Origin of the sequence: Brevundimonas subvibrioides ATCC 15264, assembly GCF_000144605.1 — a bacterium.
Taxonomy (GTDB): domain Bacteria; phylum Pseudomonadota; class Alphaproteobacteria; order Caulobacterales; family Caulobacteraceae; genus Brevundimonas; species Brevundimonas subvibrioides.
The window spans coordinates 3,150,887-3,208,557 of the sequence record NC_014375.1 but is presented as its reverse complement, the minus strand read 5'-3'; the positions used below and the strand labels follow the sequence as shown (position 1 = coordinate 3,208,557).

Annotated in this window: 42 protein-coding genes (2 of these 42 running past the window's edge); 20 read left to right on the top strand and 22 right to left on the bottom strand. The window is 68.2% G+C overall.

The features are described 5' to 3' along the window. The 4 genes from BRESU_RS15555 to map all read right to left on the bottom strand — a co-directional run. On the bottom strand, nucleotides 1-231 hold the 5' portion of the coding sequence (locus BRESU_RS15555) for a GNAT family N-acetyltransferase (protein WP_013270520.1). Its footprint begins 288 nt before the window's first position; the window shows 231 of its 519 coding nt (coding positions 1-231); it begins with the start codon at nucleotides 229-231; the stop codon falls past the left edge of the window. After that, a complete protein-coding gene (gene radC / locus BRESU_RS15550; RefSeq protein WP_013270519.1) occupies nucleotides 228-977 on the bottom strand; it encodes a RadC family protein in 750 nt (249 codons plus the stop codon). Before radC ends, BRESU_RS15555 begins: the two co-directional genes overlap by 4 nt. A gap of 107 nt (nucleotides 978-1,084) precedes the next feature. Then, complete coding sequence (locus BRESU_RS15545; protein WP_013270518.1) at nucleotides 1,085-1,336, bottom strand: hypothetical protein; 252 nt, start codon at nucleotides 1,334-1,336, stop codon at nucleotides 1,085-1,087. A gap of 81 nt (nucleotides 1,337-1,417) precedes the next feature. After that, nucleotides 1,418-2,233, bottom strand: coding sequence for a type I methionyl aminopeptidase (gene map, locus BRESU_RS15540; protein WP_013270517.1), 816 nt, complete (start codon nucleotides 2,231-2,233; stop codon nucleotides 1,418-1,420). A gap of 145 nt (nucleotides 2,234-2,378) precedes the next feature. On the opposite strand from map, the gene BRESU_RS15535 reads away from it, so the two are divergent. Both BRESU_RS15535 and BRESU_RS15530 read left to right on the top strand, forming a co-directional pair. Further along, the gene (locus tag BRESU_RS15535) at nucleotides 2,379-3,140 is read left to right on the top strand and encodes a competence/damage-inducible protein A (RefSeq protein ID WP_013270516.1); all 762 of its coding nucleotides are present in this window, start codon (nucleotides 2,379-2,381) and stop codon (nucleotides 3,138-3,140) included. A 184-nt stretch (nucleotides 3,141-3,324) separates the two neighbouring features. Then, nucleotides 3,325-4,638: an outer membrane protein transport protein gene (locus BRESU_RS15530; RefSeq protein WP_013270515.1), complete on the top strand. Its 1,314-nt coding sequence runs from the start codon at nucleotides 3,325-3,327 to the stop codon at nucleotides 4,636-4,638. A gap of 76 nt (nucleotides 4,639-4,714) precedes the next feature. Here BRESU_RS15530 and BRESU_RS15525 read toward each other — a convergent pair whose 3' ends face one another. The 3 genes from BRESU_RS15525 to BRESU_RS15515 all read right to left on the bottom strand — a co-directional run bounded on the left by BRESU_RS15525 (nucleotide 4,715) and on the right by BRESU_RS15515 (nucleotide 8,828). Next, a complete protein-coding gene (locus BRESU_RS15525) occupies nucleotides 4,715-6,265 on the bottom strand; it encodes a DEAD/DEAH box helicase (protein ID WP_041761708.1) in 1,551 nt (516 codons plus the stop codon). Nucleotides 6,266-6,558: 293 nt separating this feature from the next. Beyond that, entirely contained in the window at nucleotides 6,559-7,251 is a 693-nt protein-coding gene (locus BRESU_RS15520; RefSeq protein WP_013270513.1) for a DUF1345 domain-containing protein, read from the bottom strand. Continuing rightward, entirely contained in the window at nucleotides 7,251-8,828 is a 1,578-nt protein-coding gene (locus tag BRESU_RS15515; RefSeq protein ID WP_013270512.1) for a carboxylesterase/lipase family protein, read from the bottom strand. The genes BRESU_RS15520 and BRESU_RS15515 overlap by 1 nt, the downstream gene beginning before the upstream one ends. Before the next feature lie 159 nt (nucleotides 8,829-8,987). Here BRESU_RS15515 and BRESU_RS15510 point away from each other — a divergent pair, with 159 nt between their 5' ends. After that, nucleotides 8,988-11,120: a malate synthase G gene (locus BRESU_RS15510; protein WP_013270511.1), complete on the top strand. Its 2,133-nt coding sequence runs from the start codon at nucleotides 8,988-8,990 to the stop codon at nucleotides 11,118-11,120. A 7-nt stretch (nucleotides 11,121-11,127) separates the two neighbouring features. Here the strand turns inward: BRESU_RS15510 and BRESU_RS15505 are convergent, their stop codons facing one another. The 8 genes from BRESU_RS15505 to BRESU_RS15470 form a co-directional block, all read right to left on the bottom strand. After that, the gene (locus BRESU_RS15505; protein ID WP_013270510.1) at nucleotides 11,128-14,709 is read right to left on the bottom strand and encodes a M1 family aminopeptidase; all 3,582 of its coding nucleotides are present in this window, start codon (nucleotides 14,707-14,709) and stop codon (nucleotides 11,128-11,130) included. 4 nt (nucleotides 14,710-14,713) lie between these two features. Beyond that, entirely contained in the window at nucleotides 14,714-15,595 is an 882-nt protein-coding gene (locus BRESU_RS15500; protein ID WP_013270509.1) for an ABC transporter ATP-binding protein, read from the bottom strand. An 81-nt stretch (nucleotides 15,596-15,676) separates the two neighbouring features. Then, nucleotides 15,677-16,930, bottom strand: coding sequence for an ammonium transporter (locus BRESU_RS15495; RefSeq protein WP_013270508.1), 1,254 nt, complete (start codon nucleotides 16,928-16,930; stop codon nucleotides 15,677-15,679). A gap of 37 nt (nucleotides 16,931-16,967) precedes the next feature. Continuing rightward, on the bottom strand, nucleotides 16,968-21,485 hold the full coding sequence (gene gltB, locus BRESU_RS15490) for a glutamate synthase large subunit (protein ID WP_013270507.1): 4,518 nt from the start codon (nucleotides 21,483-21,485) through the stop codon (nucleotides 16,968-16,970). Next, the gene (locus tag BRESU_RS15485; RefSeq protein ID WP_013270506.1) at nucleotides 21,482-22,912 is read right to left on the bottom strand and encodes an NAD(P)-dependent oxidoreductase; all 1,431 of its coding nucleotides are present in this window, start codon (nucleotides 22,910-22,912) and stop codon (nucleotides 21,482-21,484) included. Before BRESU_RS15485 ends, gltB begins: the two co-directional genes overlap by 4 nt. Nucleotides 22,913-23,025: 113 nt before the next feature. Beyond that, complete coding sequence (locus BRESU_RS15480; protein ID WP_013270505.1) at nucleotides 23,026-24,474, bottom strand: efflux transporter outer membrane subunit; 1,449 nt, start codon at nucleotides 24,472-24,474, stop codon at nucleotides 23,026-23,028. After that, nucleotides 24,471-27,743 (bottom strand): efflux RND transporter permease subunit, encoded by a 3,273-nt coding sequence (locus BRESU_RS15475; protein ID WP_013270504.1) that lies wholly within the window; start codon nucleotides 27,741-27,743, stop codon nucleotides 24,471-24,473. Before BRESU_RS15475 ends, BRESU_RS15480 begins: the two co-directional genes overlap by 4 nt. Nucleotides 27,744-27,754: 11 nt before the next feature. Beyond that, on the bottom strand, nucleotides 27,755-28,969 hold the full coding sequence (locus BRESU_RS15470; RefSeq protein ID WP_013270503.1) for an efflux RND transporter periplasmic adaptor subunit: 1,215 nt from the start codon (nucleotides 28,967-28,969) through the stop codon (nucleotides 27,755-27,757). Nucleotides 28,970-29,130: 161 nt separating this feature from the next. On the opposite strand from BRESU_RS15470, the gene BRESU_RS15465 reads away from it, so the two are divergent. The 14 genes from BRESU_RS15465 (at nucleotide 29,131) to BRESU_RS15405 (ending at nucleotide 44,514) form a co-directional block, all read left to right on the top strand. Continuing rightward, complete coding sequence (locus BRESU_RS15465; RefSeq protein WP_245528573.1) at nucleotides 29,131-29,694, top strand: TetR/AcrR family transcriptional regulator; 564 nt, start codon at nucleotides 29,131-29,133, stop codon at nucleotides 29,692-29,694. Between the two features lie 103 nt (nucleotides 29,695-29,797). Further along, complete coding sequence (locus tag BRESU_RS15460; protein WP_013270501.1) at nucleotides 29,798-32,197, top strand: M1 family metallopeptidase; 2,400 nt, start codon at nucleotides 29,798-29,800, stop codon at nucleotides 32,195-32,197. Continuing rightward, complete coding sequence (locus tag BRESU_RS15455; protein ID WP_013270500.1) at nucleotides 32,194-32,697, top strand: DUF6702 family protein; 504 nt, start codon at nucleotides 32,194-32,196, stop codon at nucleotides 32,695-32,697. Before BRESU_RS15460 ends, BRESU_RS15455 begins: the two co-directional genes overlap by 4 nt. Nucleotides 32,698-32,823: 126 nt before the next feature. Further along, nucleotides 32,824-32,976 (top strand): hypothetical protein, encoded by a 153-nt coding sequence (locus BRESU_RS17475; protein WP_156796191.1) that lies wholly within the window; start codon nucleotides 32,824-32,826, stop codon nucleotides 32,974-32,976. A gap of 101 nt (nucleotides 32,977-33,077) precedes the next feature. Further along, nucleotides 33,078-34,829, top strand: coding sequence for a dihydroxy-acid dehydratase (ilvD, locus tag BRESU_RS15450; protein WP_050762522.1), 1,752 nt, complete (start codon nucleotides 33,078-33,080; stop codon nucleotides 34,827-34,829). A 3-nt stretch (nucleotides 34,830-34,832) separates the two neighbouring features. Then, entirely contained in the window at nucleotides 34,833-35,843 is a 1,011-nt protein-coding gene (gene ilvC / locus BRESU_RS15445; protein ID WP_013270498.1) for a ketol-acid reductoisomerase, read from the top strand. Between the two features lie 26 nt (nucleotides 35,844-35,869). Continuing rightward, on the top strand, nucleotides 35,870-37,594 hold the full coding sequence (gene ilvG / locus BRESU_RS15440; RefSeq protein ID WP_013270497.1) for an acetolactate synthase 2 catalytic subunit: 1,725 nt from the start codon (nucleotides 35,870-35,872) through the stop codon (nucleotides 37,592-37,594). Beyond that, nucleotides 37,594-37,860, top strand: a complete 267-nt coding sequence (locus BRESU_RS15435; RefSeq protein WP_013270496.1) for an ACT domain-containing protein — start codon at nucleotides 37,594-37,596, stop codon at nucleotides 37,858-37,860. Before ilvG ends, BRESU_RS15435 begins: the two co-directional genes overlap by 1 nt. Then, the gene (locus tag BRESU_RS15430; RefSeq protein WP_013270495.1) at nucleotides 37,857-39,074 is read left to right on the top strand and encodes a 2-isopropylmalate synthase; all 1,218 of its coding nucleotides are present in this window, start codon (nucleotides 37,857-37,859) and stop codon (nucleotides 39,072-39,074) included. Before BRESU_RS15435 ends, BRESU_RS15430 begins: the two co-directional genes overlap by 4 nt. Next, nucleotides 39,061-40,494 (top strand): 3-isopropylmalate dehydratase large subunit, encoded by a 1,434-nt coding sequence (gene leuC / locus BRESU_RS15425; protein WP_013270494.1) that lies wholly within the window; start codon nucleotides 39,061-39,063, stop codon nucleotides 40,492-40,494. The genes BRESU_RS15430 and leuC overlap by 14 nt, the downstream gene beginning before the upstream one ends. Then, the gene (gene leuD / locus BRESU_RS15420) at nucleotides 40,487-41,077 is read left to right on the top strand and encodes a 3-isopropylmalate dehydratase small subunit (RefSeq protein WP_013270493.1); all 591 of its coding nucleotides are present in this window, start codon (nucleotides 40,487-40,489) and stop codon (nucleotides 41,075-41,077) included. The genes leuC and leuD overlap by 8 nt, the downstream gene beginning before the upstream one ends. After that, nucleotides 41,077-42,177 carry a 3-isopropylmalate dehydrogenase gene (gene leuB, locus BRESU_RS15415; RefSeq protein ID WP_013270492.1) on the top strand — a complete coding sequence of 367 codons (1,101 nt, stop codon included), beginning with the start codon at nucleotides 41,077-41,079 and terminating at the stop codon, nucleotides 42,175-42,177. The genes leuD and leuB overlap by 1 nt, the downstream gene beginning before the upstream one ends. A gap of 192 nt (nucleotides 42,178-42,369) precedes the next feature. Continuing rightward, nucleotides 42,370-43,746 (top strand): ammonium transporter, encoded by a 1,377-nt coding sequence (locus tag BRESU_RS15410; RefSeq protein WP_013270491.1) that lies wholly within the window; start codon nucleotides 42,370-42,372, stop codon nucleotides 43,744-43,746. An 81-nt stretch (nucleotides 43,747-43,827) separates the two neighbouring features. Continuing rightward, entirely contained in the window at nucleotides 43,828-44,514 is a 687-nt protein-coding gene (locus tag BRESU_RS15405) for a TorF family putative porin (RefSeq protein ID WP_013270490.1), read from the top strand. A gap of 86 nt (nucleotides 44,515-44,600) precedes the next feature. Here the strand turns inward: BRESU_RS15405 and BRESU_RS15400 are convergent, their stop codons facing one another. Next, entirely contained in the window at nucleotides 44,601-46,220 is a 1,620-nt protein-coding gene (locus tag BRESU_RS15400; protein ID WP_013270489.1) for an alpha-amylase family glycosyl hydrolase, read from the bottom strand. 183 nt (nucleotides 46,221-46,403) lie between these two features. Between BRESU_RS15400 and BRESU_RS17585 the strand changes: the two genes are divergently transcribed. Together BRESU_RS17585 and BRESU_RS15390 are read left to right on the top strand one after the other, a co-directional pair. Then, nucleotides 46,404-47,969: an MFS transporter gene (locus BRESU_RS17585; protein WP_013270488.1), complete on the top strand. Its 1,566-nt coding sequence runs from the start codon at nucleotides 46,404-46,406 to the stop codon at nucleotides 47,967-47,969. Nucleotides 47,970-48,069: 100 nt separating this feature from the next. After that, complete coding sequence (locus BRESU_RS15390; RefSeq protein ID WP_013270487.1) at nucleotides 48,070-50,364, top strand: glycoside hydrolase family 3 N-terminal domain-containing protein; 2,295 nt, start codon at nucleotides 48,070-48,072, stop codon at nucleotides 50,362-50,364. On the opposite strand, the gene BRESU_RS15385 is transcribed toward BRESU_RS15390, so the two are convergent. Next, nucleotides 50,361-51,224, bottom strand: coding sequence for a WecB/TagA/CpsF family glycosyltransferase (locus BRESU_RS15385; protein WP_156796190.1), 864 nt, complete (start codon nucleotides 51,222-51,224; stop codon nucleotides 50,361-50,363). The genes BRESU_RS15390 and BRESU_RS15385 overlap by 4 nt on opposite strands. A 163-nt stretch (nucleotides 51,225-51,387) precedes the next feature. Between BRESU_RS15385 and BRESU_RS15380 the strand changes: the two genes are divergently transcribed. After that, nucleotides 51,388-52,572 (top strand): TMEM43 family protein, encoded by a 1,185-nt coding sequence (locus BRESU_RS15380; protein ID WP_013270485.1) that lies wholly within the window; start codon nucleotides 51,388-51,390, stop codon nucleotides 52,570-52,572. 4 nt (nucleotides 52,573-52,576) lie between these two features. Here the strand turns inward: BRESU_RS15380 and BRESU_RS15375 are convergent, their stop codons facing one another. The 5 genes from BRESU_RS15375 to acsF form a co-directional block, all read right to left on the bottom strand. Then, nucleotides 52,577-53,362, bottom strand: a complete 786-nt coding sequence (locus tag BRESU_RS15375) for a DUF2189 domain-containing protein (protein WP_013270484.1) — start codon at nucleotides 53,360-53,362, stop codon at nucleotides 52,577-52,579. A 124-nt stretch (nucleotides 53,363-53,486) separates the two neighbouring features. Further along, complete coding sequence (locus BRESU_RS15370) at nucleotides 53,487-54,446, bottom strand: alpha/beta fold hydrolase (protein ID WP_013270483.1); 960 nt, start codon at nucleotides 54,444-54,446, stop codon at nucleotides 53,487-53,489. 27 nt (nucleotides 54,447-54,473) lie between these two features. Continuing rightward, complete coding sequence (gene hemA / locus BRESU_RS15365) at nucleotides 54,474-55,703, bottom strand: 5-aminolevulinate synthase (RefSeq protein WP_013270482.1); 1,230 nt, start codon at nucleotides 55,701-55,703, stop codon at nucleotides 54,474-54,476. A 38-nt stretch (nucleotides 55,704-55,741) separates the two neighbouring features. Next, nucleotides 55,742-56,557, bottom strand: coding sequence for a putative photosynthetic complex assembly protein PuhE (puhE, locus tag BRESU_RS15360; RefSeq protein ID WP_013270481.1), 816 nt, complete (start codon nucleotides 56,555-56,557; stop codon nucleotides 55,742-55,744). 3 nt (nucleotides 56,558-56,560) lie between these two features. Next, on the bottom strand, nucleotides 56,561-57,671 hold the 3' portion of the coding sequence (gene acsF, locus BRESU_RS15355; RefSeq protein ID WP_013270480.1) for a magnesium-protoporphyrin IX monomethyl ester (oxidative) cyclase. It continues 11 nt past the right edge of the window; the window shows 1,111 of its 1,122 coding nt (coding positions 12-1,122); the start codon falls outside the window, past its right edge; it ends in the stop codon at nucleotides 56,561-56,563.

Sequence of the window (57,671 nt, the reverse complement as noted above, 5' to 3'; positions counted from 1 at the left end):
TACGTACGCCCCATCGCCCTTCAGCCGCAGGGACCAGTTGCCGCGTTCCAGCGCCGACCAGTGGCCGAGATCGCGCAGGAGGCGGAGCCAGACCTCTTCCTGCGACAGGGCACGGCCGGTGATTTCGCGGGTGAAGGCTTCGTCGTGCCAGATGAGGGCGAGGTCGTCGAAGTCGGAAAGCGCAACCGGCGTCAGGATCAGCCGGTCGGTCGTCAGGATCGGACCAGTCACATCAGGCCCAGTTGCTTGAAGCTGGTCACGCCCTCGCGGCCCACGATCAGATGGTCGTGGACCTCGACGTTCAGCGGCCGGGCGGCCCGGATGATCTGCTGGGTCATGTCGATGTCGGCGCGGCTGGGTGTGGGATCGCCCGACGGGTGATTGTGGACCAGGATCATCGCCTTGGCATTGACCTCCAGACCCCGGCGGACGACCTCGCGCGGATAGACCGGAGCGTGGTCGACGGTTCCCCGGTTCTGCACCTCGTCCAGGATCAGCTGGTTCCTGTTGTCCAGATACAGGACCCGGAACTGCTCGCGCGGCTCGTGCTGCAGGGCCAGGCGGATGTAGGCCAGAAGCGCCGTCCAGGACGAGATGACCGGGCGTCGGGTCGCAGGCTCCTTGGCGACGCGCTGGGCCACCTCGTGCAGGGCCGCGAGATCGAGCGCGGTTTCCATCCCCACCGCTTTCGTTCGCCCCTTCAGATCCTGGGTCCGGACAGTCATCATGTCCTCGACACTGGCGGCCAGGACGGCGGCGAGGGAGCCGAACCGGCTCAGCAAGGCCTTGGCGATGGGTTTGACGTCGCCCTGCGGCTGGCTGCGGAAAAGGAACAACTCCAGCAGCTCATAGTCGGGCAGGTGATTGAGGCCGGCGCTCCGTGCGCGGCAGCGCAGACGTTCGCGATGGCCCACGGTATGGGGAAGGGCCTTTGGCCCGGCCGGTACGGCCTGTTCGCCCTGATCAGTCACCCGCATCCCCACAATCCGAGGTTGGTTCAGGCTAGCGGGCGCGAGACTTTGTTCAAGGGGAAGAAACGCCGTGCTGCGGGCACCTAGGCGATGCCCCCAGCACGACGGGCAGTCTAGCGGCAGGCGTCTTCCATGCGTTCCCGCGCAGCGTTGAGACGACGGGCCTCCGCCTGCGGGGAATTGCAGACGATGCGGTTGCGCGTGCACGTCTGTGCGGCCTCATAGGCGGCGAGGGCGCGTCGGTAATCCTGCGTGGCGCGAACGCACGGATCGTAGACGGTGGCGGGGGCGGCGTTGACGACCGGGGCCGTCATCACGACAGGGATCGCCGTCATCGCGGCGGCCAAGGCAAGCACTCGGATCATTTCAAGCTCCTCGTTCAACCTGAAGTGTCAAACGATGCCGCCGCCGTCTTTGTTCCGACGCGCGACCGGAGCAGCCAGGCTCTAGGGCTGGAAGAGGCCGGCCGGGCTGGCGGTGAAGATCTCGACGCCGTCCTCTGTCACCCCGACCGTATGTTCGCACTGGGCCGAGAGGGACTTGTCGCGGGTCACGGCGGTCCAGCCGTCCGACAGCACCTTCACGTGCGGCTTGCCCAGGTTCACCATCGGCTCGACGGTGAAGAACATGCCGGGTTTCAGCACCGCGCCCTCGCCCTTGCGGCCATAGTGCAGGACGTTGGGGCTGTCGTGGAACAGTCGGCCGATGCCGTGGCCGCAGAAGTCGCGCACGACCGACATGCGGTTGGCCTCGACGTGGCGCTGGATCACGAATCCGATGTCGCCGAAGGTGTTGCCGGGTTTCACCTGCTCGAGGCCGAGCGCCAGGGACTCATAGGTGACGTCGATCAGCTTCTTCGTGCGGGCGTTGATGTTGCCGACTGCGTACATGCGGCTGGAATCGCCGTGCCAGCCGTCGACGATCACGGTGTGGTCGATGTTGACGATGTCGCCGTCCTTCAGCACCCGGTCACCGGGGATGCCGTGGCACACCACGTGATTGATCGAGGTGCAGACGGTCTTCATATAGCCCTTGTAGCCCAGACAGGCGGGCAGGCCGCCGCGGTCCAGGGTGTACTGGCGGATGCGGTCGTCGATCTCCTGGGTCGTGACGCCGGGCACGACATAGGGGGTGATCATGTCGAGCGCGTCGGCCACCAGCCGGCCGGCGATCCGCATGCCCTCGAAATCGTCGGGCTGGTACAGGCGGATGGCGCTGGTGCGGACCAGCGTGTCGGTATCCAGGTCGGGCGTCTCGTACATCGGCGGGGTCTCGGGCGCGCTGGGCCAGCGTTTCGGGGATGAGATGGCGAGCCTAGCACGGAATCTCAAGCCGGTTTAGGGCCGGGCGGGCCCATGGGGCGTCGTCGCCCCTTGCGGCGGAGCCGGGGCGGCGTAGGTGTGCGGCATGGAACACGCATCCCCGACCGCCGCCGTCCTGATCATCGGCGATGAAATCCTGTCCGGGCGGACGGCCGATACCAATCTCAACACGATCGCGCGGTTTCTAGGCGCGCTGGGCATCGACCTGATGGAGGCGCGGACGGTCGGCGACCGGCCCGAGCAGATCGTCGCGGCGCTGAACGCGCTGAGAGCCGGGCACGACTATGTCTTCACCACCGGCGGCATCGGGCCGACCCACGACGACATCACCGCCGACTGTGTAGCCGAGGCGTTCGGCGTCCCCATCGGCGAGCGGGCCGACGCCCTGGCGATCCTGCAGCGGCGCTACAGCCCCGACGATTTGAACGCGGCCCGGCGGCGCATGGCGCGGATCCCGGACGGCGGAGTGCTGATCGCCAATCCGGTAACCGACGCGCCGGGGTTCCAGATCGGCAATGTCTTCGTGATGGCCGGCGTGCCCAGGATCATGACGGCGATGCTGGAGGACGTGGCCCCCCGGCTGCGGACCGGCGCGGTCGTCCATGCGCGGACTCTCCGGGTCACGGGGGTGGGCGAGGGGGCGATCGCGGCCCCCCTGGCCGAGGCTGCCAGGACCAGCCGCGACCTGTCGTTCGGCAGCTACCCGTTCGGGGCGGGATCGGATGGGGAGGTGGGTACCAATCTGGTCGTGCGCGGTCGCGACGCCGCGCTTGTGGACGCCGCGATCGACGCCCTGGCGAGCCGGCTAGCCCAGGACGGTATTCTGACGGTCAAGATCGCCACTTAAGGACGGTTTCTTGCAAGGTTCGCCGAACATCGGGCGTCGGATCACAAGTTTGCAACATTGGCATCGGTTACATTGCAACAAATGACCAAGTCGCGCACTTGATGGTGACGAGGGCCTCCCCGCCCTTTCCTCCCCGATTGCCAGCGACGCTCCCCGGAACCGGGAGCGTCCGAAAGGATGCTCCATGCCCGTTTCCACGACCCCGGTCGGCGGTCTTCGCCTTGCCGTCTCCGTCGCCGCCCTGATGGCGGTGGCCACGCCGTCGCTGGCCGAGACCTTCTATCTGAAGGAACAGTCGGCGCGTGGCGCGGGCCGCGCCTATTCCGGCGAGACGGCGGACACCGGCGTGTCGTCGCTGTGGTGGAACCCGGCCTCGATCGCGCGCAGCGGACGCGAGGTCTATGTCGGCCTGCACGGCCTGCTGCTGGATTCCGGCGTCGACAATGCGGGCTCCACCCTCACCTATCCGGGCGGCGTGACCGTGCCGGTCACCGGGCCGCTGGGCACGGGTCACGAGGGCGATCCCATCGAGAGCGGCCTGGTCCCCAACTTCGCCTTCGCCATGCCGGTCGGCGACCGGTTCGCGGTCGGCATCAGCGTCGCGGCCCCCTACAACTTCACGACCAAGTACGAGCCTGGAGCGTTCACCCGCTATGACGCCCTGACCTCGGAACTGCGGTCGGGCAACGTCGGCCTGACGGCCGCCTATCAGGTCAACGACTGGCTGGACGTCGGCGCGGGCGTCGACATCCAGTATGTGGAGGCCTTCCTCAGCTCCAGCCTGCCCAACCTGTCGCCGCTGCTGGCCGATGGCCGCTCGACGCTGGAAGGCGACGGCGTGGACTACGGCTGGAACGTCGGGGCCCAGGTCCACAAGGGCGCGTGGGACTTCGGCCTGAGCTACCGGTCCGAGATCGAGCACGAGCTGGACGGGGACGTGAACATCTCGGGTCTGCTGGGCCCGATCGCGACCGGCAACGTCGCCAGCGAGGGCACGGCGAGCTTCACCACGCCTTGGTTCGCCTCGGCCTCGGTGCGCTATGCCGTCAACGACCGCCTGACCCTGAACGGTCAGGTCAACCGCGTCGGCTGGTCCAAGTTCGATGCCATCCGCGTACAGTATGCGACCGGCGGCGACACCATCGTCCAGGACTACGAGGACACGACCGGCGGCTCGGTCGGCTTCGACTACGTGGCCAACGACCGCGTCACCTTCCGGGGCGGCGTGGCCTATGACCCGACGCCGACGCAGGACGGCGAACGTACGGCCCGCATCCCCGACGGCGACCGCTTCCTGTACTCGGGCGGCATGTCGATCAAGGCGACCGACGCGATCACGGTCGATACAGCCCTGACCTATATCGCGCTGGACGACACGACGATCTCGAGCGACCGGACCTTCTATGCCGGCACGCCGGCCGCCACGACCAGCCGCCTGCGCGGTACGGCCGACGGTCAGGGCATCGCAGCCTCGGTCGGAGTGCGCTGGGCGTTCTGATCCCGCCTGCGACCGGCAAAGAAAAACGGCGGGTCCCTCGCGGGGCCCGCCGTTTTCATGTGCGCGTCAGGGCGGTTCAGCCCTTGGCGACGTAGCCCTTGCCGCCGTTGGACGGGCGACGGCCGCGGGGGCGACGACGGATCTCGCCCTCGGGCTTGGCTTCGCCGCCCTGATTGCTGGAGACTGGACGGTTGGCGTTGGCGGCCGAACGGGCGCGATCGGCCGCGAGCGGGTCGAACGGCACGACGTTGGTGATCGAACGGTCGCCGTTGTGGCCACGGTTCTGATCGCGTCCGCCGTCACGGGCGCCGTCCCGGTTCGGGGCACCCTTGCCGCGAACACGGTGCGGCTGGCCGCCGTGCTCCTTCTTCACGCCATCACGACGCGGGTTGCGGTTGCGACCCTCGCCCCGGGGACGCTCCTCGCGGTCGGGCATGGTGGCCTTGGTGCCGACACCGGCGGCCATGATCGACTGGTCGAGCAGGCCCAGCGACTTGTCGTTGCGGCGGTCGGTGGCCGGGATCTTCTGGCGCGTGACCTTCTCGATGTCCTTGAGCAGCTTCATCTCGTCGCCGGCGACGAAGCTGATGGCCGAACCGTCGGCACCCGCACGCGCCGTCCGGCCGATGCGGTGGACATAGGCTTCCGGCACGAAGGGCAGTTCGAAGTTCACGACGTGCGAGACGCCGTCCACGTCGATGCCGCGCGCGGCGATGTCGGTGGCGACCAGAACGCGCAGCTTGCCGGCCTTGAAGGCCGCCAGGGTGCGTTCACGCTGGGGCTGGGACTTGTTGCCGTGGATGGCTCCGGCCTGGACGCCGCCAGCTTCCAGATAGGCCGCGACCTTGTCGGCGCCGTGCTTGGTCTTGGTGAAGACCAGGCAGCGGGTGAAGTTGTCGTCGGCGAACATCTCGGTCAGCAGGGCGCGCTTCCTGCCCTGTTCGACGTGGATGACCGACTGGTTGATGCGCTCGACCGTGGTCGACTGCGGCGTGACCTGGACCTTGACGGGCTCCTTCAGGAGCTCGCCGGCCAGTTTCCCGATCTCGGTCGGCATGGTGGCCGAGAAGAACAGGTTCTGGCGCTTGGCCGGGATGCGGCTGACGATCTGGCGGATCGGCTTGACGAAGCCCAGGTCCAGCATCTGGTCGGCCTCGTCGAGGACGAAGATCTCGGTCGAGGACAGGTCGAGGGTCTTCTGCTGCATGTGGTCCAGCAGGCGGCCGGGGGTGGCGACCAGGACGTCGAGACCGGCCTGGATGGCGCGCTCCTGCGGACCGTATTTCACGCCGCCGAAGACGACGGCGACCTTGAAGCCGAGGTGACGGCCATAGGCCTTGAAGCTGTCGGCGATCTGGCTGGCCAGTTCGCGCGTCGGCGACAGGATCAGGCAGCGCGTGGTGCGGGGCAGGGGGGCGACGCGGTTTTCGGCCAGACGATGCAGGATCGGCAGGGCGAAGGCCGCGGTCTTGCCGGTGCCGGTCTGGGCGATGCCCAGCAGGTCCTTGCCGAGCATGACCGAGGGAATGGCCTGGGCCTGGATCGGGGTGGGGACGGTGTAGCCCTCGGTGGTGAGGGCCTGCAGCAGGGCCTTATTCAGGCCGAAGGATTCGAAGGTGGTGCTCATGGAGCGGGTGTCTTTCGCGTATGCGGCGACACGCATCGGCCGGGCATTGACGCCAAAGGACCGCGCGCCGCCAATCCCGACGGATCGCCTGAATGGCAATCGCGGGCTTGATCGGGCGCCGCCCCGCGTGTCCGGGCAGCGAATGAATCTTGAGGGCCGGCCGCTGCTACAGTCAGGTCTTCGCTTGGGAGCAAGACCCACACGCGCTGGAGCGCACCGGGGATCGCTAGAGTGCGACGTGGCGGCAGATGGGCCGTTGTTACGGCAAAGTCAAGGCGGCGTTACGCCGGTCGCTAGATCAGGTTGACCGCCAGGTTGACCGCGAGGGCCACCAGAACCGTGTTGAAGACGAAGGCGGTCACGCTGTGGACCGTGGCCAGACGGCGGATGCGTCGTTCGGAAATCTGAATGTCGGCGGTCTGGGACGCCACGCCGATGACCAGCGAAAAGTGCAGGAAGTCCCAGTAGTCGGGCTCCTGGGTGCCCGGGAAGACAAGCCCGCCGGCGTCCTCGTTTTTTTCGTCGGGGGCATAGAACCGGTGGGCATAGTGCAGCCCGAAGATGACGTGGACGAACAGCCACGACAGGGCCTCGGTGCCCAGGATCAGGGCGGCGGCCGTGGCGGGGTTCTCGCCACTGGCCGAGGCGGCCTCCGACACCACGATGACCACGCTGGCCGTGGCGGCCAGCAGGCTGAGCGGGAGCACGCCGGTCCCGCCTTCGTCGAGGTCGGCCGCGCGCTGGCGGATGGCGTCGACCGACCGGGCCCGCGCCATCTTGATGAAGGTCAGCATCAGGAACAGGGCCACGCCCGCGTCCCAGCCGCTGGCCAGCCGCACGGTCCAGCGCCATTCGGACGGCGACGCCAGGGTGACGACGATCGCCAGCGCCAGTGCGATCAGCAGGTGGCCGTGCAGCCGGAACAGCCGGGGCCCGGATCGTGCGGCAGGCTCGGGCGCGGCGGGCTTCGACGGCTGTCGGGGCATCAGGTTCCGGGCTGGACGTAGGGGATGGCGGCGAACAGGCGGCGCTCGCCGCCGCGCGGATCGTCCTCCATCCGGGCCGGTTCGTCCATGATCATCGTCTGACGCCGGGTGAGGTCGTAGGGCGTCCAGTCCGGCAGGCCGGCATGGTTCGGGTCGCCGTCGCGGGCCAGGGCGGCGAAGGCGCGCGACAGCCGCTCGGCCATGCTCTGCGCCTGCGGACCCTGGGCCCGGCTGCCGGTCGCCATGACGTTGTCCAGCGACAGCGGGATGTCGTCGGTGTGCATGGCCCCGCGCCGCCCGCCGTCGATCGGGGAGACCCAGTCCAGCTGATAGACGAAGGCAGGAGATCCCGAGGCCGCTCGCGCCTCGGCCTCGATGATGGCCCCGCGCCAGGACCGGCCCGCCGTGCTGGCAGCGAAGAAGACGTCGGAGGGTGAGTAGGCCGGATACATCAGGCGGTAGGCCGCGATGACGGGTTCGGGCGCGACGTCGATGCGGAACACCTGGTTGGTCAGTTTGCCCGGCAGGTCGTCCCAGGTCAGGGCGAAGTTCGCCGGATCTCCGCCGAGGAAGGCCTTGGTCTCGTCGTGGGTGTTGCCGATGATCATCGGGATGTGCGCCGACTGCGCGGGCGCGTCGGGATAGAAGGGGTGGCGCGGCAGGGACCGGTTGTCGAGCACCGGACCGAAATACAGGCCGCCGAAGCCCAGCACGGGGTCGGTCGCCTCGGTGGCCTTCAGCAGGGCCTCGACCGGCAGGGTCGCCGCCTCTGCCGCGCGGTCGGGCGGCAGGCCCAGGGCGTCGAGCCATGTGGTGGCGCGTCGGGTGGCGTTCCAGGGACCGGAGGCCGTCACCTGCTGGCCGCTCATGGTCGCGACCCGGTGGAACAGGCCCCCGGCGGCCGGCGTCGCCATCATGGTCGCGATCTTGGCCCCGCCGCCCGACTGGCCGAAGACCATGACGCGGTCGGGGTCGCCGCCGAAGGCGGTGATGTTGTCGCGCACCCACTGCAGCGCGAGGATCAGGTCCAGCTGTCCGGCATTGCCGCTGTCGAGGAAGGGCGCGCCCGCGATGCGCGCCAGATAGGCGTAACCCAAGGGCCCCAGCCGGTGATTGACCGTCACCACCACGACGTCGTTCCGGCGGGCCAGACGCGTGCCGTCATAGAGCGGGCTGGACCCTGATCCGCTCGAATAGGCCCCGCCGTGGATGTAGACCATGACGGGGCGACGCCCGGCGTCGAGGCCCGGCGACCAGACGTTCAGGAACAGGCAATCCTCGGACTGGTTCGGCTCGGAACCACCCTGAGAGCTGGCGGCCCCGTAGTCTAAAGCGTCGAGCGGGGTGGTCCACGGCGTGGGCCGGACAGGCGGCTGGAAGCGGCGCGGGCCCGTGTCGGCCCCGTAGCGGATCCCCTTGAAGACAGCGACGTCCGCATCCCGCTGGCCCCGCACGGGGCCGTTGGTGGTGGCGACGACGGGGTGGCCATCCTGCGCCCGTGCGCGCGTCGTCATGAGCGGCAGGGCGAGGCCGGCGGCGATGAGGCTGCGACGGCCGATGAGAAGTCTGCGGTCCACGGGGCGTCCTCCGGATTTTTCGCCAGACTAGGCCTGTGTTCGTCGCGCTGTCACCGGTGTCATTCGCGGGCGGGCTTGCAGGCCCGCGTGGGCCCCGCTCTAGTGCGATCACGCATTGTTACGAGCCGGCTCCCCGATGGCTCGCGCTGGAGAGACTGCATGACCCATCATGACCGCGCCGGCCTGTCGGTCGACCGACAGCTGTCGGCCTTCCTCGAGGACGAGGTGCTGCCGGGGCTGGGCATGGCGCCCGACGCCTTCTGGACCGGCGTGTCCGGGGTCTTCGCCCGGTTCGCGTCCGAGAACCGGGCGCTGCTGGCGCGGCGGGACGATCTGCAGGCCCGGATCGACGCCTGGCATGCGGCCCGGAAAGGCCAGCCCCACGATGCGGCGGCCACGGAAGGCTTCCTGCGCGAGATCGGCTATCTGGTCGACGAGCCTGTTCCGTTCCAGATCACGACCCGGAACGTCGACCCGGAGCTGGCGACCCTGGCCGGACCGCAACTGGTGGTGCCGATCCTCAATGCGCGGTTCCTGCTGAACGCGGCGAACGCCCGGTGGGGCAGCCTGTACGACGCCCTCTATGGCACCGACGCGCTGGGGGATCTGCCGCCACCGGGTGGGTATGACACCGCACGCGGGGCCCGCGTCGTGGCGCGGGCCAAGGCGTTTCTGGACGAGGCCGTGCCGCTGGCCGAGGGCTCGCATGCCGACGTCAAGGGATGGTCGGTCGTGGACGGGGCGCTGGTGCCCGCGCTGAAGGAAGCGTCGCAGTTCGTCGGCTACCGCGGGGAGCCGGGGGCACCGGGTTCGATCCTGCTGGCCCGCAACGGACTGCACATCGAACTGGTTATCGACCGGGCGAGCGCGATCGGGGCGGCGGATGCAGCGGGCCTGTCGGACGTCGTGCTGGAGAGCGCCCTGTCCACCATCTGCGATCTGGAGGACTCGGTCGCCGCCGTCGATGCGGAGGACAAGGTCGCCGCCTATCGCAACTGGCTGGGTCTGATGAAGGGCGACCTGGCCGCCCGCTTCCAGAAGGCCGGCAAGACGCTGGAGCGGCGACTGGAGCCGGACCGGACGTTCACGGCCCCGGCCGGAGGGGCGGTGACGCTGAAGGGACGCTCGCTGCTGTTCGTACGTAACGTCGGCCACCTGATGACCAATCCGGCGATCCATCTGCCCGACGGGACCGAGGCGCCCGAGGGCATTCTCGATGCGATCGTGACGTCGCTGATCGCCCTGTACGACCTCAAGGGTCTGGGCGGGTTCACCAACTCGGCGGCGGGGTCGGTCTATATCGTCAAGCCCAAGATGCATGGGCCGGACGAGGCTGCCTTCACCAACGCCCTGTTCGACGCCGTCGAGGACCTGCTGGGACTGGCGCGGCACACGATCAAGGTCGGGGTGATGGACGAGGAACGGCGGACCTCCGCCAATCTGGCCGCCTGCATCCACGCGGTGAAGGACCGGATCGTCTTCATCAACACGGGTTTCCTCGACCGCACCGGCGACGAGATCCACACCGCCATGCAGGCCGGGCCGATGGTCCGGAAGGCTGACATCAAGGCCTCGAAATGGATCGCGGCCTATGAGGCGCGCAACGTCGCCATCGGCCTGGCCTGCGGCCTGTCGGGGCGGGCCCAGATCGGCAAGGGCATGTGGGCGGCGCCGGACCGGATGGCCGACATGCTGGAACAGAAGATCGGCCATCCCCGCACGGGGGCGAACACCGCCTGGACGCCGAGCCCCACGGCCGCGACCCTGCATGCGCTGCACTATCACGCGGTCGATGTCTTCGCCGTCCAGAAGGAGGTGGCGACGCGCCCCACGCCGGGGCTGGAGGATCTGCTGACGCCGCCGCTCGCGAACGGGGCGAACTGGTCGGAGCAGGAGGTCGCCGACGAGTTGGACAACAATGCCCAGGGCATCCTGGGCTATGTGGTGCGCTGGATCGACCAGGGCGTGGGCTGTTCCAAGGTCCCCGACATCGATGACATCGGCCTGATGGAGGACCGGGCCACGCTGCGGATCTCCTCCCAGCATATCGCCAACTGGCTGCTGCACGGGGTCTGCACGGGCGAGCAGGTGGACGCGGCCTTCCTGCGCATGGCGGCCAAGGTCGATGCGCAGAACGCGGGCGATCCGCTCTATCGTCCGATGGCGGACGATCCTGAAGGATCACTGGCCTGGCAGGCCGCGCGGGCCCTGGTGTTCGAGGGGCTCAGCCAGCCGAACGGCTATACCGAGCCCCTGCTTCACGCGTTCCGGCTGAGGGCGAAGGCGGGTTGATCCCGCTTCACTCCACCGGCTTGACGTTGTCGGTCGAGTTCCGGTCGATCCACTTGTTGTAGGGATCGACGCCGGCGAAGGTCGGCTTGGCCGCGGTGACGAACCGGAAGGTCTGGGTGCCAGAGCGCAGGGCCCGGCGTTCCAGGACCACGACGTTGGAGCGGTCGAACGCCCCCTTGCCCGGTTCTGCCGTGAACAGGCCGATGTCGATGCTCTCGTTCAGCGGCGACGCGGTCTCCACGCCCTGGCCGTCGGCATAGAGTTTGCGCGCCTCCACGGTGATCGCCACGTCCCATCGGCCGTCGGCGCGGCGCGTGGCCGTCGTCGCCGTCGTCTTCAGGTCATACAGGGTGATCTTCTCGAACAGATCGGTGATCAGCGCCTGTTTGTCAGCGGGGGCATTGGCGCGGATCAGGGCGATCAGGTCGACCGAGCGCGGGTAGGGCGCGCTCTTGAAGGCGTGTGTGCTGAGGAACTGCGACAGGGCGCGGTTCAGGTTGGCCTCGCCGATCTGGTCCTTGAGCAGGTACATGACCAGCGCGCCCTTGCGGTAGTGGATGTACTGCTGGTTCTCGACCCGGTTCAGCGGCAGTTCCTCGATCCGCTCGGTGCCGCGCGCGCTCAGATAGTTGTTGAGCTCGAACTGCAGGAAGCGGCGGATCTTGTCGGGGCCGTAGAGCCGCTCCATCACCATCAGGGCCGAGTACTGCGCGAGGGTTTCGCTCAGCAGGGTCATGCCCTGCATGTTCGCCCCCACGACCTGGTGCGCCCACCACTGGTGCCCGAACTCGTGGGCCCCGACGTAGGTGACGTAGTCGATCTTGGTCGGATCGCTGAGGTCGGCGATGAAGCCGAGGCCCTCGGACCAGGCGAAGGTGTTGGGGAAGGACTGGGCATAGTCGGCATAGGCCGGGAACTCGCTGATCCGGGCCTGGCGGAACTGGTAGGGCGAGAAGTTGGCTTGGTAGTAGTCCAGCGAGGTGGCCAGGGCCGTCATCATCCGGTCGACGTTCCGGCCATGCTGGGCGTCGTGATAGACGACCATCTCGACGCCGTTGTGCATCCGCCGGGCGATCTCGTAGCGCGCCGACTGGACCGAGAGGAAATAGAGGACGGGCGACTCGGTCACGAAGCGGACGGTGCGTCGGCCGTCCGTGGTGACGTCGCTGCGCTGGTAGCCGGGGGCCAGGGGGGTCTGGTCGGGGTCGGTGGTGACGGTGACGTCGGTCGTGACCCAGTCGGCCCCGATATAGTTCTGGCCCGTGGCGCTCATGTCCTCAAGCTTGGCGGGGCGCAGTTCGGCGGGCAGGCCGAACTTGCGGCGCTTGGCACGGTCCTGCAGCAGGCCGGCCGAGCGGTTCATGCCGATGATCGGCGCGAACTCCTGATTGGTGACGAAGGTGCCGTTGTCGACCAGCCGGGTCGTGTTGCCGCCGAGCTTGAAGCCGCGCTGTTCCAGGACCGTGTCGAAGGACACCGTGCGGCGTTCGCCCGCCGCCATCGGGGTGGCGAAGCGATAGATGCGATAGGAGAACTCGGGCCACTCGCGGACCATCCGCGCGCCCTGGACGTCGAGCGCCCGGATCTCCAGATCGTCGTTCCAGCGCAGGTGCATTTCCGACAGGGGGGCCCCGGTCCGGTTCTCGATCGTGTAGGTGCCGCGCGTCTGCAGGCGGGGGGCATGCGGATGCAGGTCGAGGTCCAGCTTCACGTCGACCAGCGTCGGCTGCGGCGTGGTCTCGAAGCGCAGCAGTGTCTTCTCGTAGTCGGCCTGGAGACGTTCCTGGGACCCCTGGTTCCGGTACTCGTTCCAGACGTTGGTGTTGATGTAGATGAAGCTGCCGAGGCCGATGAAGGCCACCAGGGCCACGCCGCCGATCAGTCCGGCCGGCCCCATCAGCCGCGAGGGCAGGCGGCGCAGGCGGGGCAGGTAGCGGGTCTCGGTCCCCCGGCGCCACAGGCCGTAGCCCAGCACCAGCAGGATGATCGCCGCCATGGTCCAGTAGGCGTCGGTCCAGTTGGCGAAGCCCCGGAAGTCCCCCTGGCCGTTCATGTCCGACAGGGGCACGCCGATGCCCGAGCCATAGCGGTACAGGATGTGGTCGAAGCCCAGGTTGGACATCACGAGGGTGGAGATCAGATAGACCACCATGATGGCCCAGCCGACGAACTTGTTGGGGGACAGCGACTGGACGAAGATGGCCAGGACCGCGATCAGGCTGAAGTTCACGGCTCCCGGCAGGACATACCACATCAGGTATTTGCCGAGCTCGAAGTCGTAGTAGCCCTTGAAGGCCTGGGTCGCGACGCCGGCCACGACGCCCGCCAGCAGGATCGAGACCAGCACCAGGATCAGGGCCAGGGTCTTGGGCAGGATGAAGGTCCAGTCCGGGGTGGACGAGGCGTCAATGATCTCGTGCACCTTGCGCTCGCGGTCGCGCCAGACCAGCTCGCCGGAATAGTAGATGGCGACGATGATGGAGATCAGGCCGAACGCGCCCAGCAGGCCCGTGAGGACCGTGCGCGTGACCAGCAGGATCGGCGCGCCATAGATCTCGCCCATGACCAGCAGCGTCGTGACGGCGAAGGCGAAGCCCAGCAGGATCAGGACGACGAAGGCCGGGCTCTTGAACACCATGGCCATCTCGATGGCGGTGCGTGAGGCGAGGCGGGCCCAGCCTGCGGCGAAGCCCTCGGTCGGGGAGGCCAGGGGGCGGTCGACGACGCCGGGCGCGGCGGGGGCCGCGGCCAGGGCGCGCAGCTTGTCCAGCTTGCCTGCCTTCGCGCCGCGCGCGGCGGGCTGGTAGAGGACGTAGGCCAGGGCCAGGATGCCGACGCTGATCCCGATCCAGATGACCCGGTTCCACAGCAGGACGCCTTCCAGCGGGGCATTGATCGTATTGCGCTCGATCGCGGTCCAGTAGCGGGTGACGAGGCCATAGGCTCCGGCTCCGAACGGCTCGCCCCAGGCCATGGCCGTCTCCAGCTCGGGCTTCGATCCCAGGATGCCGGAGGCCGCCAGATAGGCGATGAAGACTCCGACGACGCCAACGTAGGTCGCCATCATCGACCGCGTGACCGTGGCCAGGGCGAAGAACAGGGCCGAGGTCAGGAAGACGCCCGGCAGGCCGAAGACCAGGTAGGCATAGGCGTAGTCCCAGGGCCGGAAGGCCCCGATGGTCTCCTTGTCCACCCACGGCGCGAGCGTGCCCGCGAGGACGCCGACGGTCACGCTGAGGAAGCACAGGGCGGTGGCGGCGAAGGCCCCGACGAAGCGGCCGTACAGGTATTCGAACTTGTTGATCCGGGTCGCCTGGACCATCGGACCGAAGCCGGTCTGGACGTCGCGCACCACCACGTTGGCGACGATGGCGGTGGTCGCCAGCATGAAGAAGATGGCCATGATCCCGTTGATCGTGGCCAGGGCGTAGGGGGCGTTCTTGTGGACGTTGCCACCCGCCCCGATGGAGATGTTGTCCGACGCTGCCACCAGGCCGAAGCCGAGCAGGGCGAAGACGATGGCGATCACCCAGAAGGCCGGCTGGCGCAGCTGGTAGCGGAATTCGAAGGCGGCGACCTTGGCGAACATGGTCTTAGGCCGCGACTTTGCGCGAGGCGCTGAGGGTCGAGAAATAGACGTCTTCCAGGCCGCTGGCGGCCGGCTCGAACCCTTCACCCGGACGGCGGTCGCTGAGCACGTGGATCACGGTCCTGCCGGCGAACAGCCGGGTCGAGATGACCTCGTACTTCTCGCGGTGATCGGGCAGGGCGTCCTTGTCGATGGTCTTCTTCCAGACCCGGCCGTTCAGCTGTTCCATCAGCTGGACGGGGGCGCCCTCCAGCTGGATCTTGCCACCGGCCAGCACCGCCATGCGCGGGCACAGGTCGGCGACGTCCTCGACGATGTGGGTCGACAGGATGATGACGACGTTGTCGGCGATCTCGGCCAGCAGGTTCAGGAAGCGGTTGCGCTCCTCGGGGTCGAGGCCCGCCGTCGGCTCGTCGACGATGATGAGTTTCGGATTGCCGATCAGGGCCTGGGCGATGCCGAACCGCTGGCGCATGCCGCCCGAGAAGCCCGCGAGAGCCTTCTTGCGCACGCTCCACAGATTGGTCTGGTTCAGCAGGGTCTCGACCGTTTCCTTGCGGTCCTTGCCCGAGGCGATGCCCTTCAGCACCGCCATGTGATCCAGCATGTCGTAGGCCGAGACGCGCGGATAGACGCCGAAATCCTGGGGCAGATAGCCGAGGGTGCGCCGCAGCTTCTCCGGCTCGGCGATCACGTCGATGCCGTCGAAGTCGATCGAGCCGGAGGTCGGGGTCTGCAGCGTCGCGATCGACCGCATCAGCGTCGACTTGCCCGCGCCGTTGGGCCCCAGAAGGCCGAACATGCCGTTCGGCACGGTCAGGGAGACGTCGTCCAGCGCTCGCGTCCCGTTGCCGTAGACGTGAACCAGATTCTTGATCGTGAGCATGATGGCACCCCTGACAGTCAAGCAAGCTTGTCACCCTGCAACGGGCGCGGCAAGTTACAGAACGGTAAGGTGGGGCGCGCGCTAGTGGATGCTCTCGCCGTGCTGGGAGTAGTCGAGGCCCTCGACCTCGCCGTCCTTCGGCACGCGCAGGCCGGTGGTGAACTTGCAGATCATCAAGACCGCGAAGGTGCCGACGGCGCTCCAGGCGACGACGGCGGCGAGGCCGACGACCTGCTTGATCACATCCGCCCCCTCGGCCACCCCGTTGATGGTGGCGGTGGCGAAGACACCGGTCAGGATGGCCCCGACGATACCGCCGACCCCGTGGATGCCGAAGGCGTCCAGGCTGTCATCGTATCTGAGCGCATGCTTCAGCCAGACGGCACCGGCGTAGCAGGCCGGGCCTCCGATCAGGCCGATCAGGAAGGCCCCCTTGGGATCGACGAAGCCCGCAGCCGGGGTGATGGCCACCAGGCCGCCGACGATGCCGGACAGCAGTCCCAGCAGGGTCGGCCGCTTCTTGTCGATCCATTCGATGGTCATCCAGCCGAGCGCGGCGGCAGCCGGGGCGATGATCGTGTTGAGGGCCGCGACCGAAGCGATCCCGTCGGCGGCCCAGGCGGACCCGGCGTTGAAGCCGAGCCAGCCGACGAACAGCAGGCCGGTGCCGATGGCGGTATAGGCCAGGTTCGCCGGGGCCATGTTGTCGCGCCCGAAGCCGTGGCGTGGCCCTAGCACCAGGGCGCACACGAGGCCGGCCACGCCCGCATTGACGTGGACCACCGCCCCGCCCGCGAAGTCGAGCACGCCCCAGGACCCGAGGTAGCCGCCGCCCCAGACCTGGTGGCAGATCGGCGCATAGACGATCAGGTGCCACAGGCCGAAGAACAGCAGACTGGCCGAGAACTTCATCCGCTCGGCGAAGGCCCCGGCGATCAGGGCCGGGGTGATAATGGCGAAGGTCAGCTGGTAGGCGATCCAGAGGAATTCCGGCAGGCCGGGGGCCAGGCTGTGGGCCGTGTCGATGCGCACGCCGTCGAGGAACAGGGCCTGCAGGCCGCCGATGAAGGCGTTCGTCGCATCGCCCGACGTGCCGAACGACAGGCTGTAGCCGACGATGAACCACAGCACCGTCACCACCATCAGCGCCGCCGTCGACGAGGCGATGGTGGCGATGATGTTCTTCTTCCGGACCATGCCGCCGTAGAACAGCGCCAGTCCGGGCAGGGTCATCATCAGCACGAAGGCCGTCGAGACCAGGATCCACGCCGTGCCCGCGCCGTCGAGAACCAGAGGGGCCTGATGGGCCATCAGGGCGGGCGCGGGGAGCGTCATCGGCGGGGAGGCCTGTCGGGTCCAGAGGTGATGGCGATCATGCGGGAACCGCTTCGCCGTGGTCAAGCTTGCGCTCGGCCTCGGCCACCGGGGCCGGGACGATGCGGACGAACCGCTTGACGCTGTCCGGCCACGCCGAGAGCAGGCGGCGCGCCAGCGGCGATCCGGTGGCGGCCAGATGGGCCTCGACCAGCGCCTTCAGCCGCTCGGCCGCCGCGGTCGTCACCGGGGCGAAGGCCGCGAGGTCGCCGTTCAGGGCGAGGCCCGTGCGGCCCGCCTCGTCGAGCACGAACAGCTCTCCGCCCGACATGCCGGCGGCGAGGTTCCAGCCGACCGGTCCCAGGATCGCGACCCGGCCACCCGTCATGTATTCGCAGGCATGCGCGCCGGCCCCCTCGACGACGGCCTCGGCCCCTGAGTTCCGGACCGCGAACCGCTCGCCCGCCGAACCGGCGACGAACAGCCGGCCGGAGGTCGCCCCGTACAGGGTGGTGTTGCCGATGGCGGGCTGGTGCTCGCGCCATTCGATCGGCTTGACCACGATGTCGGCGCCGGACAGGCCCTTGCCGACATAGTCGTTGCCCTCGCCGGTCAGTTCCAGCTTCAGACCCTTGGCCGCGAAGGCCCCGAAGGACTGCCCGGCCGACCCCTGCAGCTTCAGCGTCAGGACGCCGGTCGGTCCGGTCGGGCCCCAGCGGCGCACGATGGCCGAGGAGACGCCCGCGCCGATGGTGCGCATGACGTTGGAGATCGGATAGGTCAGCTCCGAGGTCTGTCCCCGATCGAGGAAGGCCCAGGCGTCGTTGAGGACGCGGGCATCCAGGGTTTCGGGCACCGCCGCGCGCCCCTTGTCGGCCCACAGCTTCTTCTCGGCCGCCTCGACCCGGACCAGCAGGGGGTTGAGGTCGAGGTCGTCCAGATGCGCCCCGCCGCGGCGGACCTGACGCAGCAGGTCGGTGCGGCCGACGATCTCGTCCAGGCTGCGCGCGCCCAGCATGGCCAGGTATTCGCGGACCTCCTCGGCGATGAAGCTGAACAGGTTCACGACCTTGTCGGCCGTGCCGGTGAACTTCTCGCGCAGGCGTGGGTCCTGGGAGCAGACGCCGACCGGGCAGGTGTTGGAATGGCACTGGCGCACCATCAGACAGCCCATGGCGATCAGGCTGGCCGTGCCGATGTTGAACTCCTCGGCCCCCAGAATGGCGGCGATGACGATGTCGCGGCCGGTGCGCATGCCGCCGTCGGCGCGGACCACCACGTGGCTGCGCAGGTTGTTGAGGCTGAGCACCTGATGGGTCTCGGCCAGGCCGATCTCCCACGGCAGGCCGGCGTGCTTGATCGAGGACTGGGGCGAGGCCCCGGTGCCGCCGTTGTGGCCGGCGATCAGGATGACGTCGGCCTTGGCCTTGGCGACGCCGGACGCGATCGCGCCGATGCCTGAGGCGCTCACCAGTTTCACCGTCACCCGCGCGTCCGGGTTGATCGATTTCAGGTCGTAGATCAGCTGGGCCAGATCCTCGATCGAATAGATGTCGTGGTGCGGCGGCGGGCTGATCAGGGTCGTGCCGGGCGTCGAATGGCGCATCCGGGCGATGAACTCGGTGACCTTGAAGCCGGGCAGCTGGCCGCCCTCGCCGGGCTTGGCGCCTTGGGCGATCTTGATCTCGATCTCGCGGCACTGGTTCAGATACTCGGCCGTGACGCCGAACCGGCCCGAGGCGATCTGCTTGACCGCCGAGTTCATGTTGTCGCCGTCGGGGCGGGTGGCGTAGCGGTCCGGATCCTCGCCGCCCTCGCCCGAGACGGAGCGGGCCCCGATCCGGTTCATGGCGACGTTGAGGACGCCATGCGCCTCGGGGCTGAGAGCCCCCAGCGACATGCCCGGCGTCAGGAAGCGCTTGCGGATGTCCGAGACGGATTCGACCTCATAGACCGGGACGGGCTTCAGGCCCTCGCGCCAGTCCAGCAGGTCGCGGGGAGCCAGATCCGGCTGGTCGCGGACGGCCTCGGAATACTGCTTGAAGCGCTTGTAGTCGCCGCGATTGCAGGCGTCCTGCAGCAGGTGGATGACCTTGGCCTCATAGGCGTGGGCTTCCTGACCGGCACGGATGCGGAAGAAGCCGCCGATGGCGGGCGACGGTGCCGCCTCGGTCCAGGCGGCCGTGTGGCGCTGGATCGCAGCGCGCTCCAGCCCGGCCAGACCGATGCCGGAGATGCGCGACGGCGCGCCGGGGAAGAACTCGGCCGTGACGGCCCGCGACAGGCCCAGGACCTCGAACTCGCAACCCCCGCGATAGGCGGAGATGACGCTGATGCCCTTGCGCGCCAGGGTCTTCATCAGCCCGGCTTCCAGCGCCGACTTGTAGTTCAGGCAGGCGTCGCGAAGCGCCAGGCCCGGATAGGCTCCGCGATCCAGACGCTCCTGGAACATCTCCTGCGCCAGCCACGGGTTGATGGCGGTGGCTCCGACGCCGACGAGAACGGCGAAGCCGTGCGGATCCAGCACCTCGGACGAGCGCACAACGATGGAGACGAAGCTGCGCAGACCCTTGTCGGTCAGCCGGCCGTGCACCCCGGCCGTGGCCAGGATCATGGGCACGGACAGGCGGCTTTCCGATGCCCGTTCGTCGGTGACGACGATCAGTCCGCAGCCCCCGCGGACGGCGGCCTCGGCCTCGTCCTTGATCCGGTCCAGCGCGGTGCGCAGACCCGCGCCGGGACGATCGCCCTCGGCCGGCAGGGGATAGGAGCAGTCGATGACGACGGTCGAGCCGGCGCCCACGACGTCCAGCATCCGCTCGTACATGCCGGTGGTCAGGACGGGCGAGTCCAGCACGAAGACGTTGGTCTGGGCCTCTTCCTCGGCGAGGATGTTGCCGAGGTTCTTGAACCGGGTCTTCAGGCTCATCGCCCCGGCTTCGCGCAGGGGGTCGATCGGCGGGTTGGTGACCTGGCTGAAGTTCTGGCGGAAATAATGGGCCAGGGGGCGGGGCAAGGCGGACAGGACCGCCGGGGGCGCGTCGTCGCCCATGGAGCCCACCGCCTCCTTGCCGTCCTTGATCATCGGATCCAGCAGCAGGTCGAGGTCCTCGCGGCTGAAGCCGGCGGCGATCTGGCGGCGCGTCAGGGCCTCGCCCGTGGCGGCGCGCGGCTCGGGTCCGGGCCCGATCAGGGGCTCCAGATCGACCATGTTCTCCAACCATTCCGTGTACGGATGGTCTGCGGCCAAGGCGTCGATCGCCTGGGTCTCGTCGAGGACGACCCCCGCCTTCATGTCGGCGACGATCATGCGGCCGGGACCGATCGGCAGGCGTCGCTTGATGCGGCTCTCCGGCAGCCCGGCGAGGCCGGCTTCGGACCCGGCCAGCAGCAGGCCGTCGTGGGTCTCCATGGCGCGCAGGGGGCGAAGCCCGTTCCGGTCCTTGCCGCAGACGATCCATCGGCCGTCGGTGGCGCAGATGGCGGCGGGACCGTCCCACGGCTCCATCACGGCGTTGCAGTAAGCGTACAGCGCCCGGTGCTCGGCCTTCATCAGGCCCTCGTCGCGGGCCCAGGCCTCGGGAATCAGCAGGGCCTTGGCCATCGGGGCGGGGCGACCGGCGCGGACCAGGACCTCGAACACGTTGTCGAGGGCCGCGGAGTCCGAGCCGCCCGGCTGGACGACCGGCTTGACGTCGCCGTCATGCTCGCCGAACGCCTGGGCCGTCATGCGGATCTCGTGCGACCGCATCCAGTTCAGATTGCCCTTCAGCGTGTTGATCTCGCCGTTGTGGGCCAGCATCCGGAACGGCTGGGCCAGCCGCCATTCCGGGAATGTGTTGGTCGAATAGCGCTGGTGGAAGATGGCGTAGGCGGACTGGAAGGTCGGATCCAGCAGGTCGGGGTACAGCTGGTCCAGCAGTTCCGCGCGGACCATCCCCTTGTAGATCAGCGACCGGGCCGACAGCGAGCAGACGTAGAAGCCGGGGACGGACTCGGCCGCGATCGCGCTCTCGATGCGTCGGCGGATCAGGTACAGCTCACGTTCCAGCGCCTCGGACTCATCGGGGCCGGCCAGTTCCGCCGGAGCCGCCAGCATGATCTGCTCGATCTCGGGCCGGGTCGCGTCGGCCTTTGACCCCACGACCCGCAGGTCGATCGGGGTCTGTCGCCAGCCGTAGATGAAGAAGCCGGCGCGCAGGACTTCGGTCTCGACAATGGCGCGGGCCCGGTCCTGGGCCCCCAGGTCGGTGCGCGGCAGGAAGATCTGGCCGATGGCGATCGGGCCGGGCCGCAGGGTCTGGCCGATGACGCGGACCTGTTCGGCGAAAAAGGCCTGGGGGGCCTCGACCATCAGGCCAGCCCCGTCGCCCGACAGGCCGTCGGGATCGACCGCGCCACGGTGGGCCACGTTCTTCAGCGACTTGATGGCCAGCTCGACGACCTCGCGGCGCGGAACGCCGTCGAGGGCGGCGACCAGACCGACCCCGCAGGCGTCCTTCTCCGACGACGGCTCATAGGCGTGGGCGTCGATCAGACGCTGGCGGTCGGCGGTGTATTGCGTCAGCCAGGTCATGCGGCCTGCTCCTCGGTGCGGGCCTTCAGATAACGGTCGATCTCGGCGGCGGCGTCCTGGCCGTCGCGCACGGCCCAGACGACGAGCGAGGCGCCGCGGACGGCGTCCCCCGCCGCATAGACGCCGGGCAGACTGGTGGCGAAGCCCGACCGGGCGGTGGCCACCGTGTTCCATTCGGTCAGGCTGAGTTCGTCGTGATGGGCGGCGAAGGCCTCCGGCTCGAAGCCCAGGGCCTCGATGACGAGGTCAGCCTTCAGGTCGAAGTCGGCCCCCGGCACCGGCACGATCTCGCGGCGCTTGCCGAACTCCGGCTCCGACAGGGCCATGCGGGCGGCCCGGACGGCGGACACGGATCCGTCGCGCGACATCAGGGCCTTGGGCGCGCCCAGCCATTCGAAGTGGATGCCCTCTTCCTCGGCGTTCAGGACCTCGCGGGCTGAGCCGGGCATGTTCTCGCGGTCGCGGCGGTACAGGCAGGTGACGCTCTCTGCGCCCTGGCGGATCGCGGTGCGGACGCAGTCCATGGCCGTGTCGCCCCCGCCGATGACGACGACGTTGCGGCCGCGGGCGTGGTGGCCGGTGTCGTCGTCGGCCTCGCCGAGGTCGCGGCGGTTCTGGTGGATCAGGAAGTCGAGCGCGGGCAGGGTGTCGCCCGGACCCGCCCCCGGCACCTGCAGCGCCCGGGCCTGATAGACGCCCATGGCCAGCAGGACGGCATCATGCTTGCCGCGCAGGTCTGCCAGCGTGATGTCCTTGCCGACGTCGCAGTTCGTCACGAAGGTCACGCCGCCGTCGATCAGCCGGTCAATCCGGCGCTGGACGACGCGCTTCTCCAGCTTGAACCCGGGAATGCCATAGATCAGCAGGCCGCCGGGGCGGTCGTGGCGGTCATAGACGGTGACCTGATAGCCCTGCTCGCGCAGCCGGTCGGCGGCGGCCATGCCGGCGGGCCCGGCCCCGACGATGCCGACGCTCTCGGGGCGCTCGTGCAGGGGGCGGATCGGCTCCACCCAGCCGTTGTCGAAGGCGGTGTCGCCGATGAAGGCCTCGACCGAGCCGATGGTCACGGCTTCCCACCCGGACTGGTTCAGGGTGCAGGAGCCCTCGCACAGACGGTCCTGCGGACAGATGCGGCCACAGATCTCGGGCATGGTCGAGGTGGCCGACGCGATCTTCCACGCCTCGCGCAGCTCATTCTCGGCCGACAGGCCCAGCCAGTCGGGGATGTTGTTCTGCAGCGGACAGGCGGTCTGGCAGAAGGGCACGCCGCAGTCGGTGCAGCGACCGGCCTGGGTCTCGAGGTTCTCGGGCGTCGGTTTGATGATGATCTCGCCGAAATCCTGCACGCGCACGGACGCTTCCGCCTTGGGCAGGCGGCGCGGTTGAACGACGAACCCGGTGGGTCCGGTAGGGCCTTTCTGTTGCATGGCAACATATAACGACAAGCGGGGCGGTCAGCGCAAATGATTTCCCCGCTAAGGGGGCTCGGGCCGTGTCGCGCGCACGGAATGTGCGCCAGATCGCCTCATTCTGGCGACAATCAGCCTTCGGTCTGATCCCAGCCGCCGGCCAGCGCCTTGAATAGGGCGATCTGGTAGGTGGTCACCAGGGCATCCGACTGAGCCAGGGCGGCGTCGGCGGTGGCCTCGGTGCGCTGGGCGTCCAGCACGGTGAACAGGCTGTCGGCCCCGGCGTCGAACCGCAGACGGGCCAGACGCGACGCGTTGGCGGCCTGGTCGCGTGCCTCGGTCAGGGCCGCGCGGCGGTCCAGTTCGTTGGCGTAGTTGGTCAGGGCCGTTTCGGTCTCTTCCAGCGCGGACAGGACAGTCTGGTCGAAGGTGGCCAGGGCGGCATCGGTCCGGGCATCCGCCGCCTCGATCCGGGCGCGCGCAGCCAGGACGTTGGGGAAGCTCCAGCTGATCAACGGTCCGAACGAGAAGCGGTAGGAGCTGTCGTCGCTGAGGTCCGAGGCGTCCAGGGCCGTCGACCCGATAGAGCCGCCCAGCGAGATGGTCGGAAAGAGCGCCGCGGTGGCGACGTTCACGCGGGCAGCGGCGGCGGCCAGGGTACGCTCCGCCTGACGGATATCCGGGCGACGGGCCAGCAGGGCGGCACCGTCGCCGACCGGGATCGGCTGGGTCAGCTGGGGCGGACGCATGCAGGCGCGCGCGGCCGTGCTGGCCTCGGCCGGGGTCACGCCGGTCAGGGTGGCGAGGCGGAACAGGGCCCCGTCGCGCTGGGCCCGCAGGCTGGGAAGCTGGGCGCGCGTCGAGGCCAGCTGGGCCTGGGCGCGGGACGTGTCGAGGGCGGTCCCGGCCCCACCTTCCAGCAGCCGCCGGGTCAGGTCGGCGGTGTTCTGCTGCAGGCTCAGGGTGCGCTCGGCCACCGCGATCTGGGCATTGGCCGAGCAGGCGTCGGCGTAGGCGCGCGTGGTTTCTGCCGCCACCGAGACGCGGATGATATCCAGCGCAGCGGCCTGGGCATCGGCATCGGCGCGGGCGGCGCGGATGGTCGAGGCGACGCGGCCGAACAGGTCGATCTCGTAGGAGGCGTCGAGGCCGACGTCATAGATGTCGATCTCTGGCGCATCCTGCCCGGCGGGCAGGCCTTGCGCCGTGGCGCTCGAGGACTGGCTGCGCGTCGCCGAGGCCGAGGTGCCGGTGGTGGGCAGCAGGCCTGACCGCGCTTCCGACAGGCTGGCGCGGACGGCGCGCAGGTTGGCGACGGCGGCTTCCAGCTGGTTGTTCTGCGCGAAGGCCTGTTCGATCAGCCCGTCCAGGGTGGGGTCGGCATAGAGCCGCCACCAGTCGCTGCGGGCCTCCGCCGACGTGGTCGCGCCGGTGGCGGACCCGAGCGGCGAACTTACGAAGGCACCCGACGCGAGGGGGGGGAGAGGGGCGTCGGGCGCCTTCGGCCCGACCGCGCACGCCGCCATCAGGGCGGAGGCCGCGCAGGCGGTCAGGAGGGGGCGAAGTCTGGTCGACATCATAGGGCGTCTCCCGTGCGCGGCGACGTGGCCGCCGGCAGAGGGTGGTCGGAAACGGGGGCGCGATCACCATGGGGGCGGTCGGTACCGTGCAGGTCCGTCTTCGAGGGTTGATGGGGGATGCGCGCGGCCAGCCCCCGGCAGATCACATAGAAGACCGGTGTGAACAGCAGGCCGAAAACGGTCACCCCGATCATGCCGAAGAACACCGCCGCCCCGAGGGACTGGCGCATCTCCGCGCCCGCGCCATCGGCCAGCACCAGCGGCAGCACGCCGAGGATGAAGGCGAAGGACGTCATGAGGATGGGCCGCAGGCGGATCCGGGCGGCCGCGACGGCGGCGTCCCAGCGATCCATGCCATGCTCTTCCTGCTGCTTGGCGAACTCCACGATCAGGATGGCGTTCTTGGCCGCAAGCGCGATCAGCACCACCAGCCCCACCTGGACCAGGATGTTGTTGTCCAGCCCGAGCGCGTTGACCCCCAGCATGGCGGCCAGCAGACACATGGGCACGATCAGGATGACGGCCAGAGGCAGGGTGAAGGCCTCGTACTGGGCCGCCAGCACCAGGAAGACCAGCAGCACCGCGACCACGAAGATGATCGTCGCGCCGCCTGCGGCCTGTTTCTCCTGATAGGCCAGCCCGGTCCATTCGTACGAGAATCCGGGGGGCAGGGCCTTGGCGGCCATGTCTTCCATGATCGTCAGGGCCGAGCCGGACGAGACGCCCGCCGCGCCCTGGCCCTGCAGCTCGGCGGCCGGGAACAGGTTGTAGCGGACGATCCGGGACGGACCGGCGCTTTCGCGCAGGGTGGCCACCGACCCCAGAGGCACCATGGCCCCCGAGGACGAGCGGACCTTCAGATTGCCGATGTCGGCCAGGTCGTCGCGATAGGCCGGCTCGGCCTGGGCGGTGACGCGGAAGGTCCTGCCTAGCATGTTGAAGTCGTTGACGTAGGACGAGCCCAGATAGATGCCCATGGTCTCGAACACGGCCGAAGGCTGGACTCCCATCATCAGGGCCCGGTCGCGGTCGACGTCGGCCTCGATGCGCGGGGAGGCGGTGTTGTAGGTCGAGAAGACCTGCGTGACCTCGGTCGGGGCCTGGGCCGCGGCCCCCATCATCGCGTAGGTCGCCCCCTCCAGCGCGCCGTAGCCGGCGGCCGAGGTGTCCTGGATCATCATGGCGAAGCCGTTGCCGGTGCCCAGGCCCTGAACGGCCGGGGGCGCGATGACGAAGATGTTGGCGTTCTGGATGCCGGACGCAGCGCCGGTGATCGCGCCGGCCAGGGCCGTGGCCGTGGTCTCGCGCGTCGTCCGGTCCTCATAGTCGTTCAGGCGAACGAAGATGGTTGCGGCGTTGGATCCGAACGAGAAGCTGGTGCCGTCGAGACCGGCGAAGGCCACGGTGCCGTCGACGCCCTCGGTGCCCTCGATGATCTTGCGGGCATTGTCCATCACGGCGTTGGTGCGTTCCAGCGACGACCCGGCGGGCAGCTGGACGACGCCGATCAGGAAGCCCTGGTCCTGGTCCGGGATGAAGCCGGACGGGGTGTCGATCAGGCGCCAGGCGGTCAGGCCCAGCAGGCCGACGTAAACGACCAGAACCACGGCGACGGTGCGGATCAGGCGGGCCGTCAGACGACCGTACTTGTCCGAAAGCCAGTCGAAGCCCTCGTTGAACTTCCGGCCGGCGAAACCGACGTAGTATTTCGCCTGTCCGAAGGCCGAACGCGAGCGGGGCTTATCCTCGTCGTGCGGCTTGTGCGGCTTCAGCAGCAGGGCGGCCATGGCCGGCGACAGGGTCAGGGACACGAACAGCGACACGACCGAGGCCGCCGCGATCGTCACCGCGAACTGGCGATAGAAGATCCCGGGAATGCCCGGCACGAACATGGTCGGGATGAACACGGACACCAGAACCAGACCGATGGCGATCAGGGCCCCGGACACTTCTTCCATGGATTTGTAGGCGGCCTCCTTCGGACTGAGGCCTTCGCGGACGTATCGCTCGACGTTCTCGACTACGACGATGGCGTCATCGACCACGATCCCCACCGCCAGCACCAGGGCCAGCAGGGAAAGGGAGTTGATCGAATAGCCGAGCGCCAGCTGCACCGCGAAGGTGGCCACCAGCGCGATCGGGATGGCGACGATCGGGATGATCGCGGCGCGCCACGACTGCAGGAAGATCAGCACGACCAGAACGACCAGGATGACCGCCTCGATCAGCGTGTGCTGCACGGATTCCACGGAGGCCGCGACGAACTCCGTCGGGTTGTAGGGGACACCGATGCTCAGGCCCTGGGGCGCTTCGGTCTTCAGCTTCTCGACCTCGGCCAGCACGCGCTCCGCTGTGCCCAGGGCGTTGGCCCCCGGCTGCTGGACGATGGCGATACCGACGCCGCGCACGCCGTCGAAATAGCCCTGGATGCCGTAGTCCTGCGCGCCCAGCTCGACGCGGGCGACGTCGCGGATGCGCGTGACGCGACCCTCGGCGTCGGTCTTGATGACGATCTCGGAGAATTCCTCGGGCGTCGACAGGCGACCCTGGACCTGGATCGGCTGTTGGAAGGCGGCGGCATTGGTGGTGAAGGGCGGCTGGCCGATCGAACCGGCGGCGGCCTGGATGTTCTGGCCACGCAAGGCGGTGGTGATGTCGGAGGCGTTCAGGCCGCGCGCGGCGGCCTTGGCCGGGTCGATCCACACCCGCATCGAATAGTTGCCACCGCCGAAGACGGTGACGTTGCCCACGCCCTCGATCCGCAGCAGGCGGTCGCGCAGGGTCGAGGTGGCATAGTTGCCGATATAATCGCTGTTCAGCACGTCGCCGGGCGAGGTCAGGCCCAGGATCATCAGGAAGCCGGATTCCTGCTTGTTCACGATCACGCCGACCTGGCGCACGGCCTCGGGCAGGCGGGGTTCGGCCAGGGCGACACGGTTCTGGACCAGCACCTGGGCATTATCCAGATCGGTGCCGGGCTGGAACGTCACGGTGATCGACACCGTCCCGTCGGAGGTGGACGACGACGACAGGTAGAGCATTCCCTCGACGCCGTTGACCTCCTGCTCGATGGGCGCGGCGACCGTCTCGGCCAGGGTCTCGGCCGAGGCCCCGGAATAGGCGGTGTTGATGGTGATCGTGGGCGGCGCGATCTCCGGGTACTGGGCCAGCGGCAGCAGCGGATAGGCGAAGATGCCGACCAGGGTGATGAACACCGACAGCACGGCCGCGAAGATCGGCCGGTCGATGAAGAAGCGGGAAATATTCATCGGGTCTGGCCTCAGTCGCCCACGGCGACGGATTGCGTCAGGGCGGTGGCGGAGGTTCCGGTCGCAGCGGGCGGCGCGGTGGTCGTGGGCGTGCTTTCCTGACGAGGCTGGCGCGCGATCCGACCGTTGGTCGGTGCGACCTTCATGCCGGGCATGGCGCGCTGCAAGCCGTCGATGATGATGCGGTCCGTGGGCTGGAGGCCCGACCGCACGACACGGAGACCATCGACCAGCGGTCCGAGCTGGACCGGCGTCGGCGTCACGGTGCCGTCTGCGTTGACGACCGAGACGACCCGGCGGGCCTGATCCGTCCCGATGGCCGAATCCGGCACCAGCAGGGCGTCATAGGCCCCGGCTCCGGCGACGCGTCCCTGGGCGAACATGCCGGGCTTCAGGAAGCCGTCCGCGTTGGGAATGACAGCGCGCAGGCGGATCGTGCCCGAGGCCGGGTCGATGGCGTTGTCGGTGAAGTCCAGGGTGCCCGCGCGACTGAAGTCGCTCTCGTCCTGAAGCCGGATGCGGACCGGGGCCGAGCGTCCGGCGCGGGCGTCGCGCTGGTACTTCAGCAGCAGGGCCTCGGAGCCGTCGAACACGAAGTAGATGGGCGAGGAGGACACGATGGTGGTCAGCACGTCTGCAGCAGACGATCCGCCGGCGACGACGTTGCCCGGATCGACGCGACGGTCCGAGACCCGGCCCGAGGCCGGCGCCGTGACGCGGGTGAACTCGACGTCCAGCTGACGCGCGCGGACGGCGGCCTGGGCCGAGGCGACGGCGGCCTGGGCGGTCTGTACGGCGCCCGAGTTGGTGTCGACCTCGGCCTGGCTGACGGCCTGGCTGGCCAGAAGGCCTTCGGACCGGGTCAGGTTGGTGCGGGCCAGGGCGAGCTGCGCCTCGGCCTGGGTCAGGGCCGCGCGGGCAGCGGCCAGCTGGGCCTGGGCCGGGCGGGGATCGAGGGTGAACAGCAGCTGGCCCCGCCGTACATAGTCGCCGTCACGGAAGTGGACGCCCTGGATGAAGCCGCCGACGCGGGCGCGCACCTCGACCTGGGAGGTCGCCTCGAACCGGCCGGTCAGGTCGTCCCAGTCGACGACGCGTTCGGCCAGCGGCACGGCCACAGTCACGGGCGCAGCGGGCGGGGGCCCCTGCGCCTCGGATTTTTGCGAACAGCCATACAGCGCGCCCGTCACGAGGACGGACACGGCAACAATCTTCAGCCTGCGCATGCGCGCACTCTCCCGGTTGGGTAGAAATCCCTGTCATGGCGCGACCGGGTGTGCGTGGGGGAGCCACGGTCATCGCCTGTTGACTTAGATGCGGCGAACGCCCTCGCTTGTCAACAGGCGATGACATGTCCATACAGATGTTGGGGCTAAAGGAGATCACATTGAGTTTCGTCGCCTGCCGACCACGAAACGCTGCCGCGACGCGGGAAGCCATACTGACTGCAGCGACCCGCCGCTTCACGGCCGAGAGCTACGACCAGGTCGGCATACGCGACGTGGCCGGCGAGGTCGGCGTCGATCCGGCCCTGATCTCACGGTACTTCGGGTCCAAGGAAGAACTGTTCCGCGCGGTCATCGACGACTGCGGCAGCGGCACCGACATCACGGAAGGCGACCGGGCCACCTTCGGCGAGCGCATGGCGCACGAGATCGTCTACGGCGAGCGCAAGGAGAGCAAGCTGGCCTGGCTGCTGCTGATGCTGCGCTCGGCCTCGTCGCCCAAGGCCACCGAAGTCATCCAGCGGGCTTCGAACGAATGTTTCTTCGATCCCTTCGTGACCTGGATGGGCGGCGAGGATGCGGCCCTTCGCGTAAGGATCGCCGCCGGGTTGATGATGGGCCTGACGGTCAGCCGGGATCTGTCCGGACTGAACATGGCCCCCGACGAATGCGAGCGCCTGAAGGGCCGGATCGCGCGGATCCTGCAGGACCTCGTCGACGGCTGAGCGTCAGCAACATTGCGGGATGGTAATGTCGCCCGTGGTTGCGCCTTCCGGTTCCATCCGTAAGGTCCGCGGCGGCTGTTTCTGGTTCTGACGAGGCTTGGCGATGCGTGGACTGTTTCTGGCGGCGATGAGTCTGGTCGCGGCCCTGTCGGCCGGAGCCGCCTCTGCCCAGGTCAGCGTCGGGCCCGTGCAGCAGACGACGGGCACCTTCGAGGACAAGTTCCGCCAGTTCGAGGGCGAGGACTGGCCCACCCCGACCGACTATCGCAGCGCATCCGGCGCGCCGGGTTTCCGCTACTGGCAGCAGAAGGTCGACTACGACATCGACGTCTCGCTGAACGAGGCGACGCGGACCCTGACCGGGACCGAGACCGTCACCTATACGAACAACTCTCCCGACCGGCTGGGCTATCTCTGGCTACTGCTGGATCAGCAGAACTACCGCCGGGCCTCGATGGCCGAGCGCACCCGCACGGTGGGATCCGACACGACCCTGTCCGTGAACGAGGTGGTTCGGGTGCAGCGCTTCCAGGAGTGGGAAGGCGGTTTCAACGACCTCAAGATCACGGGGTCGGACGGTCAGGACCTGCCGTTCTCGATCACCGACTCCCTGCTGCGGATCGAGCTGCCGCAGACCCTGGGGACCGGCGAGAGCTTCACCTTCACCATCTCTTTCACCCTGCCGCTGCCCGAGACCAATGTCGTCGGCGGCCGCAGCGGCTATGAGTGTTTCACCAAGGCCTGGGAGGACGGCAACTGCATCTTCCTGGCCGCCCAGTGGTTCCCGCGCCTGGCCGTCTATTCCGACTACGAGGGCTGGCATAACGCCCAGTTCCTGGGATCCGGCGAGTTCACGCTGGAGTTCGGCGACTACAACGTCTCGATCACGGCCCCCGCCGACCACCAGGTCTCGGCCACCGGCGCGCTGCAGAACCTCGACGTTCTGACCGCTGCCCAGCGGCAACGGCTGGACCAGGCCCGCACCGCCGATGAGCCGGTCTATATCGTGACCCCGGCCGAGGCTGCTGCCGCCGAGGCCAGCCCGGCCCGCTCCGGCACCCGCACCTGGACCTTTGCGGCCGAGAACGTGCGCGACTTCGCCTTCGCCTCCAGCCGCAAATTCATCTGGGACGCCATGGGCGTAGAACAGGACAGCGCCGAACACCCGGTGGTCATGGCCATGTCCTTCTTCCCCAAGGAAGCCCGGCCCCTGTGGGACGCCTGGTCGACCAAGGCGGTGGCCCATACGCTGGACGTCTACAACCAGTTCTCGATCACCTATCCCTATCCCACGGCCCAGTCGGTCAACGGCCCGGTCGGGGGGATGGAGTATCCGATGATCACCTTCAACGGGCCGCGCCCGCTGCGGGGCGACGACGGCAGCCTGACGTATTCGGAGCGGACCAAGGCCGGGCTGATCGGCGTGATCATCCATGAGGTCGGTCACACCTACTTCCCGATGATCATCAACTCCGACGAACGCCAGTGGACCTGGATGGACGAGGGGCTGAACAGCTTCCTGCAGTATCAGGCCGAGAAGCTGTGGGACGCCGACTTTCCGGCCCGGGGCGAGCCGCGCCAGATCATCGAATACATGATCTCGGAAAACCAGGTGCCGGTCATGACCCAGTCGGACAGCATCCTGCAGTTCGGCAACAACGCCTATGCCAAGCCGGCCACCGCCCTGAACATCCTGCGCGAGACCGTCATGGGTCGCGAGCTGTTCGATCGGGCCTTCCGCGAGTACGCCCAGCGCTGGGCCTTCAAGCGGCCGACTCCCTACGACTTCTTCCGCACCATGGAAGAGTCGTCGGGCATGGACCTCGACTGGTTCTGGCGCGGCTGGTTCTATTCGACCGACCACGTGGATATCTCGCTCGACAACGTTATCGCCGTGTCGCTGGAATCGCAGGACCCCGAGGACCGCGCCCGCGCGGCCAGCGCGCGGTTCGAGGCCGAGCCGGAATCGCGCACCGTGGTCAACAACCGCGGCATCCAGACCGTCACCGAGCGCGATCCCTCGGTCCGCGACTATTACGACGAGACCGACGCCTTCACCGTGACCGCCAGCCAGCGCCGGGATGCCGCACGGGCCCGCACGGCCGCCGAGGCCGACGCCAACCGCCGCCAGGCGCTGACTTTCGACGACAACGTCTATCGCTTCACCTTCTCCAACCGGGGCGGGCTGGTGATGCCGGTGATCCTGAAGCTGAACTGGTCGGACGGGTCCGACGAGATCGTCCGCATCCCGGCCGAGGTCTGGCGCCGCAACAGCCAGACCGTGACGTGGCAGCATGTGTCGTCCAGGACCCTGGTCTCGGCCGAGGTCGATCCCCTGTGGGAGACCGCCGACGCCAACCGCGCCAACAACGGCTTCCCGCAATCGATCCAGCCGAGCCTGGTCCCCCTGGCACCGCAAGGACCGCAGGGCTCCAACCGCATGCGCGACGACGACCGCCGGGTGACGCCCGACAGCCTGCGTCCCCGCACGGTGACGCCATGAAGCGGCTGGGCCTCTCCATTGTCGCTGCCGCCCTGCTGCTGGCCGGCCCCAGCCTGGCCCACCGCGGGCACGGCGGGCTGACGGTGGTGGTCATTGATGAGGCCACCGGTGGCGTCACCGTCACCCACCGTTTCGCCGCCCACGACGTCGAGCCGGCGCTGGTCACCGTCGCCCCGGACGCCCAGCCGACCCTGGACGATCCCGCCGCCGTCCTGGCCCTCGAAGCGCATCTCGATCGCCGGTTCCGGCTGGAGGTGAACGGCGAGCGCATCGACCTGGACCATGCGAGGACCGATCTGGCCGGCGACAACATCCGGGTCGATTTCACCGGGCAGGGGCTCTCCGGCGCGGCCGGACGATCCGTCCGTGTGGATCTGGATTTCTTCCCCGGCGTGCACGACGACCAGGAGCAGCAGGTCAATGTCCGCGTCGCCGGTGTGACCCGCACCGTGGTGTTTCGACCCGGCAGCCCGGCCCAGACGGTCGTTTTCACCCGCTGACGAACTCAACGGGGTAGAAATGCTGCCCCGACAAGTTTTTGACCCGCAAATTGGAAGTTTATTCCAGCGGGGCTTGTGCGGCGCAGCGTTATCTGACCTTATGACGGGGTAACCAAGGAGGCGGCCGTGAGCCACCCGACCCGTCACACCCCGATCCGTTCCACCGCCCGTGCGGTCGCGGCCCCGCGCGCCAACGTCGCGCCTGCCGCCCTGTCGACCCTTCTTCTCAGCGTACTCGTACTCCTGCTCTCCGGAGCGGCGTGGATGCAGCTGACCTGAACCCAAGACACATCAGGACCGCAAGCCGCCACCCGCTCCCGAAAGGAAGCGGGTTTTTTCATGCCCGACGCAGACCCCCTCCTTCAGATCGCCAGCCTTCAATGACGCAAGATTTCACCCCGGAAGACGCCGCCGCTTCGCTCCCCCAACGGGATGGCCGGAGAAGTGCGGCCGTGACCGCCGGAGCCAACCGCGCTGCGGCCCGCAGCTATCTGCGGGCCGCCGGCATGGACGACGCCGATTTCGACAAGCCGATGATCGCGGTGGTCAACACCTGGTCGTCGGTGACGCCGTGCAACATGCATCTGGACCGACTGGCCAGGGACGTCCGGGCCGGGATCGTGGCGGCGGGCGGCTTTCCCATCGACTTCAACACCATCGTGGTGACCGACGGCATCTCGATGGGCACGGCGGGGATGAAGGCCTCGCTGATCAGTCGCGAGGTCGTCGCCGACTCCATCGAACTGGCGGTCCAGGGCCACCAGTTGGACGGCGTCGTCTGCATCGTCGGCTGCGACAAGACCATTCCTGCCGCCGCCATGGCCCTGGCCCGGATGGATATCCCCGGTCTGGTCTACTATGGCGGCACCATCCTGCCGGGCCGGATCGGCGCGGCGGAGATCTCGATCCAGGATGTGTTCGAGGCCATCGGTGCCCACGGCGCAGGCACCATCGACGACGATCAGCTGAAGATGGTCGAGAGCGCCGCCTGTCCCGGAGCCGGGGCCTGCGGCGGCCAGTTCACCGCCAACACCATGGCCATGGCCCTGTCGATGATGGGGCTGTCCCCAATGGGGGCCAATGACGTCCCGGCCGTGGACCCCGCCAAGGCGGCCGAGGGTGAACGGTGCGGCCGACTGATCGTCGAGCGGGTATTCGCCGGCGACACGGCGCGCAAATACATCACCCGCGCCAGCCTGAAGAATGCGGCCATCGCCTGTTCGGCCTCGGGCGGATCGACCAATGCAGTCATGCACCTGACGGCCATCGCCACCGAGGCGGGCATCGATTTCGGCATCGAGGACTGCCACCAGGCCTGCGTCGAGGCCCCGGTGATCTGCGACCTGAAGCCCGGCGGACGGTTCCTGGCCTCGCACCTGTATGCGGCGGGCGGCACCCGACTGGTGGCCCAGCGGCTGGCGGCAGCGGGCAAGATCATCAACACCCCGACCGTCTCGGGCCGTAGCCTGTTCGCCGAGGCCGCCGAGGCCGAGGAAGCGCCGGGCCAGCAGGTCGTGACCACGATCGACACCCCGGTCATGGCGCGCGGGTCCTATGCCGTCATCCACGGCGACCTGGCCCCAGAGGGGGCGATCATCAAGCTGGCCGGTCACGCCATCGACGTGTTCGAGGGCCCGGCCTGCGTGTTCGATTCAGAGGAAGACGCCTTCCACGCCGTCCAGGACGGTTCGGTCGGCGAAGGCGACGTCATCATCATCCGCTACGAAGGTCCCCGCGGCGGTCCGGGCATGCGCGAGATGCTGCAGGTCACCGCCGCCTTGAAGGGCAGGGGCGTCGCCAATGTCGCCCTGCTGACCGACGGCCGGTTCTCGGGTGCCAGCTATGGCTTCGTCGCCGGCCACATCTCCCCCGAGGCGGCCGTGGGCGGGCCGATCGCCCTGGTCCGAGACGGCGACCGGATCACGATCGACGTCACCAACCGGCGCATCGACGTCGCGGCCGACCTGGTCGCGCGCCGCCGCGACTACACCATCCCGCCGCTGAAACCCGCCACCGGGGTCTTCGCCAAATATCGGGCCCAGGTCGCCTCGGCCAGCCAGGGCGCCGTCACCATTCCCAATCCGCCGCCGGCCCAGGTGCCGGTCCAAGCCAGACAAACCCAGGAAGCCTGAGCCATGCAAATCTATACCAACGACGACATCCGTCCCGGCGTCATCGCGGGTCACCGCATCGCGGTCATCGGCTATGGCTCGCAAGGGCGCGCCCATGCCCAGAACCTGAAGGAGAGCGGTCACGACGTGATCGCGGGCGTTCGTCACGGCGGCAAGGGCTGGAAGAACGCCCAGGCCGACGGCATCGCCACGGCCGAGCCGGCGGAGGCGGTCAAGGGCGCGGACATCATCGCCATCCTGACGCCCGACATGGCCCAGGCCCAGATCTACACGGACATCATCGAGCCCAACGCCAAGAAGGGCGCGGCCCTGCTGTTCGCCCACGGCTTCTCGATCCTGTACGGCCGCGTCACGCCGCGGAAGGACATGGACGTGATCCTGGTCGCGCCCAAGGGACCGGGCGATCTGGTCCGTCGAGAGTATGCGCGCGGCCGCGGCGTCCCCGCCCTGTTCGCGGTCGAGCAGGATGCGACCGGCAAGGCCCGCGACCGGGCCATGGGCTATGCGAAGGGTATCGGCGGCGCCACCGGCGGCCTGCTGGAAACCTCCTTCAAGGAAGAGACCGAGACCGACCTGTTCGGTGAACAGGCGGTCCTGTGCGGCGGGGCCAAGGAACTGGTCATGGGCGGGTTCACCACCCTGGTCGAGGCCGGCTACCAGCCCGAGATCGCCTACTTCGAATGCATGCACGAGCTGAAGTTGATCGTGGACCTGTTCTACGAGGGCGGCATCACCAAGATGAACGAGTTCATCTCCGAGACCGCCAAATGGGGCTCGGTGGTCAGCGGCCCGCGCGTCATCAACTCCGAGACGCGCGCCCGGATGAAGGAGGTCCTGAATGAGATCCAGGACGGCACCTTCGCCCGCGAATGGATCGCCGAGAACGAGGCCGGCAAGGGCGCCTATGACGCCCTGGTCAAGGCCGACGGCGAGCATCTGATCGAGTCGGTCGGGGCGGGTCTGCGCGAGCGGATGGCGTGGCTGCACGCCCCCAAGACCGCCGAAGCGGCCTGATCGCAAGAGAGCCTGAGTATCCTCCGATGACCGCCGCCTCGGCCCTGAAATCCACCCAGTCCGCCACCGCTCCCCAGAGCGGCGCGCGGCTGCTCGTCTCGACCCTGGAGCGGCTGGGGGTCGAGGTGGTGTTCGGCTATCCGGGCGGGGCCATCATGCCGGTCTACGACGCCCTGACCGGATCGGGCCTGAAGCACATCCTGGTCCGTCACGAACAGGGTGCCGCCTTCGCCGCCGACGCCTATGCGCGTTCGACCGGCAAGGTCGGGGTCTGCATGGCGACCTCGGGGCCGGGCGCGACCAACCTGATCACCGGCATCGCCAACGCCTTCATGGACTCCGTGCCGATGGTCTGCATCACCGGCAACGTCGCCACCCATCTGATGGGGACCGACGCCTTCCAGGAGATCGACATCCTGGGGGTCACCCTGCCGATCGTGAAGCACAGCTGGGTCGTGCGCGATCCGGCCGACGTGCCCGCGGTGATCGAGGAGGCCTTCCATGTCGCCCGCTCTGGTCGCCCCGGCCCGGTGCTGGTCGACCTGCCCAAGGACGTGCAGGTCGGCACCACGTCGGACGACTTCGGCTTTCCATATCCGAACGAGACCGCCCCGGTGGATCACGCCGCGATCGCCGAAGCCGAACAGCTGATCCGCGCCGCCGGGAGTCCGCTGATCTACGTCGGCGGCGGGGTGAAGATCGCCGGCGCCGTGGACGCGCTGCGCGACTTCGCCGGCCGGACGGGTATTCCCTCGGTCTCGACCCTGAACGCCCTGGGCTCGATCCGCACGGATGCGCCGGGCTTCCTGGGCATGCTGGGCATGCACGGCACGAAGGCGGCCAACGAGGCGGTGCAGGAGAGCGACCTGCTGATCGTCTTCGGCGCCCGGTTCGACGACCGCGCCACGGGCAAGCTGAACGAGTTCGCCCCCCATGCGAAGGTCATCCATTTCGACATCGACCCGGCCGAGATCGGCAAGCTGCGCGCCGCCCACGTGCCGGTCATCGGCGATCTGAAGGCGGGCATCGAGGCCCTGACCGCCCGTGTCGCGGCCGCATCTCTGGCGATCGATCCGTGGATCGCCCGCTCGACGTCGAACGCGCGCCGGAACGGCTTCCGCTATGACGCGCCGGGCGAGGGCGTCTATGCGCCGGCCCTGCTGAACGAGCTGTCGAAGACCGCGGGAGACGGCTTCGTCGCCGCCTGCGACGTCGGCCAGCACCAGATGTGGGTGGCCCAGCATTGCGAATTCTCGCGGCCCGAGGCCCACCTGACCTCGGGCGGTCTGGGGGCGATGGGCTACGGCCTGCCCGCCGGTCTGGGGGCCAAGATGGCCAGCCCCGACGCCCATGTCGTCACCGTCTCGGGCGACGGCAGCTTCATGATGAACATCCAGGAGCTGGCGACCCTGCGTCGCTACGGCGTCGCCCTGAAGATCGTGCTGCTGGACAACTCCAGCCTGGGCCTGGTGCGCCAGTGGCAGGAGCTGTTCTTCGCCGAGAACTATTCCGAGGTCGATCTGTCGGACAATCCCGACTTCGTCGCCGTGGCCCAGGCCTTCGGCATCGAGGCCTTCATGATCGACCGCCGGGATCAGGTCACTGACGGCATCGCCCGTCTGCTGGCCGCGTCCGGGCCGTGCCTGATGCACGTCCTGATCGACCCCAAAGAGAACGTCTGGCCTCTGGTCCCGCCGGGCAAGAACAACGCCGAAATGATGCACGACACGCGCTTCGAAGGAGACATGTGATGACCGACACCATCCAGATCCAGATCGACCGGGCCGACGGCTCGCTCCAGCGCCTGATCGGTCTCGTGGAGCGCCGGGGCTTCCACATCGACGGCATGAGCCTGTCGGACGAGGGCACGATGCGCCGCGTCCAGTTGCAGGTCCGCGGCCGCGACGATGGCCGCTGCACCGAAAACCTGGGCCGCCAGATCGACAAGCTGATCGGCGCGACGCGGGTCGGTTTCGCGCCTGCGCCCTACGCCTACCGGGACAGTGTGGCGGCATGACCTCTGAACCTCGAGTACCGAACGACCCGAACCGGGTCATCGTCTTCGACACCACCATGCGCGACGGCGAACAGGCCCCGGGCTTCTCCATGTCGCCGGACGACAAGGTCCGCATGGGGCGTCAGCTGAAGGCCCTGGGCGTCGACATCATGGAGGCCGGGTTCGCGGCCGCCTCTCCGGGCGACGAGGACTGCATCCGCGCCGTCGTCGGCGAGATGGCCGAGGATGAGTCCGGACCGGTCTTCTGCTCCCTGTCGCGGTCGAACGAGGCGGACATCGACGCCTCGTATCGCGCGCTGCGCGGGACGAAGCGGCGGCGTTGCCACGTCTTCATCGGCACCAGCCCGATCCACCGGGCCGCCAAGCTGCGGATGACCCCGGACCAGGTCCTGGCCCAGGCCGTGCGCTCGGTCGAATATGCCCGGACCCATTTTCACGACGTCGAGTTTTCGGCCGAGGACGCGATCCGCACCGAGCCGGAGTTTCTGGCCGAGGTCCTGGAGGCGGTCTCCGCAGCGGGGGCCTCGACCTTGAACGTGCCCGACACGGTCGGCTATGCGACGCCGGACGAGATCGGGGCGCTGTTCCGCTTCCTGATGGCGCGGATCCGGCCGCGTTTCCCGCATGTCGTCTTCTCGACCCACTGCCACAACGACCTGGGTCTGGCCGTCGCCAACAGCCTGGCGGCGATCGAGGGTGGGGTTCGTCAGGTCGAATCGACCATCAACGGCATTGGCGAACGGGCCGGCAATGCGGCGCTGGAAGAGGTTGTCATGGCCCTGCGCACCCGCGCCGAACGCTATGGCGTCACGACGGGCGTCGACGCCACCAAACTGGTCGAGACCAGCCGGCTGCTGAGCGAGATCACCCACTCGCCCATCGTGCGCAACAAGGCCATCGTCGGCATCAACGCCTTCGCCCACGAGGCCGGCATCCACCAGCACGGTATGTACGCGGATGCCCGGACCTATGAGATCATGCGGCCCGAGGACGTCGGGTTCGCCGGCAGCTTCTTCGTTCTGGGCAAGCATTCGGGCCGGACGGCGGTTCAGAAGCGGGCCGAGGTCCTGGGCTATCCGCTGGTCGGCGACCACCTGACCGACGCCTTCGCCGCCTTCAAGACGCGGGCGGACGAGATCGGCGAGATCGACGACAAGGAGCTGATCGCCATCTGTACGGCGACGCAGCGAGAGGCGGCCCATGTCGCCGCCTGACACCCGCGCGCCCCGCACCCTGTTCGACAAGGTCTGGGACCGCCACGTGGTGGTCCCGGAAACACAGGAGACGCCGGGCGTCCTTTATATCGATCTGCATCTGGTCCACGAGGTCACCAGCCCCCAGGCCTTCACCGAGATCGAGGCGCGCGGCCTGAAGGTGCGCCGCCCGGACCGGACCTTCGCGACCCTGGACCATTCAACCCCGACCCTGCCGGCCGGGCTGAACGGTCTTAAGCCCTATGTCACGGCGGAGGCCGAGGCGCAGGTGCATCGGCTGGAAGAGAACTGCGCCCGCCACGGCATCGACCTGGCTGGCTGGGGCTCGCCCGATCGGGGCGTGGTCCACGTCATGGGGCCGGAACTGGGCCTGACCCAGCCGGGCATGACCGTCGTTTGCGGCGACAGCCACACGGCCACGCACGGTGCCTTCGGGGCCCTGGCCTTCGGCATCGGCACGTCGGAAGTCGGTCACGTCCTGGCGACCCAGTGTCTGCTGCAGCGCAAGTCGAAGGCCATGCGCGTCACCGTCACCGGCACCCTGACGCCCGGCGTCTCGGGCAAGGACGTGGCCCTGGCGGTGATCGCCGAACTGGGCTTCGGCGGCGGCACCGGCTTCGTCATCGAATACGCCGGAGAGGCTGTGCGGTCGCTCGACATGGAAGGGCGGATGACTCTCTGCAACATGTCGATCGAGGCCGGGGCGCGGGCCGGCATGATCGCGCCGGATGCCGGGACAATCGACTGGCTGCGCGGCCGCAAGCATGTCCCGCAAGGCCAGGCCTATGAGGCGCAGGCCGCCGAATGGTTGGGGCTGGCCAGCGATCCGGGCGCGGTGTTCGACACCGAGATCCTGATCGACGGCGCGTCCATCCGGCCGATGGCGACGTGGGGCACCACGCCGGATGCCGGCGCGCCGATCGGATCGCGCGTGCCTCAGCCGAAGTCCGAAAGCGACCGCAAGGCCCTTGCCTATATGGGTTTCGAGGCGGGCGAGACGACGACGACCCAGGCGGTGGACGTGGTCTTCATCGGCTCCTGCACCAACGGGCGCCTGCCCGACCTGCGCGCGGCGGCGGACGTCCTGCGCGGGCGCAAGGTGAAGCCAGGCGTGCGGATGCTGGTCGTGCCTGGATCCGAGGCTGTGCGTCGCGATGCGGAGGCCGAAGGGCTGCACCATGTCTTCACCGAGGCCGGGGCCGAATGGCGCATCCCGGGGTGTTCCATGTGCATCGCCATGAACGGCGACGTCGTCGCGCCGGGCCAGCTGGCCGTCTCGACCTCCAACCGCAATTTCGAGGGGCGTCAGGGCAAGGGGGCCCGGACCATCCTGGCCAGCCCGGCCACGGCGGCGGCCTCGGCCATCGCGGGCGTGCTGACCGATCCGCGTGTTTACCTGAGCGAGACGGTCGATGCCTGAGCCCCTGAAGGTCCTGACATCCCGCACCCTGGTCCTGACCCAGGCCAATATCGATACCGACCAGATCATCCCGGCCCGGTTCCTGACCACGACCGAGACCACCGGCCTGGGCCGGAAAGCCTTCTACGACTGGCGCTACGAGGCAGACGGCTCCCCGCGCCCCGAGGCCGTGCTGAACCGGATCGATCCGGCCGAGCACCGCATCCTGGTGGCGGGCGACAATTTCGGCTGCGGGTCGTCTCGCGAGCATGCCTCGTGGGCCCTGTACGACTACGGCTTCCGGGCGGTGATCTCGACCTCGATCGCCGACATCTTCACCTCCAACGCCCTGAAGAACGGCTTTCTGCCGGTGGTCGTCGATCAGGCGACGTGGGAGGACCTTGTCGCCAACCCCGAACAGGTCGTCACCATCGATCTTGAGGCGGGGGAGGTCAGGCGCGGCAACCATGCGCCGGTCGCCTTCTCGGTCGAGCCCTTCGCGCGCCAGTGCCTTCTGGACGGTGTCGACACCCTCGGCTGGCTGCAGAAGGCATTGCCCGCCATCGAACAGTACGAACGTACCCACTTCCCGGAGCCCGCGTGATGCCCAAGACCCAGACCTACGACATCGTCCTGCTGCCCGGCGACGGCGTGGGGCCGGAGGTGATCGCGGCGGCGAAGGACGTGCTGCGGGTTATCGCCGACTTCTATGGCCACAGTTTCGATTTCTCCGAGCATCTGATCGGCGGGGCGGGCATCGATGCCACAGGCGATCCCCTGCCGCCCGAGACGACGGCCGCCTGTCTGGCCGCGGACGGCGTGCTGCTCGGCGCCGTCGGCGGGCCGAAGTGGGACGGCGGCGCGCGCCGCCCGGAAGAGGGGCTGCTGGGCATCCGCAAGGCCATGGGTCTGTTCGCCAACCTGCGTCCGCTGCAGGTCTCGCCGGTCCTGGCGCACCGTTCACCCCTGAAGAAGGAAATCGTCGAGGGCGTCGACCTGATCGTCTTCCGCGAGCTGACCGGCGGGGTCTATTTCGGGGAGAAGGTCCGCACGGACACCATGGCCTCGGACCTGTGCATCTACACGGTGCCCGAGATCGAGCGGATCACCCGCGCCGCTTTCAAGACCGCCCTGCAGCGACGCGGCAAGGTGACCTCGGTCGACAAGGCCAATGTCATGGCCACGTCCAAGCTGTGGCGCGAGGTCGTCACCCGCATCCACGCCGAGGAATTTCCGCAGGTCCAGCTGGAGCATGCCCTGGTCGACTCCATGGCCATGCATCTGATCCGCAAGCCGCGCGACTATGACGTCATCCTGACAGAGAACATGTTCGGCGACATCCTGTCGGACGAGATCAGCGTGCTCGGCGGATCAATCGGTCTGCTGCCGTCAGCGTCGCTGGGCGAGTCGGGACCGGGCCTGTTCGAGCCGATCCACGGCTCGGCTCCCGACATCGCCGGCCAGGATCTGGCCAATCCGGTCGGCACCATCCTGTCGGCCGCCATGATGCTGCGCCACAGCCTGGGTCTGGAAGACGAGGCCTCGTCGATCGAGGCCGCAGTGGCCGCAGTGCTGGCGGCCGGGGCCACCACGGCGGACCTGGGGGGTGCCCTGGGCACGCGCGCAGCGGGGGAGGCGATCATCGACGCCATTCGCGCCATCCACTGGGCCGCCGCGCACCGCGTGCAGATGCATTGGGGTTAATGATTTCGTCATAACGCCGTCACATGAGAGCATGGTGCGCTGCATCAATCTGCGGCGCAAGATTTCACCATTTGCCAGTGTGTAAACTACGACACGCACACGAAAATTGCGCCGAATACCCCTGAAGCCCTTGCGTCGATCAACGCAGCGGTAAACAGTTTGCAACTGCGAGATCACACAGGGGATGCATTCATGTCGCAGTTCTTCAATCGACTACCGGGGGTGCTGGCACTCCTCCTTCTGACAGCGGCGCTGTTCTACGCGGGCGGTGCCTTTGCGCAGGACGCCGCGGCCGCACCGGCTCCCGCGTTGCTGGCCCACCAGGCCGCGGTCGAAGTGGATGCAGCGGCCAGTTCCTGGATCCTCACCTCCACCGCCCTGGTGCTGCTCATGACCCTGCCGGGTCTGGCGCTGTTCTACGGCGGCATGGTTCGACGCAAGAACGTCATCGCCACCATCACCCAGTCAGTCGGCGTGGCCGCCGTGGTCAGCCTCGCCTGGTTCGGTGCCGGCTACACCTTCGCCTTCGGTGTGGGCCAGCCGATGTTCGGCTTCGACGGTGACACGGTGCAGAAATACTTCGGCTCGACCCAGGCCCTGTTCCTGAACGGCGTGACCATGGAGTCGGCCTATTCGGCCGCGCCCGGACTGCCGGAATACCTCTGGATCGCCTTCCAGATGACCTTCGCCATCATCACACCGGCCCTCGTCACGGGGGCCTTTGCCGAGCGGATCAAATACTCCGCCCTGCTGCTGTTCACCTTCCTGTGGACCCTGTTCGTCTATTCGCCCATCTGCCACTGGGTCTGGGGTGGCGGCTTCCTCGGCTCGGCCGGGGTGCTGGACTTCGCCGGCGGCGCAGTCGTTCACGTCAACTCGGGCGTGGCCGGCCTGGTGTGCGCGCTCTTCCTTGGTGCCCGTAAGGGCTACGGCAAGGACATCATGAACGCTCACAACCCGGTCCTGACCATGATCGGCGCCTCGCTGCTGCTGGTCGGCTGGATCGGCTTCAACGCCGGCTCCGCCTGGGCCGCCGATGCCATCGCGGGCGTCGCCCTGTTGAACACCCTGCTGGCCGCCATGGCCGCGTCGCTGACGTGGAAGATCGTCGAGGTCATCGAGAAGCGTAAGCCGTCGCTGATCGGTGTGCTGTCCGGCATGGTCGCCGGTCTCGTGGCCATCACGCCGGCCGCCGGCTTCGTCGATCCCAAGGGGGCCGTGATCATCGGCCTGATCGCCGGACCCGTCTGCTACGCCTCGTCCGTCTGGTTGAAGAAACTGTTGCGTTACGATGACAGCCTGGATGCTTTCGGCATCCACGGCGCGGGGGGCCTGCTGGGGGCGCTTCTGACCGGGGTGTTCGCCACCACCGCGGTGAACGGCCTGTCCGAAGGCGCAAACGTCGCCACACAGGCCATGGGCCTGGCCTGGACCATCGCCTGGTCGGCGATCGTGACCTTCATCATCCTGGTCATCTGCAAGTTCACGACGGGCTTGCGTGTCACAGATGCTCAGGAAGCAGAGGGTCTGGACACGACCCTGCATGGCGAAGCGCTCGAAAACGTATAAGCTTGAGTATACCGGGCGCGGCCGAAGGGTCGCGCCCGGTCAAAAAAAGAAAACCATCATCCTCTCGAGAAGGGCCCACTCATGAAACTGACCGCAAGCCTCGCGGCGATCGCCGCCGCCATCGCCGCCGTCTCTACCGCCGGTGCCGCCTCCGCCCAGGACGCCACCTTCGCCTTCAACGTCGCCGGAACCAGTGACTACGTGTTCCGCGGCTTCAGCCAGACCGATGAAGATCCCGCGCTGCAGATCGGCGCAGACGTCACCGTCGGCAGCTACTACGTCGGTGCCTGGGCTTCCAACGTCGACTTCGGGGACGAGACGGACGCGGAAGTCGATCTGTACGGTGGCTATCGCACCGAACTGGCCGGCTTTGCCGTGGACCTCGGCGCGATCGTCTATCTCTACGTCGGTGAGCCGAACCGCGCCGCCTACAACTACGTCGAGGCCAAGCTGGCGGTATCGCGGGCCTTCGGTCCGCTGACGACCGGCGTAGCCGCCTACATCTCGCCGGACTTCTTCGGCGTGGACGAGGTCGCGACCTATTTCGAGGCCAATGCCGCCTATGCCGTGACCGACAAGCTGTCGGTCTCGGGCGCGGTCGGTAACCAGCAGCTCGACAAGTCCGACGACTACGTCACCTACAACGTCGGCGCGGCCTATGCGCTCACGTCCAACCTGATCGCGGACGTCCGCTACTACGACACCGACGTCGACAATGTCGGCATCGCCGAGGACCGCGTCGTCGGCACCCTCAAGGTGGTGTTCTAGGTATCGATCCTGTCCGGTGGCGCCCCTCGGGGGCCGCCAGCTCGAGCCCCGTTTCCGCAAGGAGACGGGGCTCGTTTTCGTTGGCGTTATGTCCGGGCGAGGACGAGGCCGGCCATCGGGGGCAGTGCGAAAACCTGGTCCGGCGATGCGTTGACCGACGCGATGACGGTCCATCCGGATGGCGGCTCCCAGGCCGTATCGCGCTGGCCCAGATTGAAGACGCAGAGGATCTGATCGTCCCCGGCGTCGCGTCGGAAGGCCAGCACGTCTTCGGGCAGATCTCCGAGCATCGTCATCGACCCGATCCGCAGCGCGGGATGGGCCCTGCGCAGGGCGATGACCCGGCGGGCGAGGTGCAGCGTGGATGACGGGTCTGGGTTCTGGGCCCCGACGGCCAGGGCGCGATGGCGCGGGTCGACCGGCAGCCAGGGCTCGACCGTCGAAAAGCCCGCGAACACGTCGTCGGTCAGCCACGGCATCGGCGTCCGCGCGCCGTCCCGCCCCAGGGTCTCGGGCCAGTTGGCGATGGCCTCGGGATCGACCAGACGCTCGAACGGCACATCCGCCTGCGGCAGACCCAGCTCCTCGCCCTGGTAGAGGAAGACGTTGCCGCGGAGGGTCATCAGCAGCAGCAACGCCATTTCGGCATAGGCCCTGGGATCCCGCGCCTGCGCCCAGCGCGACACCGCGCGCGGCGCATCGTGGTTCGAGAACGCCCAGGAGGGCCAACCCTCGCCCGGCGTGCCCGGCCACATCGCCGGGCCCTGTTCGACAAGGGCGGGCGTCAGCTCGGGCGCATACAGATACAGGAACCCGTAGGCAGAGTGCAGCCGGTCGGTCCCCTCGGTGTATTCGTGCATCTCCTCGTTGGCGCGTTCGCCGGCGACCTCGGCCACCATGAACCGGTCGCCATAGCTGTCGGTCAGGGCGCGCAGCCGGGTCAGGAAATCCAGGATCTCGGGCTGGGACTGGTTGTGGATGTGCTGCTGGAAGTCGAACGGCCGGGTCCGCTTGCCGGGCGTCGGGACGGGCGGGTTGTCGGTCAGGGCCGCGTCGTGGATCGAGAAGTTCAGCGCATCGCAACGGAACCCGTCCACCCCCTTGTCGAGCCAGAACCGGGCGGCCTGCAGCAGGGCGTCCTGGACGACGGGCAGGCGCACGTTCAGCTGCGGCTGCTCCTTCAGGAAGTTGTGCATGTAGTACTGGCCGCGTCGGGCGTCCCAGGTCCAGGCCGGCCCGCCGAACACCGACTGCCAGTTCGAGGGCGGCGACCCCTCCGGCTTCGCGTCGGCCCAGACGTACCAGTCGGCCTTGGCGTTGGTTCGGTCCTGACGGCTTTCCCGGAACCAGACGTGCTGGTCGGAGGTATGGGCATAGACCTGGTCGATGATGACCTTCAGCCCCAGGGCGTGGGCGCGGGCCAGCATCGCGTCGAAGTCCGCCAGGGTCCCGAAGATCGGATCCACGCCGACGTAGTCCGACACGTCATAGCCGAAGTCCTTCATCGGCGAGGTGAAGAAGGGCGACAGCCAGATGCCGTCCACGCCCAGCGACGCGATATGATCCAGATGGGCGGTGATGCCCGGCAGGTCGCCGATGCCGTCGCCGTTGCTGTCGGCGAAGCTGCGCGGATAGATCTGGTAGAGGACCGCACCGCGCCACCATTCGGGCGCGGCGATCGACGGCGGGGCTGGATCCTGGCTCATGCCGCACAGTGGCAAACCGGCCCCGGCTCGTCGAGCGCGTCATGACGGGTTGAAACGTGCGACCACTTTTCGTTTCGGATCGGCAGAACCTCCTTTACCCTCGCGCGAAACCGGGTGACGCACGTCGCTGCACAAGACACGGGCGGTCAACGCCCCCCAGGAAACGACAAGGACCACGCCGTCATGACCAGCCTCGAAATGGCCGATGCCGCCCCGCGCAAGGGCACGGGTCTCGCCTTCACCTATGTGACGACGCTGTTCTTCGCCTGGGGCTTCGCGACCTCGCTGATCGATCCCCTGATCGCCGCGGTGCGGGGGGCTTTTTCGCTCAGCTTCACAGAGGCGCTGCTCACGCAGTTCGCTTGGTTCACGGCCTACGGCGTCTTCGCCTTACCTGCAGCATTCGTTCTTTCACGATTGGGTTATGCCCGTTCGATAGTGGGCGCACTCGCCGTGATGGTGCTGGGTGCGCTCATCGTTCCGCTCTCGACGGTCTTGGACTTCTATCCGGGGGTGCTCGTCGCGCTCTTCGTGATCGGTGGGGGCGTGACCCTGCTCCAGGTCGCGGCCAATCCGCTGGCGGCGGCGCTCGGTCCCGAACGCCAGTCGCATTTCCGCCTCGTGCTGTCCCAGGCCTTCAACTCTTTGGGAACGGTTGTCGGTCCGCTTCTGGGAGCGACGGTCATGCTTTCGGGCGGCATATTCGTGGCGGGCGGGGTGACCGAACTCGGCTCGCTTCGCGCTCTCGTACTTCTCGGCCTCGGCGTCGCCTTCGGTGCTGTTGCCGGGGCCCTGCTGGGCGCTCTTCGACGCGATCTGAAAGCCTGGTTGCCGCTGGGTGCCGCGATCGGTCTCGCTGTGGGATGGCTCGTTTTCCTGCACAACTACGTCGGTGGTCTGGCCCCGTCCGTTGCGCCGCTCAAGCCTGCGATCCAAATCGATTGGTCCCAATTCTTCTCTTTCCAGTCGGACGTCGTTGCCACCGATGCTGCGCTCATCGACCCGACACTTAGGGCTCAGACTCTCGGCAACATCGACACCGTGTTCTTGGGTCTTGCGGCCTTCTTCGCAGTCCTCGCCGTGTTCATCTGGATCATCCGTTCGAAACTGACCTCTGCCAACGTCTCGACCGAGCGGAGCGCGTCACCGCTGGAAGCGCTCAAGTCCCGCTGGGCCGTCTTCGGGGCCTTCGGCATCTTCATCTACGTGGGATCCGAGGTCGCGATAGGTAGCCTGATGACCAACTTTCTGGAGTCGCAGAACATTCTGAGCCTGTCGGTGAGCGATGCCGGACGACTGGTGGCCCTTTACTGGGCAGGTGCCCTGATGGGTCGCTTCGCCGGCAGTGCCTTGCTGACCCGGATCAAGGCCGCGCATCTTCTGATCGTCTGCACAGCGGTCGCGGCTACCCTGTGCATGATTGTCACGCAGACCGGCGGAACGACAGCCGCCTTCGCTGCGCTCGCGGTCGGCCTGTTCAACTCGATCATGTTCCCAGCCATTTTTACGCTGACGCTAGAGCGAAGCACGGCACCGGCCTCGGCGACGTCTGGCCTTCTGGTGTTCGGGATCATCGGCGGTGCCCTGCTGCCGCTGGTTGCCGGCCGGATTGCGGATGCTGCCGGCGGCGTGATCAATCCCGCTTTCTTCGTCCCGTTGCTGGGCTATGCGGCCCTGACGGTCTTCGCGATCGCAGCGGCGCGCACCGCCCCACGCAGCGCGGCGACGGGTCCTTCCACGGGACACTGATCCCGCGTGTTCTTGCAGAAGTCGCCTGCCATCCTCCCAACCCTGATGACAGTGCCCAGCGGCTTCTGTAAGCGGTTACAGTCATGACGGAGCGTATTCCATGTCCGACCGCCGGACCCAGACTTCCCGCCGCGCCATGCTGACCGGCGCGCTCGGAATGGCGATCATCGGCGGGCTGATGGCCGCCCCGCGGCGGGCCGCGGCCCAGGTCGCGGCGGACCTGGACCGGGTCGATGCCCTGATCGCGCGCATGACGATCGAGGAGAAGGCCGGACAGCTGAATGTGCTGGCCGACCCGTTCCGGTTCCGGCCCCAGAACGTCAATCCGCTGGACGGCCAGGGCGATCCCGCGCGCATGACGCAGATGATCCGCGACGGTCAGGTCGGCTGCCTGTTCAACGGCGTCGGCGCCGATGCGGGACGTCGGATCCAGACCATCGCGGTCGAGGAAACCCGGCTGGGCATCCCCCTGCTGTTCGCCGCCGACATCATCCACGGGCTTAAGACGGTGTTCCCGGTGCCGCTGGCCGAGGCCGCCGCCTTCGATCCCGACCTGGCCATGCGCACCGCACGGGCCGCGGCAGTCGAGGGCGCGGCGTCCGGCATCCACCAGACCTATGCCCCCATGGTCGATGTGGCGCGGGACCAGCGCTGGGGCCGCGTGGTCGAGGGTGCGGGCGAGGACATCTGGCTGAACGAGGTTCTGGCCGTGGCCCGCGTCAAGGGATTCCAGGGCGACAAGGGTCTGGCCGACCGCGACGCTTTGCTGGCCACGCCCAAGCATTTTGCCGCCTATTCCGCCGCGCTGGGCGGGATGGACTACAACACCACCGACATGTCGGACGCGACGCTGCGCGGCACCTTCCTGCCGCCGTTCAAGGCCGCGTTCGATGCGGGTGCCCTGTCGGTGATGACGGCCTTCAACGACATCAACGGCGTGCCGGCCAGCGGCAATCCCTATCTGCTGACCCAGATTCTGCGCGAGGAGTGGGGCTTCGCCGGCTATGTGGTCACCGACTATACGGCGGACCAGGAGCTGATCGCCCACGGCTTCGCCGCCGACGGCCGCGATGCGACCCGCATTGCCCTGATGGCCGGCGTCGACGCCTCGATCGTGTCCGGGCTGTTCCTCGAGCATATCCCGAGCCTGGTCGCTTCGGGCGAGGTGCCGATGGCCCGGGTGGATCAGGCCGTTCGCCGGGTGCTGATGACCAAGGCGGCGCTGGGGCTGTTCGACGACCCCTATCGCGGCTGCGATCCCGAGCGCGAGCGCGTCCTGGTGGGATCGCAGGCGCACCGCGATCTGTCGCGCGAGGCGGCGGTGAAATCCATCGTCCTGCTGAAGAACGACGGCGACCTGCTGCCGTTGAAGCCGGCGGGTCAGAAGATCGCCCTGATCGGCCCCTTCGCCGACGACAAGGACGTGTTCGGGCCCTGGACCATCTGGGGCGATGAAAGCCGGCGGATCTCGCTGGCCGACGGCTTCCGCGGGGCCATGGACGATGCCGGCGCCCTCACGGTGGTGCAGGGCTCCGATGTCGAGGGGCCGCTGTCCGGCGGGATCGACGCTGCGGTACGCGCCGCGGCGGACGCCGACGTGGTCGTGCTGGCGCTCGGCGAGAGCAGCCGGATGTCGGGCGAGGCGCAGTCCCGCACCGAGATCGACATTCCCGCGCCCCAGCGCGCCCTGGTCGAGGCGGTGCAGGCGACGGGCAAGCCCGTGGTCGTGCTGCTTCGGAACGGGCGGGCGCTGGATCTGACCGGTCCGGTCGGGGACGCCCCGGCCATTGCCGTCACCTGGTTCCTGGGCGGAGAGATGGGCCACGCCGTCGCCGATGTGGTCTTCGGCAAGATCTCGCCGTCCGGCCGCCTTCCGGTCAGCTTCCCCATGCGCGGGGGGCAGCAGCCCTTCAGCTACGACCACAAGGCGACCGGCCGTCCGGCCGATCCGACCCTGGCGACCCAGGAGTACACGGCCCGCTATCGCGACATCGCCAATGTCGCGCGCTATCCGTTCGGCCACGGCCTGACCTACGGCAAGGTGACCTATGGGGCGGTGGCCCTGTCCGGCGCCGAGCTGGCGTGGGACGGATCGGTCGAGGTCTCGGTCGCGGTCAGCAACGCCGGAGACCGCGACGTCGAGGAGACGGTGCAGCTGTACATCCACGACCGGGTCGCGTCCCTGACCCAGCCGGTCCGCCGCCTGCGCAACATCCAGAAGCTGCGGGTCGGCGCGGGCGAGACCGCCACGGCGCGGTTCACCCTGGATCGCAGCCAGCTGCTGTTCATGGGCGGCGACAGCCGGCTCACCGTCGAGCCGGGCCAGTTCCACGTCTGGGCGTCATCGTCGGCCCAAACCGGCGAACCGGCGGTTCTGACCCTGGTGCGCGGCTAGGGCTTCAGCCGGGCCCGGAGCGCCGTGACCACATCGGCGACGATCAGGTCGGCCAGACCCCACGGCTCGATCAGATAGCGTCGGGCCAGCCGCTGCGGATCCTTGACCAGCCGGTACAGCCACTCGAGGCCCAGCGGTCCCATCCAGCGCGGGGCCGCGCTCTGGAAGCCGGCCTCGTAATCGAAGGCGGCTCCGACGGAGAAGATGACGGCGTCGGGCAGGGCGTCGAGGTTTTCGCCGATCCAGACCTCCTGGCGCGGCATGCCCATGCCGACGAACAGGATGTGCGGCCGGAACGCGGCGATCTCGGCCAGCACCGATGCGGTCCCGTCCGATTCGGGGGCGGCGTCGAAATATCCGTCCCGCACGGCGATCGTGGTTCCGGGATAGCAGGTTGCCAGACGTTGGCGCGCGGTTTCGGCCACGCCGGGCGCGCCGCCCAGATACATCACCCGCCAGCGCTTGCGGTCGGCCAGACTCCAGAAATGATCGCGCCAGTCCAGATAGGTGCAGCGGTGGAAGGCGCGGCCATGAACGCCGAGCAGACGCGCGAAGGCGATCAGCGGCGCGGAATCGACCTCGACCAGGTCGGCCCGGTCGTAGAAGGCGGCCATCGCCGGATTGCGCCGGATCAGGTTCAGGCTGTTCAGGTTGTGATTGGCGACCACGGCCTTGCGGCCCTCGGTCACCCAGGTGTCGACGTGGTGCAGGACCTCTTCAGGACGGACCAGATCCATCGTCTGACCCAGCAGCCGCACGCGTTCGCGCGCGCGGCGTGCGGCGCGGATCGGGCGGCGCTCGGCCCCGCGCCGATCCGGCAGCACGGCGCAATCCGTGGGCTGTGGGGACAGGTCGACCATGTCCCACATTGGCCCGAACACCCTCAAGGTCGGGTAATCGGACAGGCTTAACGAGGTCTGACGGTCAGCTTCGATCAGGCCACGGCCCCTGTGCCCGAACGGTCAAGCTGCTATAGCGGCGGTCTGCCGGTATCGCCGGTATCGACTCGCTCGGGGGGGCTCCATGCCGGATCAGATCACCAAAACCACCACCACGTCCTGGTTCAGCCGCGTCGGCTCGGCCTTTGCCGGTATCCTCGTGGGCCTGGCCCTGATTGTGGGCTGCGTCATCGGCCTGGCCTGGAACGAGGGCAATGCGGTCAAGACCGCCCGCGGCCTGACCGAGGGGGCCGGTCTGGTGGTCGAGGCGACCGCCACCCCGATCCAGCCCGCCAACGACCAGAAACTGGTGCATGTGACCGGCGAGATCGCCGTGACCGCGCCACTGGAGGACACCGAGTTCGGCGTCTCCGGCACGGGCGTGAAGCTGGTCCGGAACGTCGAGATGTACCAGTGGACCGAGGAGTCCAAGAGCGAGACCCGCACCAAGCTGGGCGGCTCCGAAGAGACGGTCACGACCTATACCTATTCGAAGGCCTGGTCCTCGAGCGCGGTGGACTCCAGCGCCTTCGCCGAGCCGGCCGGGCACGAGAACCCCGAGATGACGATCGAGGCCGCCACGATCTATGCCGAGGACGCGACGCTCGGCGCCTTTGGTCTTGACGAGGATGTGCTGAGCCAGGTCGGCGGCGAGCAGCCCCTGCCGTTGAACGGCGACAACGAAGAGGCCATCCAGTCGGCCGCCGGTCAGGGCCGGACCCTGAGCGTTGTGCAGAACCGGATCTACATCGGCGAGGATCCGTCGGTGCCGCAGATCGGCGACACCCGGGTGTCCTACGGCCTGACCCCGGCGGCCGAGACCAGCATCGTGGCGCGCCAGAACGGCGACGGCTTCCTGCCCTACCGCACGCGCAACGGCTCGGAGATCCTGCTGGTAGCCGACGGCGACGTGCCGGCCGGCGACATGTTCCAGAGCGCCCAGGATGCGAACAACATGATCGCCTGGCTCATCCGCATCGTCGGCATGGTCCTGCTGATGGTCGGGTTCGGCCTGATCCTGGCCCCGCTGGGCGTGCTGGCCGACGTCCTGCCCCTCGCCGGAACGATCGTGAGGATGGGTACGGGCCTGATCGGCTTCGTGCTGGGACTGGTCGTGGGCACGGTGACGATCGCCCTGGCCTGGCTGGCCTTCCGACCGGTCACGACGATCATCATCCTGGCCGTCGGGGGCGCGATCGCCTTCGCCGTCTACCGGTTCGGTCGTGGACGGGACAAGAAGGCCCAGGCGGCCGGCGCGGCGACCGCCTGACGCCTCAGCGTTCGACCATGCGGGTGTACAGGTGCCAGGTGGCGTAGCCGAGCACCGGCAGCACGACCGCCAGGCCGATGAACAGCGGCAGCGATCCGAGGATCAGCAGCCCCGCGACCCGCAGGCCCCAGGATGCGACCGCGCCCGGGTTGCGGCCGACCGCGCGGATCGAGGTGCCGACGGCGGTTCCCGCATCGACCGGCCTGTCCACGACCATCGGGAACGACACCAGCGTCAGGACGACGGTCAGGACGGCAAACGCCGCTCCGACCAGATTGCCGACGATCACCATGGCCCAGCCCTGGGGCGTGGAGAACAGTTGCTGGAACCCGCCGACGATCGTCATCGGCCCGACCTGGGCCAGGGTCGCCTGATAGATCAGCCAGGCCGCGATGATCCAGGTGACGAAAAAGACCAGCGACATCAGGGTCAGCATGAACAGGGGCGTACGGCTGCGTCCGTTCAGCGGGTCGAAGAAGTGAATCCAGCTGGAATCGATGCCGGCCTCGCGCCGCCGCGCGATCTCGTAGAACCCCGCGGCGACCGCCGGGCCCATGACCGACAGGCCGGCGACGAGCGGGAAGAAGACGGGCAGCAGCCGGTCGTTCAGCGCGATCACCGCCGCCAGCAGACCCAGCACCGGATAGAGGACCGCCAGCACCAGGATGTCGCCGCGCTTGGCGTTGAAGTCCTTCCAACCCTCCGACAGGGCCCAGTTGATGTCGGTCTCCGTGATCCGGCGCACGCCGGGGGCGGCGGTCGGGCGGGGGGTGACGGGAATGCTGGACATGGCGGGCTCCGTGGCGCGGGGAGGGCGGTGAAAGGCGGGCGAACTCTCGGGTCTGGTTACGTACGGGAAGGCTACGGGTTACCAACGCTAGTCCCGGCGCTTGGCCCACGCCACCGTGCGATGCTCACGGGTTGGTGATCGTTCCGGTGGCGGATGGCGCGTCCAGCAGGAAGTCGCGCACCGGCGGCAGGCTGCGCATCGGGGCCTCCTCCTGCGGCAGGTGGCCCAGTTCAGGGAAGGACACGAGCCGCACATCGGACAGCGCGCGCTGGTAGTCTGCCGCGTTGGAGAAGGGGATCATGCCGTCCTTCTCGCCCCAGACCAGCAGCACGGGAGCCGTGATCTGACCCAGCATGGGCACCGGATCGCGCAGCACCGTCTGCTCCATCCGGTCCAGCATGGCCTGCCGCGCGCCGGGGGCCAGCATCAGGTCGCGATAGCGGGTGACGGTCGGCTCGGTCAGGGCCGTCGGGTCGGCATAGCCCACGGCGATATTGGACTTCAGCATCCCGCGCGGCAGGACATAGCGCATCGCCTGCATGATGAAGGGCACGTCCGGGGCCTTGCCGTATTCGAAGCCGGGGCTGGCGAAGCCGTCGGGCGAAACCAGCACCAGCCGCTCGACACGGTCGGGATGCTCTGCCCCCATCGTCCACGCCACGCGCCCCCCGACGGAGTTGCCGACGAAGGCGGCGCGCTGCACGCTCAGCCGGTCCATCATCGCCAGCAGCAGGGCGATGACACGGTCGTCGGTATAGTTACCTGTTGGATCGGGCGGCGACAGGCCCGAGCCGGGCAGGTCCAGCCGGATGACCCGCAGGTCGTCGTCCAGCGCTGCCGCCCAGGGCTCCCAGGTGTGCAGGCTGGATCCGAAGCCATGGATCAGGATGACGGCGGGGGCCTCGCGCGGGCCGGTGTCGCGCACGTGCAGCCGCGTGCCGGCGACCTCGATCATGTCGCCCGGGCCGGCCAGATACAGGGGTTCGAGGTCGGCGCGCGACTTGTCCGGCGCATAGAGCCATGCGCCGAGCCCCAGAAGCCCGAGACCGATCAGAACGCCGATGACCCGCAGGACCGTCTTCATGCGGTCCCGAACGCAGGCGTCATGCGATCAGGCGGCCACGGCCGTGCGGGCCAGGGCGCAGTGGCCCCAGATCTCGGACAGGGCGTCGATGAGCCGGTCGATGTCGCCGTCGTCGTGCACCGGCGACGGCGTGATCCGCAGCCGCTCGGTGCCCAGCGGCACGGTCGGATAGTTGATCGGCTGCACATAGATGCCGTGGTGCTCCATCAGCCAGTCGGAGATCATCTTGCACTTGTGCGGGTCGCCGACCATCACCGGGATGATGTGGCTCTCGTTCGGCAGGTGCGGGATGCCCGCGACGTCCAGGCGGGCGCGGACCCTGGCCACCCGGTCCTGGTGGCGGGCGCGTTCCATCTCCGAGGCCTTCAGGTGCTTCACGCTGGCGGCCGCCCCGGCGGCGACGGCCGGGGGCAGGGCGGTGGTGAAGATGAAACCGGAGGCGAAGCTGCGGACGTAGTCGCAGAGCGCGGTGGAGGCGGCGATGTATCCGCCCATGACCCCGAACGCCTTGCCCAGCGTGCCCTCGATGACCGTGATCCGGTCCATCAGGCCCTCGCGTTCGGCGACGCCGCCGCCGCGCGGTCCGTACAGGCCCACGCCGTGGACTTCGTCCAGATAGGTCATGGCCCCGTGCTTCTCGGCCACCTCGACGATCTCGCGGATCGGGCCGATGTCGCCGTCCATCGAATAGACGCTCTCGAACGCCACCAGTTTGGGCCGCGACGGATCGATCCTCGACAGCAGTTCATCCAGGTGCGCCGGGTCGTTGTGGCGGAAGACCTGGCATTCGGCGCGGCTGTGGCGGATGCCCTCGATCATGGAGGCGTGGTTGCAGGCGTCCGACAGCACCACGCAGTTCGGCAGCCGGGCCGCCAGGGTGCCCAGAGCCGCCCAGTTGGAGACATAGCCCGAGGTGAACAGCAGCGCCGCCTCCTTGCCGTGCAGGTCGGCCAGCTCGCGTTCCAGCAGGACGTGGTGGTGGTTGGTCCCGGAGATGTTGCGCGTGCCGCCGGCACCGGCGCCGCAGCTGTCCAGGGCGTCGTGCATGGCCTTCAGCACGTGGGCCGACTGCCCCATGCCGAGATAGTCGTTGGAACACCAGACAGTGACCTCGTCGGGACCGTCGCCGTGCTTCTTGGCCTTGGGGAACGACCCGCGCTTGCGCTCCAGCTCGGCGAAGACGCGGTAGTTGCCGGCGTCGTGCAGGCGGTCGAGTTCGGACTGGAAGAAGCTCCCGAAGTTGAAGTCTGTGGTCATGTCGGTTTTCCCCCGGGTCGTTTCTGTCTTTGTGTTGATCACTGGTCGCCGTCCCCCGTCGCGGCGAGCGCGACCTGGACGGCGGGTTTCGGTTTACGTGGTTCGCTGCGTCCCAGGGCCCAGCCCCACAAGGCGTGGTCGGGCGAGGGCAGCATCAGGAAGCCGTGTTCCAGCAGGCCCAGCGCGGCCAGCATGAACATCAAGGCATAGCCGGTCTGGGCCCCGCCGGTCGTCGACAGGGCGGCGTCGCCCAGCAGCAGGGTCACGACGATCGACAGGCCCAGCGACAGCGGGAACAGGGCGTTGAACCGGGCGCGCCGGAAATAGCTCTGCAGATAGCTGAGGCCCTTGGGCAGGAAGGTGATCGGCGGATTGGGCACGCCGAGGAAGATGTTCAGCTTGGTCGACAGCCGCATGCCCAGCAGCAGCAGGAAGGTCAGGGTGCCGGTCTGGTTCGGCTGGTCCCAGGTCAGGGCGACGAACAGGACGGCCGTCAGGGCCAGCGCGATCTCGTGGTGGATCACCGTCTCGGCCGACAGGGTGAACCGCTTCCAGCCCTGGGCCCCGAACGGGCAGGCGGTCCGGCGCGGGCCGGTCAGCTTGCCCATCAGAAAGCCCATCTCGTGCCAGCCCCAGACGGCCAGGGCGCAGCCAAAGCCGACATAGGCGCCCAGCGCGCTCTGATCGCGCGACGCGATCATCACCCCCACCGTGGCCGCGGCGGCGACCACGGCATACAGGCCCATGCTCCAGCCGAACGTGCGCCGCGGCAGGCGGACCAGCCACAGGATCGCCCCGGTGGAGAACCACCAGACGAGGGCCGCGATCAGCAGGGGCTGCACAAAGACCGACATGGCTTACCAGGTCGGCTCCATCCGGACGTTGGCGGGCAGGGGGTGCTTGTCGACCGGCAGGAAGAACAGGCCCGCCAGCGTCGCGCCGGCCTTGAGCACCAGACCGAACCGCTTGACCCCCCCGAACAGGCCACCCTTCGCCTTGGCGTCGGCGATGGCGTCCGAGGTCAGCCGCAGCCGCTCCATCCCGGCGCGGAAGCGGGGATCGTCGGTGCGCAGGGTGACGGGATAGACCTGCTTCGAGATTTCCGAACAGATGCGGAAGACCTCGTAGTCGTAGGTGGTGATGTCGACGCCCAGCGCCTTGTGGAAGGCCGGCCGCATGTGGTCGCGGACGTACATGGTGGCATAGACGCTGAGCAGGAAGAACCGGATCCACCAGACGTTGCCGCCGCTCAGCAGCTTCGGGTCGTTCCGCATGATCAGGGCGAAGGCCTCGCCGTGCTTGAACTCGTCGTTGCACCACCGTTCGAACCACTGGAAGATCGGGTGGAAGCGCTTGTCCGGATTCTGTTCCAGATGGCGGTGGATCGCGATGTAGCGCGCGTAGCCGATCTTCTCCGACAGATAGACCGCGTAGAAGATGAACTTGGGCTTGAAGTGGGTGTACTTCTTGACCTTGGTCAGGAAGCTCAGGTCCACGCCGATCTTCGCATCCTTCAGCGTGTCGTTGATGAAGCCGGCGTGGCGGCTCTCGTCGCGGCTCATGTATTTGAACAGGGCGCGGATGTCGGGGTTCTGAACCCGCTTGGCGATCTCGGCGTACAGGACGCAGCCCGAGAATTCGGATGTCAGCGACGACACCAGGAAGTCGGTGAACTCCTTGCGCAGGTCGTCGGGCAGGTTCTCGATGATGCCGTCGAAGGCGGCGTCGCGCTTGAAGTGGTCCTTGTTCACGTCCGCCTCGAACTCGGCCATCAGGGCGTCCCACTGGGCCCGGACCGGGGACACGTCGATGCGGTCCATGGCGGCGAAGTCGGTGGTGTAGAAGCGGGGCGACAGGACGGTGTCCTGGGTCGCCAGCTTGAAGGACTCTTCGGAGTTGACCTTCTGGCGCGCGGCCTCGCGACGCAGCGCGGTCAGGCCGGGAGTTTCCTCATAGGTGTCGAAGGAT

What these genes read in the sequence shown, in the direction of transcription:
- BRESU_RS17585 (WP_013270488.1), top strand. Translation starts at nt 46,404, where the DNA reads ATGACCAGCCTCGAAATGGCCGATGCCGCCCCGCGCAAGGGCACGGGT.
- leuB (WP_013270492.1), top strand. Translation starts at nt 41,077, where the DNA reads ATGCCCAAGACCCAGACCTACGACATCGTCCTGCTGCCCGGCGACGGC.
- BRESU_RS15500 (WP_013270509.1), bottom strand. Translation starts at nt 15,595, where the DNA reads ATGCTCACGATCAAGAATCTGGTTCACGTCTACGGCAACGGGACGCGA.
- BRESU_RS15380 (WP_013270485.1), top strand. Translation starts at nt 51,388, where the DNA reads ATGCCGGATCAGATCACCAAAACCACCACCACGTCCTGGTTCAGCCGC.
- ilvC (WP_013270498.1), top strand. Translation starts at nt 34,833, where the DNA reads ATGCAAATCTATACCAACGACGACATCCGTCCCGGCGTCATCGCGGGT.
- BRESU_RS15495 (WP_013270508.1), bottom strand. Translation starts at nt 16,930, where the DNA reads ATGACGCTCCCCGCGCCCGCCCTGATGGCCCATCAGGCCCCTCTGGTT.
- puhE (WP_013270481.1), bottom strand. Translation starts at nt 56,557, where the DNA reads ATGTCGGTCTTTGTGCAGCCCCTGCTGATCGCGGCCCTCGTCTGGTGG.
- BRESU_RS15375 (WP_013270484.1), bottom strand. Translation starts at nt 53,362, where the DNA reads ATGTCCAGCATTCCCGTCACCCCCCGCCCGACCGCCGCCCCCGGCGTG.
- gltB (WP_013270507.1), bottom strand. Translation starts at nt 21,485, where the DNA reads ATGACCTGGCTGACGCAATACACCGCCGACCGCCAGCGTCTGATCGAC.
- BRESU_RS15410 (WP_013270491.1), top strand. Translation starts at nt 42,370, where the DNA reads ATGTCGCAGTTCTTCAATCGACTACCGGGGGTGCTGGCACTCCTCCTT.
- BRESU_RS15470 (WP_013270503.1), bottom strand. Translation starts at nt 28,969, where the DNA reads ATGCGCAGGCTGAAGATTGTTGCCGTGTCCGTCCTCGTGACGGGCGCG.
- BRESU_RS15400 (WP_013270489.1), bottom strand. Translation starts at nt 46,220, where the DNA reads ATGAGCCAGGATCCAGCCCCGCCGTCGATCGCCGCGCCCGAATGGTGG.
- leuC (WP_013270494.1), top strand. Translation starts at nt 39,061, where the DNA reads ATGTCGCCGCCTGACACCCGCGCGCCCCGCACCCTGTTCGACAAGGTC.
- BRESU_RS15435 (WP_013270496.1), top strand. Translation starts at nt 37,594, where the DNA reads ATGACCGACACCATCCAGATCCAGATCGACCGGGCCGACGGCTCGCTC.
- BRESU_RS15370 (WP_013270483.1), bottom strand. Translation starts at nt 54,446, where the DNA reads ATGAAGACGGTCCTGCGGGTCATCGGCGTTCTGATCGGTCTCGGGCTT.
- map (WP_013270517.1), bottom strand. Translation starts at nt 2,233, where the DNA reads ATGTACGAGACGCCCGACCTGGATACCGACACGCTGGTCCGCACCAGC.
- BRESU_RS15525 (WP_041761708.1), bottom strand. Translation starts at nt 6,265, where the DNA reads ATGAGCACCACCTTCGAATCCTTCGGCCTGAATAAGGCCCTGCTGCAG.
- BRESU_RS15390 (WP_013270487.1), top strand. Translation starts at nt 48,070, where the DNA reads ATGTCCGACCGCCGGACCCAGACTTCCCGCCGCGCCATGCTGACCGGC.
- BRESU_RS15520 (WP_013270513.1), bottom strand. Translation starts at nt 7,251, where the DNA reads ATGCCCCGACAGCCGTCGAAGCCCGCCGCGCCCGAGCCTGCCGCACGA.
- BRESU_RS15475 (WP_013270504.1), bottom strand. Translation starts at nt 27,743, where the DNA reads ATGAATATTTCCCGCTTCTTCATCGACCGGCCGATCTTCGCGGCCGTG.
- BRESU_RS15480 (WP_013270505.1), bottom strand. Translation starts at nt 24,474, where the DNA reads ATGATGTCGACCAGACTTCGCCCCCTCCTGACCGCCTGCGCGGCCTCC.
- leuD (WP_013270493.1), top strand. Translation starts at nt 40,487, where the DNA reads ATGCCTGAGCCCCTGAAGGTCCTGACATCCCGCACCCTGGTCCTGACC.
- BRESU_RS15535 (WP_013270516.1), top strand. Translation starts at nt 2,379, where the DNA reads ATGGAACACGCATCCCCGACCGCCGCCGTCCTGATCATCGGCGATGAA.
- BRESU_RS15385 (WP_156796190.1), bottom strand. Translation starts at nt 51,224, where the DNA reads ATGGTCGACCTGTCCCCACAGCCCACGGATTGCGCCGTGCTGCCGGAT.
- radC (WP_013270519.1), bottom strand. Translation starts at nt 977, where the DNA reads ATGCGGGTGACTGATCAGGGCGAACAGGCCGTACCGGCCGGGCCAAAG.
- BRESU_RS15530 (WP_013270515.1), top strand. Translation starts at nt 3,325, where the DNA reads ATGCCCGTTTCCACGACCCCGGTCGGCGGTCTTCGCCTTGCCGTCTCC.
- BRESU_RS15460 (WP_013270501.1), top strand. Translation starts at nt 29,798, where the DNA reads ATGCGTGGACTGTTTCTGGCGGCGATGAGTCTGGTCGCGGCCCTGTCG.
- BRESU_RS15505 (WP_013270510.1), bottom strand. Translation starts at nt 14,709, where the DNA reads ATGTTCGCCAAGGTCGCCGCCTTCGAATTCCGCTACCAGCTGCGCCAG.
- BRESU_RS15455 (WP_013270500.1), top strand. Translation starts at nt 32,194, where the DNA reads ATGAAGCGGCTGGGCCTCTCCATTGTCGCTGCCGCCCTGCTGCTGGCC.
- BRESU_RS15545 (WP_013270518.1), bottom strand. Translation starts at nt 1,336, where the DNA reads ATGATCCGAGTGCTTGCCTTGGCCGCCGCGATGACGGCGATCCCTGTC.
- BRESU_RS15485 (WP_013270506.1), bottom strand. Translation starts at nt 22,912, where the DNA reads ATGCAACAGAAAGGCCCTACCGGACCCACCGGGTTCGTCGTTCAACCG.
- hemA (WP_013270482.1), bottom strand. Translation starts at nt 55,703, where the DNA reads ATGACCACAGACTTCAACTTCGGGAGCTTCTTCCAGTCCGAACTCGAC.
- BRESU_RS15510 (WP_013270511.1), top strand. Translation starts at nt 8,988, where the DNA reads ATGACCCATCATGACCGCGCCGGCCTGTCGGTCGACCGACAGCTGTCG.
- BRESU_RS15430 (WP_013270495.1), top strand. Translation starts at nt 37,857, where the DNA reads ATGACCTCTGAACCTCGAGTACCGAACGACCCGAACCGGGTCATCGTC.
- BRESU_RS15405 (WP_013270490.1), top strand. Translation starts at nt 43,828, where the DNA reads ATGAAACTGACCGCAAGCCTCGCGGCGATCGCCGCCGCCATCGCCGCC.
- ilvD (WP_050762522.1), top strand. Translation starts at nt 33,078, where the DNA reads ATGACGCAAGATTTCACCCCGGAAGACGCCGCCGCTTCGCTCCCCCAA.
- ilvG (WP_013270497.1), top strand. Translation starts at nt 35,870, where the DNA reads ATGACCGCCGCCTCGGCCCTGAAATCCACCCAGTCCGCCACCGCTCCC.